The following is a 57,671-nucleotide window of genomic DNA, read 5'->3' on the forward strand; positions in this document are numbered from 1 at the left end:
TAATTGACTGAAGCGATCCTGAAGTTGGCATTATAATTTATATGGATACCAAACCCGCAAAACAAAGCCTTGTCTGATGCGATGGCTTTCAGTAGTTTAGCCAGCGTGAGGCCCTTGTTGTTTACCACTTGTTTGCCCAAGCTATGTTCTTCAAACCCGTTGCCGGCTATAAATTTGGACCGTTTATTCCAGCAATCTTTGGCGGTAGGGGAGTTGCCCACCAGTTCCAGCATACGTTGGGGATAGGCATTGTCCAGATCGTAATTCAGTATGCCGTAGGTTTGGTTAGGGCGTACTACAATGCGTCGTTCAATTTGTGGCAGATAGGTTTTCATTTATTGGGGATTTCACAGATTTTGGTGCGATTACACCGATTCGTTTTCTTTTAATTCTATTGCTTTCCGGTAACGTGCTGAACAAAGCCTTAATATGCGGATACCGATCTAAGTACCACTTCGCTTCTGCATCGGTCAAACTTTCATTATCATGCCGGGCATGTTCGCCAGGAGCAAATTGGTGTTTGCCGGGTTTTAAGATGTATTTCTTTGAGTTCATGGTTGATAGTTAATGGTTCATGATTAGCATTTTAAGATGGTTCATAAGTGCTATGAACTATGAACCATCAACTAAACCATTTAATCCACCAATGCTTCTAAAGCTGCCAAAGTACTGGCATAGGTTGCCGAGCCTGACTCCGGCGCGATAGAAACGGCGCGTGGCGGATAAGGTTCCCTCAGTTTGTCAGGATTGGTTAGCTTCAGTTTGTAGCCGCCTTCAACACCCTCATCCGCGGCATTGCGTTCGGCATCGGTCAGGATCAGGCCGTTTACAGCGCCGAATAATTCGATGGCCGAGTCGCCTGCTTTGTAATTGTTAATGGTGATAGCTTTCACACGGCCATAACCCATGGCCATCAGTTGTGTCTTTACCGAACTTGACAAGCCGGCGATGTTGAAATCGATCTCTTCGGTATAGCGTGGACCTACCTGGGTTTTAGCCAGTTTAGATACGGTGTTGAAGCTATTGTTAGTACCGGTAAATTTGTAAACAGTGGCGCTGCCTACGGCGGTCAGGCCGGTTACGATAAGCGGGTTCATGGTATCGTAGGTTAGGGTGATGTCATCTTCGTTAAAAATGTAGATCACATCTTCAATTCCGGCTGTTACCGGCGCGGCTGCCCCAAGGGCAAAACCGGCATTTATTTTATTGTAAATGGGCATGTTATTTTTTGTTGATTATGTTAGATTGGGTTGATTAGGTTGATTGGGTTTGGAAGATGTAATGATTGCAATTTCACTTAATCAACCCAATCAACCATTCACTACGCACTTAAATAGAACAGCTCGTTAGCAAATTTGAAATTTACGGCGGCCTTCATGCGGGCCTTCATACGTACCACGTTGTCGTTGGTGTAGGGCTTCATATAAACGGTTGAAAGTTCGGATGCATCGCCCAACAGATCGACACCCAGGAACAGGTTAGATGAACGGGCGCCCAGTATGGTATTCGCCTGCCAGTGGTTCATCAGTTGCAGTGGGATGCCCAGGTAATCCATCTTCTTTTTATCGGTAAAGGCATTCAATACATTGGTAGCCTGTGCGGCCTGAGCCTGCGCGTATGCATAGCCTATGTGTAATGGTATTTGCAGGTTAAAATCATCCTGGATACGGTCGGCCGGATCTAATTGAGAGAATACGCCGCTTAATACACCCAGTACATTACTGGCATTGATATAGCTAACTGTTGCGGCCGATGAGGTGCCGGTGAAAGAAGCAGCCTTACGGGTATTCACTTCCTGGTAATTGCGGATCAGTTTAAAAGTAGTAGCGCTTAACACTTGTATAAAATATGATTGACCCTGCACGTCCACACCCGAGCCGCCATTGGTGGTATCCTTGCTGGTACCGGTTACGGCGGTAATGGTTACTACGTCGCCATCGGCTAATGTAGCTGTGCTGCTTACGGTTACTACGCCGCTTGCGCTGATTGCCGTAGCTGCCATACTGGTAGCCGATTTGCCTAAACCAACTTTGTAAACGCCAGATGCGGTGGCGATGGCGGGCAGTAAACCCTGAAAGTCGGCGGTGAAGGTGGCTTCTTTAGTGGCGGCTTTGCCCAGCCAGTACAAACGCTCGTTAGCTATTTGTATTTTAGTAAGGTAGCGCTGCACCATAAAGTCCGACAGGTCTACCACGCCTTCATAGTCGCCAAAGGCACCGGGTGCCAGGCTTTGGGCTTCCCAGCTTTGGGCCAGTTTATCCCATTGTTCCTGTTTCATAAATTCGTACACCACCGGGTCAAGGTAGCTTTCGGTTTGTTGGGCGGTGGTACCCTGATCGTTAAAAATGCCCGATGGGTCTTGTAGTTTCACATCATCATCCACATCAAGAATGATCTTGCGCGATTTAACGTCGTTAATTACGGTAAGCAGCCCGCGTTTCACCGAGTCGGCCTCCAGCAGCGTGCTTGCCATAAAACCTGCCAGCGCTTCGCCGGCGTAGGTGTTGTTTGTAAATGTAAATTGAGCCATAAAGTTTAGCCCCCCGACCCCCTAAAGGGGGAGCTTTTTAATTTTAGTTTTTGCTATAGGGATAGTTATGCTGTTGATTATTGTCCGGATCTTCCTGTTCCCCCTTCAGGGGGTTAGGGGGCTACTTTGCCAACTGCCTTTTTTACCGCGTTTTTGGCCAGCGGTGTTTGTGGTGCAAAGAAGGGTTGGGTTTCGGTTTTAGCTTTGTTGCTGCGGCGTGAGCCTTCGGGGGTAAAGTCTGATTTAATTTCGTTGCGCACCTCATCGCGGGTTTGTTGCAGGCGGGCATTGGCGTCTTCCAGTGCGATACGGGCTTCGGCAAGCAGCGCGTTTTGGGCGTGTATTTTGGCCCTGATGCTTTTAATGCGGTTTTGAACATCGCCTTTTTTTAGTCTATCAGCCGGGATATCGTCATCTTCGTCTTCCGCTTCTTCAGCCTCCGGCGATACCGCTGCAACCTTGCCATCCTTTACCGATACCTTTTTACCTGATGGGGTGGTGTAGGTGTCGGCAATGGCCGGCGTGCTCATGTCTTCGTCCTGGTAAACTTCGGCGCCCTCGGCCAGTTCGCCGGCATGGTGAAGTGTGCCTTTGTCGGTAATGGTGTGTTTGTTTACTACCCGTTTAAAGAAATTCATCATCTTATCCAGCACCGAAGCGGTCTTTTCGATAAGGTCTTTGTTTTCCATGTTCATGTTTTCTGGTTTGTTATTTATGTTTAAGATCTTGTTTATGCATCGCTGGTAAACAGCAGGAGCGGTGCCGGTATATTTTTTAAGCAGGGCGCTGTTGGTAATGTTGGTGCTGTAATCCTCCACCCGGTCGATAAAGCCCAGGTCAAGCGCCTGGTCGGCCGTCATCCAGGTGACGGAGTTGATGAAGCTGTTAATAGTTACTTCGTCCAACCCGGAACGGTCCATATAAATTTGCGCCAGGCGCGACTGGACAATATTGAGCATGTGTACATCCTTCAGTAGTTCGTCGGCATTGCCACCGCTGCCAACCATAGGTTTATGGATCATCAGCAGGGCATACTTGCTCATTACCACAGTTTTGCCGGCCATGGCTACCACACTCGCCGCCGAGGCCGCCAGCGCATCCACATACGTGGTTACATTGCCAGGATATTTTTTCAGCATATCGTAAATGGCAATCGCGTCGAACGCGCTGCCGCCTACCGAGCTGATGTGCACTTCAATATCCGCGCCGCCGGCGACCTCTAACTGTTGTTGGATATATGCAGATGACAGGCTGCCTGTGCCAATGCAGTCCTGCTCGGTGTCGTATAGGTATATTTTCATATTATTTGATTTCACAGATTTTTGGTGATGATTTCACCGATTTTTTAGTGCAGTCCGGAGGCCAGAAAGCCGGGAGGTTTTGTTGATGGTTTATTTTGATTGGCCGCTGATGGTTCCGGCTGGAACGGCGGGCTATCTTTGATGTTGTATTACAAAAGTCGGGAGAGATTATCTGCCAGTTGGTGACACATGTTTGTCAGTGGCTATTTTTCTTTTGGTGATATTTCCCTTGTTTGATATGATCAAAAGTCGGGAGAAAAATTTAATTCGATGGTGACACAACTATGTCAGTGCCTGTAAAACTGTTCAAGGCCCGCCAAATGGTGCGTTCATCTCTTCCAAATTTTACTTCTGCCTCAAGCACAGCCTGATTTTTGGTAATGTTACGGGTTTGTATTTGCGCCTGCACCCAAAGATAAATTTCGCGGTAGGTAAATACTTTGGCGTTGATGAAGCCGGCTTTATAGAGTTCGGTAAATACGCCCTGGTCAAACAGGGTGTTTATGGTATTGATGTTCATTTTTTAAGATATGTTTAAAATGATAATTGGCATAATCAGCCTAATTTTATTAATTCAATTTTGGTAGGCTGTCCTTTGCGCCAGCTATCTATTTTATTGATATAGTAATAAGCGCTGTCCTGTTCCAGGTATATAGGCATCAGCAGGTCAAGTTCTAAAATATCGCGCGGGGTAAGCAAGAAATAACGGACCACCTTTTTTGTCTGGGTCAGTATTTTCTGTAGTTCGGGATAGTACAAGGTTTTTAATCCCGGCACTGGTTTGCCGGTACCCGGCATATTGCCAAAACATAAGTTGTGTTCACCATCCGGTTTGTAAAAATAGGGTACGGATACCCAGTCGTTCACCACTATATCATGTGCCGGGTTGCCATCGGTAAACCTGATACTCGCATTACCATATGTGCGCAGATCGATCTTTTGGTTGATCAGAACTCGCGGCGAAACACCAATGTTGAACTCGTGGTTTTCGTCATCGATCTCCGTCATTTTTATTTGCGCTATGGTGCCACCTATGTACGGGCGGTTAAGTGTAGGTGCAAACTGGCTTTCAAACAGGTCGGCAGTGGCAGGTAAAGTTTTATCGGCTACGTTTATCTGCGAATCGGCAAAGCCTGCGGGCAAAACAGCATCATCCTGCTTGTACTTCATATAGTTTGTTTGCGCGTAGCCGCCTAATTGAAAACTGATGCTTTTGCCCTGATCGAGGCATTTGCCCGTCCAGTTTTTGGCAACAGGTATGTTGTTTACAATATCCCTGAACGCGGCGAAGTTTACCGTTCGTGAAGTATTATCGGTTTGACAAATAATGCCAAATTTTTGTAATACATCCTTAAGCAAGTCTTTCTGACTGATATCTGGAAATATGCGTTCGCATTGTACCGTCTGACCGAATTGTACTGTTTTTATATTGGTTTTAACTTCCCAGGTGGCACCCGAATAAAGCCTGAACCAGGCCGGTGTTTTACCATGAAACGAATAACCTACGGCCAATTGCTGGCCGGCTGAAAGATCGGCACTGGCGGAGATAACCGTATCTTTTATTATCGTATCACTTTTTTTGTTACTTCCGCTATCGTGCACATGGCCCGGTTCCTCGCTGTAACCGCCACTAAAATCAAAAATGTTCGACACCAGTTTATCTAATGTACCAGCAGAGGGAGTGCTGACGTAAATTGATATCTCAACAGATGATTCATCATCGGTAACGCGGCCATATAAATTGAATTTGGGGATGGTTACCGTTGCGGTTACAGATATATCCTGCGGCGCATTGTAAACATACCCGGCCAAAAAATGGCCGGAAGGGTTGTTGTTAACAGACCAATGGATCATTCCATCCGGGTCGTGCACATTGGGGTGATCAACAAAAAGGTCGTTACTTAGGGCTACATTAATTCCGTTAACATCCGGCTGATTTTGGTAATCGGTACCATGATCGAAGGAACTATTGCTAAACTGCGCGATAAGATCAGGGTATACCGGATTGTTTAGCAAAGAACCTGTGCCCGTATAACCGGCAGTGGCCAGCATCATATCAATAGCGGTTTTAATAAAAAAACCAGGGCGCAGGTACCGTACGTTCACTTCGCATTGCCCGGCCGGGTTATAAACCAGGTTGCCGTAGTCGACAACCGGCCAGATCCAACCCTGTGTATGGCTTTGCGACGCTACTACATTGGCTACGCTCCAGGTATGTTCATATGATTTAAAAAGTGATGCTGCCTTTGGGGCGGTTTTGCTGTCGCCCATATCGTATATCTTACCATCAATGGCATCAAAGAAATCGACATTGCCTGATAAAACGGTTATAGCTGCTGTATCCTGATCAATGCCATTTAACTCGGCTACGCCATAGGGTATTATTTCCAGCCCATCCTGCATAATTTTAGCCGGGTACTGGCCGTAAGGTTTATCGTCGGTAAAGGCTACCTCATCCGGGAACCCTAAAATACGGCGGTTGCGCTGGGTAAGCGGTAGTTTAAACTGGTTACTGGTGTTGCCCTGCTGGTTTCTTACCTCTGCTAAGTTGTTGATCTGGAAGGTAAGGGCCATTGGTGCATCATCAGAAAGATCGACAAGGTTATCGTTTATGTATAATTGAAGTGTATTCATACGTTGCGGGGGCTATTGCGTTTGGATATTAATACCCGGTAAGTTAAAGGTTACGCTAAACGGCGCTTGTCCGTTGCGGGTTTCATACTCGGCAAAGGTGGCGGTATTAATTACCACCGTTTGCCATTTTACCGGGTTACGATTAACCAGCATTTGTACCTTGGGCGAGTATTTAATGGATTGCAATCCTTTTATATCGGCGACGGAAAGATCCTCGGCCAGCACCTTCATTTTTTGTCCTGCAGTTTTGCTGATCACTTCCTCTATGCCGGATTGATTGGCCCAGTCTGACACATAGTTTTTAATGATAGTGGCGTTTTGCACATCAAGGCTAACTTCCTGGTTGTATACAAAACGGTAATAATTCCAGCTGCCGGTCAAACCTATCCAGCGCAGATAAACCGATCGGTCATCCACCATATCGTCAACCCGCACTGTTTGTGTTTGGGTGATGGTGTGCGTAACCTCATCCACATCATATTTTAGGGTAAGGGTAAAGTAATATGCTTCAGGCGGAAAGGTTTGGTCGATAAGTAACCGGTTTAGACCAACATGTTGGGCTATCGGGAAATCGTTTGTCGATGAATCGGCTATAATATAGCGGCTTCCGTCCTGGTTAATTAGGAAGGAACCATCTTCGTTTAAAAGGCCTATTGCCTGCGTACTGCCGGTAATGGGTTGCCGGTTAATATCCAGCATGGTTAATTCACAATAAATATCCAGGCCGGCCAGCGCCTCGCTGTAAATAAAGCCGATATCAAAAGGATAACCATTTGAGTATACTGGTTCACTAAAATCGGTTATCCAGCTTGCCCGTTTGGTTTGGCTGTCTACGGATGGAAACGGTACGTAGTTAGCAAGGTTGCCGCCATAAGCATCGCCTAATTGCTTTGCCGCATAAACTACATAATAGGGGTTCTCTATAGAAATATAAATCGGGTTGTTGTTATCCCATACCTCAGCGTAACGAATAGTATAACTGGCGGAAAGGTTGATATCCCGGAAGTTTATTTCGCTATAATTACTTCCATCCTGTACATATAACAAGCTTTGTAAAAAACTGGATATATCGGCTTTAACCAACCCGGTTTGGTCGGGCCGGTTAACAGATCTGATGATCTGCGTATTGCTTGTGCCCTTATCAAGATAGCTTATTTCTGTTATTACCTGGTAATACGGCCGCAGGCTATTAATATTGATATATCCGCCGTTATGATCAGTACTGGTGTAGGGAATGTCGATACTGATCTGCCCGGCCGAAACACTTTTAACTTCGTAAACTCCTTTGTAGGCGCCGGCGGATAGGTAAACCATGTCTTTAGGGTTAAGGCCGGCAAGGCTCCCGCTAATATTAATAATCGCTTTGCCATTGCCATCGGCGGTGATATTGGTTACTTCAAAATCCTTACGCTGATAAGTGAAAACCACCGGATTGAACGCGGCGTTCCAGCGGGAAATATTACTGCCGCCTATGTTAACCGAGGGGCCGGCTATCAGGAGGTTTTTAATCGTTTCGATACTGAAATTGTAGGTAGTTGTGCATCCCCGGGCATCGCTAACGTAAGCCATATAGGTGCCGCCGTGCAACCCGTTAAAAACTGGTGATGGCTGATAAGTAACCCCATCTAAACTATAGTTTAGCGGCAACTGGCTGCTTTGCGCCAATATGGTTATCTGCGCATCATCGGCACCGGGCGCACTTTCTTTACTATCGATATTAACGGCCGTAATAACAACATCGCAATTGGTGGTATCCACCGGTGGTTCATCGGGGACAGTATTGTCATACGCTATGATCCTGATCTCTAACTGATATACCGGCTGGCCATCGTAATTGCTTACTTCAAGATAATCGGCATCGTCTATTTTTAACAGCGAACCTATCACATTTTGCGTACGGGTAATACCGGGCGTTCCATTATAAAAATATTGGTAAGTTACGCCTATGCCGTTGCCGGGTACCTGCTCGCCCGTTGCCGCATCAACAATGCTGATGTAGATCGCGGCCCGGTAGGTGGTATTTATACCGTTATCATTTGAACTGAGCGGCTGAGTTATAATTTGAGGTATGATATTCATTGTTTAATTGTTTATTAGATTAAAACAAAGCGGCTTTACACAATATCCGGCGAATACATAGCCGATAAGGTTAATGTCAATCCTATCCCGGTTGTGTTTACATCAAACTTGTTATATACAGGCACACATTTCGCTTTTTCACCAGTCTTTACACGGAAATAGCGACCGTTATCCTCCCGGTAGTTTGATGCCTTTATCATGAATTGATTGGCTAATTGCAATGCCTGGTTTACATAGGTTTCGTTATCGGCAGTGTATTGGCCAAACTCGGTTTTAAACAGAAATTCAAGGTAGATAGAGAAGCTATTATCTACCGAGCCATTTACGGCCGGTTTTATCTCGATGTTTTGTAATGGATACAGGAAAACGCCGGGAAACGCTGCGTCATCGGCCAGCGCGTTCAGTTCGCCGGCGGTGCCGTAAATAAAGCTGGGGTTGCCGGCTAATGTTTGCACAATAGTCGCTATTTGATTTCGTATGGGCATAATATCTGATTAAATGGGTTTTAAATAATGATCGTTAACTGCCTTGTTGCAGTTCTGCGTATCGCTTTTGATAAGCGGCTTCGGTTTTGTTGAGCAACAGTTTGGTGAGCACTCTATCGTAGGGCAGGTTTAGGATAGCATCCCACTTGGTAATATCGCCGCCGCTGAGGGCATTAATGGTATTGATATATCTAAATGGTTCGAAGTTTTTTATACCGGCCCGTTGCTCCATAGCCGACACAGGCGATGCCAGAAGCCGGTTTTCGGTTTCGATAAGGTTGGATAGTTCAAAAAAAAATACTTAGCAATCGGCAGGGCATCAGTTACGGGTAATTGCCTTACCTGCTCTTCAAATTCGGCTGCGGCATATTCGTTATAGGGTTTACCCGTGGCACGACAATAAAAGTATTGCGCCAGGATCTGCGCACAGGATGATAGGGATGGGCTAAAGCTACCCTGCCAGTTTTCTTCGCCGTGTTGTTGGATGTGTTTAGCTATTTCGTCGGCAATTATCTCTCTTGCGGCCAAAAAAGCGCCGGCTGGTTCAACCGAAAGGTTTTTCATCACTTTTACCGTAACGGGTTTACCGTCTATAATGAAAGTGGTTTTTTGAGGGATAGCATCGCTGTTGTACAAATACTTAATTTGATGCGCAATTGACGCTACCTGCGGATTAAACGCTTCCAAATCGGGGGCGTGTGTAATGTTTTGTAATTGCTGTAATGGCGTTCCCGAAAGTATGCTTACAGCCTGCACGTCGCTCAGGTTTTTCGCGGCCTGCATTTCTATTAGCTGGCCGAGGGTAACCTCGTTAAGTTTTTCGGGCATGCAGATGCTTATTTTGCCTGTAATAGTTTTTAAAGTAATTGTTACCATGTTGTGATTTAAATGCCAATAGGCATAATTGAATTAAAGATTTACCCTGTTTACTGTTTGTGCTAATATATTTTGCTGGTTATTTACATCTTTCACGTCCACGTAAATAGGGGGGAAGTTATTGATCATTTGATAGGCCACTGTATTGGCCAGATCCTTTACATCATTAACGGGCTGGTTGTAATAACGGTTGGCGTTCCCGCCATCGGTATAAATACCGCCAATGGCATAACCACGGCCCGGGTTAGCTACCGAAAAATCGCGCCCGCCGTGTGCAACATTAATAGCGCTTACTAAGTTACGTGCCCATGGGTTACGCATGGCTTCCGATACGACAACGGCTTCGCCCGAGCGCAGGTAAGCATTGGTATCGTCGGTGTGGCTGTATCCGGATAAGAGTGCGCCACGGCCGTCGGATGTGTAATGCCCACCTTTGGCAAAGCCAGGTTTTTGCTTTACTATACCGGCTAATGATGAAGCTCCGGCTGCAACGGCAATGGCGGTTTCGGCAATGGCTTTAGGGACACCGACAAAGGGTATCGACGCGTTGGCCGACCAGATTCCCATAATGGATTTTTCGGTATCTATAATCACCTGCCCCGCCGCGGCGGCCTGGTGCGCTTTAAATGCTGCGCGGGCAGCTATGGTGTTTTTTCCAAATATGCCGGTTAAGGCCCCCGAAAGCTTATCAACCGATTTTAAATAGTTTTGCTGGTTGGCAAATTGTGCTTCGAGCTTAGCCTTATCCAGTTGCTTTTGCTTTTCCTTATATTCCTCATCTACTTTAAGTACTGACTGATTTTTTTCCCGGGCAGATTTTTCGGCTTGTGCCTTCTCATTATCTAATTGTTGTTGCTTCAACGCAAACTCAGTTTTCCAGTCGTCTGCGTTATGCGATTTGATAATATTATCTTCAACGGATTCTTTGGGTTGGATATCTTCTGCTTGTAAAGTGGTCGTTTTTTTTTGCGAATCGTTAGTTGAAGCAACTAATTCAATAGGTATATCGGAACCTGAACTTCCGTAAAGTCCTGTAGAATGTGCCTCTTCCAGCTTTGGGAGAATTTCTCTTTTAGGCGTTTTCGGTTTGCCTTTACCGTGGGTGCCTTCGGTTATTTTACCATTATTATCAGTGATTTTTTTTGTCGCTTTATCACTGCTTTCGGCTGCCTTGTTGTATGTTTCAACTATCACCTTGCCTGCTTTCGTGATGTTTGTTTTAAGCTGATCAAATGACTGTTTTATTTTATCGGTGCCATGGGTTACCCCGGTGCTTATTTGTATCAACCCATCGTTCATACCTTTCAAATCGCCGGATAGAATGGCTTTAAAAAGAATCGAAAATCCTTTTAAGCGACTATGCAGATTCTCAAGTATGGCGTTCCATACCTTTTTTATGGTTTCACCGGGTTTGCTAAACGCGTTAACAATGTTTTCGCCAATGGTGCTTAATATGCCGCTCACATATTTTTTTATATGATCTATCACCAGGCTAATGGCAGCTATGCCACCCTTTAGTTTTTTAGCTCCTTCGGTAGTAGTGGTAAAATATTCCACCACCGATTGCAGTACCAATACCAGTAACCCAAAACCGGTTGCCTTAATGGCCGCTCCGACACCAGTAAACCCCGTTTTTACTACAGCAAGGCCATTTTTCATAATGTTGAAGCCCTTGGTAACATCTTCCATCACAGGCCCAAAATCCTTGTTTGATTTTTTTAGTTTTTCGGTTGCCGAAGTGATTTGTTCCATAACGGCTTTATGGTAGTCAAATGTTTTCTTGCTTTCTTCAAGTGCTTTTTCCTGATCTTTAACATTGGCAGTTAACGTTTTAATATTATCATCCAGTGCGTCTGCAACAACACTGTTTGCCTGCTGCGATTTGGAAAGTGTGTCATAAAGCTTTGGCAAATCGGCCAACGCTTTTTTATTCTCTTCAAGGGCCGATGTCGACTTGCCTATAGTTTTTGAATTATCACTTAATTGAGCGTTTAGTTTTTTTATTGATGAGGTGGCATCGTCGGCGGCATCGTCTAGTGTTTTAAGATACTTCACACTGTCTTTTAAGGTTTTTCCCAATACCCCCTGGCTTTGGGCTAAAATTAGCAGGGTGTTGTTTAGATCTGTCATCGATCTTTTGAGTTTATCGACCTGATCCTGAATGTTGGCTGTTGATTGGTTTTGTTGAGGCATACATATATGTTTTAAATGCCAATTGGCATATTTTTAATTTAAAAATTAGCCCTAAGGGCTAATTTTTTTTAACCTAAAATTCTGATTTATTTTTTTCCTTTTGCTGGTCCTTAAATGCCTGGATCAGTTTACCATCGCTGTATATTAAGCGCACAACCAATGGTATATCTTTGTAAGATACGATTGATATCCACGCTTTATTTTCGCCATCTATCCAGGATGTTTCATATGTTGCATTGCCGGTTTTAATAGCGGTAATTTCATAGCCATCGCCATCGCTGTAGGGTTGCTTAAAATCTTTATAAGGCTTACCCTCACCGTAAACACCATTAATGTCTTTTGCAAGCGCATTATAATAATCAATGGTTTTTGCTTCCAGATCTGCTCTGAAATTAAATACAGCTTCAAATGCCTTGTCGTTTACAAAGTTAACATAAAAGAGCGCTACCTTTCTGCCACCTAACGAAAGATTACTAAACGCGACAGTAGTAGCTGTTTGCCCTGCATTTACTACCCCACCTTTAGCTTTTACGGCTTCGATAACCTGCGCGGACGAACTGCCAAATTTTATACCCAAAAAGCCATCAATTGGTTTGGCTGACTGTGCATTTGCTCCAAAGGTGATGCATAATAATGCGATAAGTATTAAGTTTTTCATATTTGCTAATTATATTGGTAAATATATATAATGTAAATCAAAATTGCAATAGGCAATATTAAGTGGCGTTAAATACCCAATCATAATCCCTTGCCCCAAAATTCCGGTCCATCCAGGGCATACGCGAACGGCTTTGCTTTACTGTTTGTACCCGCAGTTTGTTTAAAGCTACATAGCGCAGCGGATCTATCAGATGGTTAAAGGCGTCTACCGGCTCATTAAGTGTCCTGCCATTGCGGTCGGTGCGCCATTTATACCGGCTAAGTTCATTTACCAGGTTTACGCTGTTGCGGGTAATGTTTAACCGGTAACGCTTCAGTATATCTATAGATAAATTCACGCTATCCGGCCCTTTTATTGCCCCGCTGATATTCCAGCCCATACGCCGCAATTCCTCTATCGATTTTGGTTCGGCGCTATCTGCAATAATGGGTGTTTTTTTACTCACACTGCTGTTGCTTAACCTGTTTGATATATCGGGGTTGGTTAGCCCGGTTTCGTAAAACAGCTCGTTCAACCATAATTCGCCCTCAAGCATAAAAACTTCCAGGCAACCGGTTTGGTCGTTTGTGAAGCCGAAATCAAGCCCCAGGGCCAGGCGCCTGGCATGGCGGGGGATCTCATTGCACAGGTACCAGTTGCTTAATACAAGCCCGGCTACCTTGCCGGTTAAACCACGCGCGTATACTTTCCACAATTCCTCATTTTGTTCGCGCAGGCCTTCAATGCGCCGGTGCATATCATCATCTAAAAAAGGGTTGTGCCGGTGGTCGCTGATGATAAGCTGCACATCATCGCCGCCCAATAACTTGTCGTGCACCCAAAAGGCGGTATTGGGGTTATAATCAATATAAACCCGTTTGCGCGTGCGCAGGGCCAGCTCTATATAAACATCCCAGCTAATGCCGTTGGCTTCGTTAATAAACAGGTAATCGCGCTTGCCGCTTTTTGCATCCTGGGCGTCGCTATAGCTATTAAACTCCATCAGGCTGCCATTAGTAAACTCAAAAACACGGTCGGTACGGTTATAATTTTTAACCATTTTTTGTAGCGCAGGCGATGTACGGTAGATCTCCATCGCATCTCTGAGCGCCCCGACCTTAAGATTAGGGATATCTTGCCCGACGATGGTGATCACCACCTTTTCCGAACAAGCCAGCACAAACAAAACCTGTTCGATAGCGTAGGTTTTACCTGAACTTGTGCCGCCCTGGTTAACTACCACATTGGCTGTAGTGTTGTAATTTTGACTAAATAAAATAGTGCTTTGCATAAAAGATGTGGTTTAGGGGGGAGATTGCAGAAAGCAATCAGGCAGGTATTGCCTATCAAAGTATCACTTCGCGCTCTTCGGCAGCGGTGGCTATGCTGGTGTATATTATTTCTACTTTTAGGGTACATGGCATAGTGGTGCTGCTCTTAATGTCCCGTTCGGCCCATCCCAAAATTTTCAGGGCGAAAATGGCGCCTGTTGGCGATTGTTGATGGAGACGCTTTTCGTATTCCACCTCAATTCGCAACCTGCCGCGTTTCAAGGCTTCGGCTAAGTCGCCGCCGCTGTTCTTATACTCTTCAAAGTCATCAAGACTGCTGAACCCTAAATGTAAAGCTAAACCTGTAATGGTTGGTGGTTCTGGTTCCCGGTCCCATATTTTTTGGCGTATGGTCTCATCGGTTTTGGAAGTTTTTGCAGGAATATATTCGATATGGAACTCGCCTTTGATGTGCCTGAAATAGGCATCAACAAGGCGTTCGGCCTGCCGGCTATCAGTAAGTAACATGAAAATGGATGTTTATGTGAAGAATGCCGATTGGCATAATTATAATGTAAAGGTACGAAGAAATGAATCGCAATGCAAATTATTTAGCAAAAAATATTCTGGCGGACACCATGTAGCTCAAATCCATTCTTTATTTTAGCCTAACCTTATGACCGATCTGCAAGCAAAACTCAAATTGATATACAGGCCATTTTTACTGATGGCCATAGCTTTTATAGTTATATATACCTTTTTAAACTGGTATATTGTATTGCATAATAACTAGCTGCAATGGGATGAAATACTGACGGATGTACTTATCCCCATTGTTCTTTCGTTTGTGCCGGTGATAGCATGGCTGCGGCCCCGGCTGAAATTATTGGTATTTGTACGGAAAAGTGCTAAAAACCCTGTCGCCGGTTATATAATGATAGCCGCATTTTCCATTGCCGCGCCCGCTGTCGTAGCTCAGTTTTACATGACGTCTGCCACCGGTAAGTTAACCCGGTTGGCTAATATTGATCAAATAAACCATAAGCCTTTAACAAAGTATTACCGCTTGAGTCATTACTTTATTAGTAAACGGCTGGCTAAAACCTATAGCAGCCACTCGGTAAGTAGTAAAGGACAAAGGCTAACCTGGTATCATTATATAGCTTGCCCTATATTTGCCGATACCATAGCCTACAATGTGAAATTGCCCGGGCCGGGTACCGGACAATTATTGGATACCGGATTTATATTTACACATTATCCCGCAGACCGCAAGGCGCTGATTATTGTAGATGGCAAGCCTGTTGATAAAGCTGCACTAACGCAAGTAGAAGTAGCAACCGTTAACAAGTTTTATTTTACATCGGCCCCACAGGCGATGGCTTTATATGGGCCTGGCGCCCGTCAGGGTGCTTTGGTTATTACCCTTGCAAAGCCTGTTACTATAATTCCAAAAGCGTGGCTTTGTTATAGCGATAGCAAGGAGGTAAGCAATAAGCTATCGCAGGTAGAAAAAGATACCTTGCGCAAGCAGTTTTATAACGATAGCTATTTACGGTTTGAAAAACGTTACCTTAACGACTTTGATTACCTGGACAGGATGGGTTACAGCGCGTATCGCGATAATTTTGTAAATGCGATAAATGATCCGGCATCGATAAGCGATGACCCGGTAATATTTGAAGCTTGCTATGGCAGCTTTGCTAACCGAAGCGGGTACAAATTATATTGGATGCTGGGGCTATTTGCCTTAGGAGCACTGATATTTTTTTTGATGCTGTTAAGTCCGCCAATAAACAGGGCGGAAGCAAGCGGCTGGTTGCCACGGCAGTTTTAACAATACGCTAAAAACATTTTTGGTGTCCTGTTGCTTATAGTTCTGTAACCCAAATAAACAGCATTATGGCATTTGACCAATACCACGAACCCGCAAACGAACTGCCCGAAAAAACCCGCACCTTTGCCCGGATGATCGTTTCGTTAGGTGAAGAAGCAGAAGCAATTAACTGGTACGAGCAGCGCATTGCGGTAGAGAAAAACAAGCAGGCTAAGGCTATTATGCAAAACGCCCAGCACGAGGAATTTAAGCATTTTGGCATGGACCTGGAGTTTTTGCTTCGCCAAAAACCGGTATGGCGTAAAACCCTGCAGGCAATACTGTTTAAAGAAGGCGATATTGTAGAGCTTGGTGAAGAAGGCGAAGAGGCCAGCGAGTAATACCCCACCCTAACCCCTAAGGGAGAATGAGTGATGTTGGTTAAGCGCCCGCTTTGTATTCCCCCTTTAGGGGGTTAGGAGGCTGCATTTCCTGTAATTGTATCTCGTACGCGCGCATGCGGGCATGTAGTATATCAACCTCAGTACGCAGCATTTGTATCTCGGTGATCAGCTTGGCCGATTCCTGCTTTAATATTTGCTTGTTACCGGTGCCCAGTATCAGCCACTCCGGCGAGTATTTAAGCTGGAAGCACAGTTTGCGGATAAGATAATAGCTTACGTCCTGCTTTTTATTGATCACCTTGCTGATAAAACCCTGGTCGACGCCGATAAGATTAGCTAAAGCCAGCTGGCCGCCGTGCTCTTTCACAATTACTTTAAGCCGTTTAACTACACCGTCATCTGCAGCTGTTGTCATGGTATTGCCGTTTTATACTGCAATGATATAAAAATAGGCGTAAGCGAAGCAAAAATTTAATTAATGTTTTAAGTATTGGGCCGACATTTCTTCCAGCGCATCGTAATAAACCTCCAGATCTATCAGCTTATCTTTAAAATCCTGGTGTAATTGTTCAAGGGTTTGCAGTGCCGTGGGAGTGTTTTTTAGGGCGTTATGCAGGTTATGGTATTTTATCGAGGCAGATCTTTCCTTAAACAAAGGCACTACGCCCTGGTTTTGCTTCATCATTTTGCTTACACTATCGCTATGCCTCGGACTAAAGATCAGCACGAAAGCTAATAGTAAAAAACCAAATATAATAAGCACAATGATCCCCATAGCCCTAAAACTTATATAACAAAGTTAAAAGCTATAAGTTGTAAAAACTTAATTAATATCAATATCCAGGCGATAGATCATGGCATCCAATTTCTCGTTATACTGCTGTATAGTTATCTGGTTATTTTTATAGGCAGCAACCAGTTTTTGCAATTTTTCGTTTTCAGCAGTATCATCTTTGGTGGCTTCCTGCAGGCGGGTAACTTTCATCTGGGTTGATTTTTGCTGCATTAACGGAACCACCCCCACGTTATTCTCCAGCATTTGGTTCGCGGTTTTACGGTTGCGAAATGCAAAAAAAACTACCACAACCAGCAAAACACCAATGCCGGCTAAAACTGTATTCATATCCATGCCTATAAAAACTTAAATTAGGTTTATGTATCAAATTTAAAATAATTTGAAGAAAAATATTATCAGTCAAATTAATATCCACAACCTATGGCTATAATAGAATGTGCCTATCAAGCATAAATTAAAATTTAAGTTTCGATAAGCGCAGAAATACAGCAAATTGTAAGCAAATAATATGTTAGGCGCGCCAGCTTAAAGCAATGCGATGTCCTTGTTTTGTCCACCGCATCTGCAAGTAACAGGATCAGTGAAATCAATAATCAGTCGGTGAAATCCCGTTTAATGATTATGCTTTTTATGGATATCCTTTACCAGGCAAAGCTTTTTAATATCTTCAAGCCTGATGACAAAGGGCGCATACTTCAGGCGGTTGCCGATCATCTCGGTTGTGTTATCTGAATGGGCTATCACTTCGTCTGGATTATCGCCGGCCAGCAGGCGTTTGTACATGCGGTAATCGCCCCACTCAATATAATATACCTCGCCGGGAAGTATCTTGGTGTCGTGGATGATCTTTAAGGCTACCCAACAGCCATTTTCAAGGTAGGGATACATAGAGTGGCCCCAAACCGGCAGCGCAAAGTCGCAATCCTCAATACCCGGAAAGTTCATGTGGCCTACGGGCTGTGCATCGTTAATATCGTTATATACCTCAACGCCCGATGCTGTAGCTACAACCTCGTACATTGGGATGCCCTCAAATACTGCTTTACCGGGTTTGGTTTCTGTAATTTCTTGTTTTTTAGCCGGAGTGATATGGTCTCTGTATTTTTCTTTAAATATCTTTAATTTCTCAGGGTCGATATTCTGCCTGCTTTTAATGATCTCGGTAATGGAACTTGCCGAATTAAAGCCTAAGGCTTCTGCCAATTGTATGTTGCCGCTAAAGGCTTTTCCCCTTAATTGGTTATATAAGATGATAAATTCCAGCGTCTCCGGACGGATGGTTTTTATTTTGGATGGCTTTTCTTGTATGGGCATAATGTGGAAAACTAAATAAAGATAAATCTTTACAATAATACAGATAATTCTTTATATTTGTTCATTCGATATTCAAAATTAATATAAATAATCAATAAATCAAATACAGAAGTACAGAACTTAACCAATTTACAAAAACTAAACCTTAAACATATGTATATCGCCTACTCCGCACTGCGCACCGAAGAAAAAGACCTGAACAATAACGACGCCTGGGCGCGTTACCAGGGTTACAGGGCCGCCTGCCAAAAACATAACGAAACTATCGCGGCCATACAAAAATATCTACCCGGCTGGCAACCATCCTTTCATCAAGAATTAAACAATAAATAACCCAAATAAAACCTTCCGGACTTTCGGACTTCCCGTCTTCCGGGATTAAAAATTAATCCCTGTTAACCTAATAAAAATGCTCCCCCTTCAGGGGGCCGGGGGGCTCCTTTGTTATGATAAAAATACCGCACAAACTAAAACAACAACTCTGGTGGCTGATTATTTCGGTTGATTTTGACTACAGCCGCATTGCTATTGCCGACCATGAAATTAATGGCGATGTGCTTACCTTATGGTTAGAAGATAAGCACGATTTTAAAAACTCGCTTGATGAATGCCTGCAGGCCGACATCCACCTGAAGCAATTCGCCCGGCTGATCAAAACCGAGGGCCTGAATAGTTACGAGGGCACAAAGGTGCACTCTGGCAAAAACTTTGCCTACAAAAGCCGCGTAACCATTAACGAACCGATCCGCTGGTACCAGGAGGATGCATCGCCAACCGAACAATTATGGGCGCGCGAAGCTATGCTGAAAACAATACTGACACAACTGGTGGAGACGGAGATCTATGCTGAAGCGGAGTGAGGCTTAGAACTCCAGTTTTAACCCATCGTAAGCTAACTTGATATTGGCAGGCAGGCGCTTGCTGATATCCTGGTGCCGGCCAAGCCGGTGACTGATGTGGGTAAAGTAGGTAGTCTCGGCAGCCATTTCTTCGGCAAAGGCCATGGCTTCATCAAAAGTAAAGTGCGAGATATGGCTGTCGAACTGCAATGCGTTGATCACAAGTATCTTAGAGCCCTTTATCTTCTCCTTTTCCTGCTCGCTCACCGTTTTTGCATCGGTAATATAGGTGAAATCTTTTATCCGAAAACCCAGAACGGGGAGTTTATAATGCATCACTTCGATAGGGGTGAAGTGTATTTTGCCAATGTCAAAAGGTTCAAGCCCTATAGTGTGCAGTTTTAATTCGGGTATGCCGGGGTATTTAAACTCGTGGAAGATGTACGAAAATTCCTGCTTCAGCGCTTTTTGTACACGCTCATCGGCATAAACATCTATCGCGTTTTTTTGGCGATAGTTAAACGCGCGTATATCATCCAGACCGGCAATATGGTCTTTGTGCTCATGGGTAAATAAAATGGCATCTAAATGCTTCACGCCGGCGCGCAGCATCTGGTAACGAAAATCGGGCCCCGAGTCAATTACGATCACTTTACCTTCACCCTCCAGCATCACCGAGGTGCGCAGGCGCTTATCCCGTGTATCGGTTGATGTGCACACCTCGCATTCGCAGGCAATAACAGGTACCCCCTGCGATGTTCCGGTTCCTAAAAAAGTGACTATCACAGCGCTAATTTGGTTTGTTTAAGCTGATACAGAAAAGCGGCTTGCTTATCATCCAGCAGGTTTTGATCTATTTCCAACTCGCGGGCTAATTCGGCAATAGCCTGTATGCGGCTCTCTAAATTGCTGAATTTATTTACCACTACCATGCGGCTATGCTGTAGCAGGCAGGCGCCGGTTTTAAAGTTGCCACGCTCGTAACGCACCCGGTAACCCGCTGTTTTAAGCAGGGTTTCAAGTTTCTCCAGCGTATGGGTGGTCATGGTGAGCATCAGGTATCAAAATTAGTAAAATTTTGTAACGGAGGTATTACGGGGATAGCATCTTAGTTTAAAAATCTGCCATGTTGCAAATGGCCCTGGCTGCATCCATGCCGCTGGTCAGGGCTGCTTCAACGGTTCCCATGGCCGGGCCGTTGTACAAATACTCGCCTGCAAAAAATATTTTTCCCTCAATGGGGGCGCACAACACCTCTCGTGCCGTATTGCTGCCAACCATATCGTATGCGTACGATCCGCGGGTGAACGGATCGGCTGTCCAGTTGGCAACCCGCCAGGTAATTAGCCTGCTTTTCAGCAGGTCGATATCCATTTTAAATACATTGGCAAGGGCCTGCATGCTCAGCTGCCATATTTCCTCGTCGGTTTTATCGCTCAGTTCCAGCGCGGCATTCCCGCCCAGCCAACCGGTAAGTAAGGTATTGCCGCTGGTTTGTGTCCACCAGGTAGGTATCTTTTCTTCGGTGAACAAAAACGCGTGGTCCATTATCTCTCCATATCGCTCATCCTCCCAAAATGCCTTATCAAATTGCAGCAGTATTTTTATGATAGATCCAAATCCTATCTGGTGCAATGCATCCCGGTGCTTACCGATCGGAGGATAAAAGCATATAGCGCCCGGTTCGTTTTCTGGCAATTGTAATATGCCAAGGGGCAGGGCGATTATTATTTGTTCTGTAAGGTGTTCGCCACGGTCTGCGGTAATCACCCTTATCGTTTCATCCTGCCAATAAATATCCTTTACAACCGCGTTCAATTCGATAACGCCCGCATGGTTTTTAACTTCCTCTGCAAGATAATTGATGAGTGTGCAATAGCCATTAGGGATATGGTGCTGCGCGCCCTCATCTTCGTTTTGCCACTCTTTTCTTAAGGCAAAGGCGCTGGCTTTGGCCGGGTCGGCGGTATCATAACCGGCTACAAACCGTAATACCGATCTGGTTACTTCGGCATAGCGCTCTTCGCCAAAATTTTCCTCCATAAACCGTGCAATCGGCATATCTTCCTCAAGGCCGCTTAATTGCTCTATCACTTCGTTCCAATCATCCACCTGTTCGTCTTCCTGGCTGAATATACCATCGCGGTAGCGCCACATTTGCATGTTGATAGTTTCCGACCCAATGCTGGCTTCGTGCAATAGCCCGAGTGTAACCGGCAGGTCGCCGTGTATAAACTCGGCGCCAAGTTCGGCCTTGTTGAAAAACGAGGTGTTGTAAAGCGTTTGTATACGCCCGCCTATGCGGGTGCGCGCTTCTAAAACGGTTACTTTTTTGCCGGCTTTAGCCAATATGCGCGCCGCCATTAAGCCGGACGCCCCCGCCCCGATAATGATCACATTATTTTTCATACGATAGATAATGCAAGTTAGGGATTTTTAATCAACCATGTGTCGGTTTAATTAAAGGTTAATTTGGTTTTGTATGCATAGTGTTGATCACCTCTTATGTAAATTATCTGCTATATGCAGCAAGTTGCGCATTGGTTTGAATTATCGGTATATATAGATTAATTTTTGTCGATGGGTTAAGCTAATTTTGATGACCTGCATTATTAACCAATGTTATTTATGAATAAAACTTCGCAACTATCGCGTGTGTGTTGTGTGGCTGCTTTGGTGGCCGGTACTTTACTTTCTGCCAGTGCCCAGCAAAAAAATATCTACCATAAAGGCTGGGTCGATTTTAACAAGAACGGCAAGATGGATGTTTTTGAAAACCCGGCCGAACCGATCGAAAAACGCATCAACGATTTGTTAAGCCAAATGACCATTGAGGAGAAAACCTGCCAAATGGCTACGTTATATGGCTACAAGCGCGTATTGAAAGAAGAAATGCCCGCCCCAAGCTGGAAGAACGAGGTTTGGAAAGATGGTATCGCCAATATTGATGAGGAACTGAATAGCCTATCCGAATCAGCAAAATCAGAATATTCTTACCCCTACAGCAAACATGCCGGCGCTATTAACACCATACAAAAATGGTTTGTTGAAGAAACCCGCATGGGCATCCCTGTCGATTTTACCAACGAAGGTATCCACGGTTTAAATCACGACCGTGCCACATCGTTGCCCGCCCCTATCAGCATTGGTAGTACCTGGGATAAAAACCTGGTGCGCACAGCCGGGCAAGTAGTAGGGCGCGAAGCCAAAGCTTTAGGTTACACAAACATTTACGCCCCAATCCTCGACCCTGCCCGCGACCAACGCTGGGGCCGTGTGGTAGAATGTTATGGCGAAAACCCGTTCCTGATTGCTGAATTGGGCAAGCAAATGGTATTGGGTATACAGGAAGAGGGTGTTGCGGCTACCCTAAAACACTATGCCGTTTACAGCGTACCCAAAGGCGGCCGCGATGGTAATGCCCGTACCGATCCGCACGTGGCACCGCGCGAAATGCACCAGGTTTACCTGTACCCGTTTCGCCGGGTGATACAGGAAGCGCACCCGATGGGCGTAATGAGCAGCTATAACGATTACGACGGCGTACCCATTACCGGCAGCTATTATTTCCTTACCGAATTGCTGCGCCAGAAATTTGGCTTCAACGGTTATGTGGTAAGTGATAGCGAAGCAGTAGAATACATTTTCAGCAAACACCACGTGGCCGATACTTATAAAGAAGGCGTGAGGCAGGCCGTTGAAGCAGGATTAAACGTGCGTACCAACTTCACCATGCCGCAAACTTATATTACGCCCTTGCGCGAGTTGGTGAAGGAAGGTAAAGTATCTATGAAAACCATCGATAGCCGTGTGGGCGATGTACTGCGCGTGAAGTTTAAACTGGGTTTGTTTGATGATCCTTATGTGAAGGACCCTAAGGCTGCCGATAAAATAGTGCAAAGCAAGGATGCTTTAGAGATGGGCCTGAAGATGAACCGCGAAAGCATGGTACTGTTAAAGAACGAAGGCAACTTGCTGCCGCTTGATCTGAAAAAAACGCCGAAGATATTGGTAACCGGTCCCCTGGCCGATGCTACCGGCTATGCCATTAGCCGTTACGGGCCATCGCACAATCCGGTAACCACTGTTTTAAAGGGCATACAGGATTACGTAGGCGATAAGGGTTTGGTAGTTGGCGCCAAAGGTTGCGATGTGGTGGATGCCACCTGGCCTGAAAGCGAAATTATTGAAACCCCGCTTACCCAAACCGAGCAGAAAGAAATTGATAACGCTGTAAACCGTGCAAAGGAAGTAGATGTGGTAGTAGTGGTTGTTGGCGAAGACGAAAAACGTGTTGGCGAAAGCCTGTCGCGCACAGGCTTGGGCCTGCCCGGTCGCCAGTTGAAACTGGTGCAGGCATTGCAGGCAACAGGCAAGCCGGTGGTAATGGTAATGATAAACGGACAGCCACTTACCATTAATTGGGAGAACCGCTATGTGCCCGCTATTTTAGAGGCTTGGTTCCCTGGCCCTGAAAGCGGTAAGGTAATTGCCGAAACCCTGTTTGGCGATAATAACCCGGGCGGCAAACTATCCATCACCTTCCCTAAAACCACCGGGCAAATTGAGTTTAACTTCCCATACAAACCTGCATCGCAGGCTAACCAGCCCACCAGTGGCCCTAACGGTTACGGCAAAACCAGTGTTAACGGTGCCTTATATCCGTTCGGTTATGGTTTAAGCTATACCACTTTCGAGTATAGTAATTTGGTAGTCCCTGCCAAAGTAGCCAACCAGGCCGATGTGACTATCATGGTTGATGTGGCCAACACCGGCAAAGTAAAAGGCGATGAGGTAGTTGAATTATACCTGAAAGACAAAGTGAGCAGCGTAACTACCTACGATAGCGACCTGCGCGGTTTTGAACGCATTACCCTTAACCCCGGCGAAAAGAAGACCGTAACCTTCACCCTGCACCCGGATGACCTGGCTTTGCTGGACAAGAACATGAACTGGACGGTTGAGCCAGGGGCATTTGAAGTACGCATAGGTCAATCGAGCGAGGATATTAAGTTGAAGAAGGAGTTTGTGGTAGAGTAAGGGTCCGAAAGACGGGAAGCTGGTAAGTTAGAAAGAGAGGCGTTGTTGCGATGGCAGTAACGCCTCTTTTTGTTCTTGTAAATCACACTATAGTGTGATTTGTTTGTATATAGAGTGTTCTATTTTAATATATACAATTAAAATCATATTATATTATGATTTTAATTGTATTGTATAATAATTATATCTAATTTTAAATAAAAATCACATTATAATGTTGGTGGATATAGGTAAAAGCATCAGGCAAAGGCGTAAGCAGCTTAAAATTACCCAGCCTTATTTGGCCGAACTTGCCGAAATAAGTGTAAATACTATTTATAAAATTGAAAGGAACGAAGCGAACCCAACCCTAACTGTAATTAATAAAATAGCCGAAGTTTTGGGCTTGGAATTGAAGCTTGAAGTTAAGAAAACAGATTAATAGAATGAGAGCGGCGCAGGTTTTTTATAATCATATACTGGCAGGGGTACTTACCGAGGCCGATAGGGATAATTACAGCTTTGTTTATGATGGTGCTTACTTTAACAACCCATCGTTGCCGGCCGTTAGCCTTACTTTGCCCAAAAGCCAAAAAGAATATCACTCCGCGTTTTTATTTCCCTTTTTTTATAACATGCTGGCCGAAGGTGTTAACCGCACCCTGCAAAGCCGGCAATTAAAAATAGATGAAAATGATAGCTTCGGTTTTTTATTGGCTACTGCCCGTTACGACACCATTGGTGCTATAACTGTTAAACCTATTGAAAATGCCGGTGCCTGAAATAAATACATGCCCGGCAACATTAGCCCCGGGGTATCATACCTACAGCCCGGTTGGGTTGAAAAGGTTATTTAATGGCCGTAAAGTGAGCCATGTTTTAATATACAGTTCGCCAAAGGTTAATGAAGATGATGCAGAGAAATTTGTAGAGAACCGGAAGCGCTTATCCATATCGGGCGTGCAGGAAAAACTTTCTTTTTTGCTGCAAAAAAAAACGCTGCGCCTGACAGAAAGCGGGGAGCAGGGCACTTATATTTTAAAACCTATTCCGCGCGATGTGAAAAAAGTAGACCAGCTACCGGCTAACGAGCATTTAACCATGCAAATTGCCAGGCAGGTTTATGGCATAAACACCGCCGAAAATGGCTTGGTTTTTTTTAACAGCGGCGAACCGGTTTACATTACCAAACGCTTTGATGTTAAGCCCGATGGCAGCAAATGGCGTAAAGAAGATTTTGCCAGTTTAGGCGGTAAAAGCAAAGAAACCGCCGGCTTAGATTTTAAATACGAATCGAGCTACGAAGAGATCGCTGTTTTAATAAAAAGGTTTGTGCCGGCCTGGCGGATAGAAATAGAGAAATATTTCTCGCTGGTACTTTTTAACTTTCTGTTCTCAAACGGCGACGCGCATCTCAAAAACTTTGCTTTATTAGAGACCGAACAGGGCGATTTTATACTTAGCCCGGCGTACGATCTGCTGAATACTAAAATTCACGTAGATGATAGCGACTTTGCTTTTCAAAAAGGGTTGTTTGCAAATGGATCAAAATCAGTGATTTGGGAAAGAACAGGCCACCCCATAAAAGATGATTTTTACCGGTTTGGCGAAGTTATTGGCCTGGCACCTAAAAGAATTGAAGCATTGTTATTGCCGTTTATAACCAGGCAGGAAAAGGTGGTAGAGTTAACCGCAAACTCTTATTTACAGGAGCCTATTAAAAAAGCTTATATAGATCATTACTATAAAAAGATGAACCTGTTGATGCGGTAATTTAAAAACTCATCGCCAATTGCTCCACCTTATTTACCGTTGCACCAGCCCCATCGCCAATAATATAAACCGCGCTTTCTACATGGCGCGATGCTACGGTAACATGCACCCCACCGGCATGCCCATCAAATAATTGCTGCACCAGTTGCGGGTTATTATTATCCTGCGATAGGTGCGCCAATAACAGGTGGCTTAAATGTTGAGGGCGATGATCAAGGAATAATTGCAAGGCCTGCCGGTTGGATAAGTGTCCACGCCCACCGCGGATACGGTTCTTCAGGTGCCATGGGTAGCGGCCCTGGTCAAGCATTTGCTCATCGTAATTGGCTTCTAAAAACGCGGCATGGCATTGTTTAAAGTGTGTTATCAAATTGCTGCAAACATCGCCCAGATCGGTAAATATGCCAATTTTAATATCGCCACGAGATACGATAAAACTATGCGGCTCCAACGCGTCGTGAATTTTTGGGAACGATGTAACTACCAGTTGACCGATACTTATTTCGGTAAAGGCCTGTAGTAACATTACATGATGCTTAGGCAATTCTAACTGTAAAAAGCCCGAATTACTGAGGGTACCGGGCGTGATATATACCGGCAGATCGTACTTTTTAGCAATAACCGGGATGCCACGGATATGGTCGGAGTGTTCGTGCGATACAAAGATGGCGCGCACCTTGCTCATGCTTAAGCCGGCACGCAGCATGCGTTTTTCGGTTTCGCGGCAGGATATGCCGGCATCTATCAACACGGCATCGCGCTGGTCGCCAACATAGTAACAGTTACCGTTACTGCCCGAATTAAGTGAACAAATAAATACTGACATTGCTATTGCAAAATAACCGATTTTAGGTCGAAGTGCAACGCGGTGTACAAAGTTTTTGCAAATTTTTTTAGCACAGTGCTTTGCCGTGTACTAAAACTGTTACGCAGCGGGCAGGACGGTATAGTACAAGCTAACCATAAACATTAGTTTTATTTGTTCCCGGTTAATAACAAGCCAATAATTAAAACCGTTATATTGAAGATGAAAAAGCTGCAAATTTTACTGTTTTCGCTTGGGGTGTTAGGTCTTGCAGCCTCGCAAGGTTACGCGCAGCAAAAACGCATTTTAAGTTTGGATAAGCTGAAAAGCAATATCAATTACTTCAACGCCATCGATACCGAAACGGTTAAAAACTATATCACCAACGATAAAGCTTACGATTTCCTGGCTAAGAACGCGCCCATTTTCGATTGCCCCGATTCGGCTATTCAGCGTATCTACTATTATCGTTGGTGGACATTCCGCAAGCATCTGAAGCAAACCCCGGATGGTTTTATTTTCGATGAGTTTATCACCCCGGTAAGTTTCTCGGGCATTTATAACAGTGGCAGCAGCGCTTTGGGGCATCAAATCTATGAAGGCCGCTGGCTTCACGATACACAGTATATTAAGGATTATATTAACTTTTGGCTATATACCGATCCGAAGCAGCCTAAGCCAAAGTTCCACAATTTTAGTAGCTGGGTTGATAACGCGGTTTACAACTTCTATTTGGTAAATAAGGATAAAGGATTTATCGAAAAGATACTGCCAGAGTTAAACAAAGACTACAAACTTTGGGAAACCGAGAAACAACTACCATCGGGCCTGTTCTACCAGTTTGATGTAAGGGACGCGATGGAAGAATCCATCAGCGGCAGTCGAAAGGATAAAAACCGGCGGCCAACCATCAATAGCTATATGTACGGCAACGCAGTGGCACTAGCAAAAATGGCCGATTTGGCAGGAATAGATTCGCTTAAGACCAAATACACCCAGAAGGCCGTCATGATGAAAAAGCTGACGCAGGATAGCCTTTGGGATGCCGAAGCCAGTTTCTTTGAAGCCAAACACCCCAATGGAAAATTTGCCGGTGCCCGCGAAGAACTGGGCTTCATTCCATGGTATTTTAGCCTGCCCGATGATAAACCCGCCTACGCCAAACAATGGGACCAGTTATTAGACGAAAAAGGCTTTAAAGCCCCCTGGGGACTAACCACTGCCGAACGTCGTCATCCGCTGTTCCGCACCCATGGCAATGGGCATAGCTGCGAATGGGATGGCGCGGTATGGCCATTTGCTACTACGCAAACCTTAAAGGGCTTATCTAACCTGCTTACCAATTATACCAACAAAGGAAGTATGACCCCGGCGGTTTTTTACGATGAACTGCATAAATACGCCCTGTCGCACATTAAACGTGGTGTGCCTTACCTTGGCGAATACCAGGACGAAAAGACCGGCTACTGGCTGAAAGGCGATAACCCGCGCAGCAGCTATTACAACCACTCGGGGTTTGTAGACCTGGTGATCAACGATCTTGTTGGCTTTAAACCACGCGCCGATAATATGCTGGAAGTATCGCCGCTGGTACCGCAGGGCAAATGGAAATGGTTCGGGTTGGATAATGTGCTTTACCATGGCCGAATCATCAGCATACTTTGGGACGAAACCGGCACTCACTATAAAAAAGGCAAAGGCCTGAGCGTTTATGCGGATGGCAAAATGATATACCGTGGCAATGCACTGAAGCATATACTGGTGAAGATGACATAATACAAAACATAGCGAGGGGTTTCAAACCCCTCGCTATGTTTTTGTCGGATTTTACCTCGTTTACCCGGTCAATACCCCAATCCATGCTAAATTCGTACAGCAGATGGAAAATATATTAGATTAAAATACCACACACTACTGATAATTTTGGTTATCGTACAACCAATAAAAACGATAACCTATATACCCCGTTAAATATTTTGTGGTTGATAGCCGTACAGGCATCATCGCCGTAATTTTTTATAAGTAATGAGTAGAAGAATAAGCCTTTGGTATGGCATTTTAATGTTATGTGCTGCCAGCATTAGTTTAACAGCGCAGGCAACCGAGCCGGTAAAAAAATCAGTTAATATTGTTACTTATAAAGGCCATCACGCCCGTATTGATTATGGCGTAAAAAAACTAACCGAGGCTTTGCAAAAAGCAGGTTATAAAGTAAGCGCAAGCAGCGATAAACCGGTTGCCGGTATGCCCAACATCGCAATCAATATTAATACTGCTGTATTAAAAAATGCCGCAACAAATACGGTTAAATCCATACTTAAAGAGGGATTCAGTATTAGCAGTTCCCTGAATAAGATTAACATTATAGGTAACGATAATTCAGGCGCTTTATATGGATGTATCGAACTGGCCGATCGCATAACGGCCAGTCACAGCCTGCCTACAAATGTTACCATGCAAGATAAGCCCGAAATGGTATTGCGCGGTACCTGTATCGGTATGCAGAAACCGGCCTTGCTGCCCGGTCGTGGTACTTACGAATATCCTTACACGCCCGAGAATTTCCCGTGGTTTTACGATAAAGGTCTATGGTCGCGCTACCTCGATTCGCTGGCCGAAAACCGCATGAACTCGTTGTACCTGTGGAACGGCCACCCGTTCGCTTCGCTGGTTAAGGTGAAAGATTATCCATATGCCGTTGAGGTTGATGACGCCACTTTTAAAAAGAACGAGGAGATGTACCGCTGGCTGGCCGATGAATGCGATAAGCGCGGCATCTGGCTAATTCAGATGTTCTATAACATTATCGTATCTAAACCCTTTGCCGAGCATAACAATCTGAAAACGCAGGACCGTAACCGCCATATCGTCCCTATTATTGCCGATTATACCCGTAAATCTATCGCGGCCTTTGTTGAGAAATATCCCAATGTAGGTCTGTTGGTGGCGCTGGGCGAAGCGATGGAAGGCGTTGGCCAGGATGACATCGACTGGTTCACTAAAACCATTATTCCAGGTGTAAAAGATGGCTTGAAAGCTTTGGGTAAGACCGAGGAACCACCCATTGTACTTCGCGCGCATGATACCGACGCGCCCGAGGTGATGAAGTACGCCAAACCCATCTACAGTAACCTGTATACCGAAGCTAAATTTAACGGCGAGGCGTTGACCACTTACACCCCGCACGGTCCATGGGCCGATCTGCACCGTACGCTGAGCCATATCGGTACCGTACAGATAGAGAATATCCACATCATGGCAAACCTGGAGCCGTTCCGCTATGGTTCGGCCGATTTTATACAGAAATGTGTGCAGGCTATGCACAGCGTTTACGAGGCTAACGGCCTGCACTTGTATCCGCAGGCATCGTACTGGGACTGGCCATATACCGCCGATAATGCAGATGGCAAACGCATCCTGCAAATAGATCGCGACTGGATCTGGTACAAAGAATGGGCCCGATACGCCTGGAACGCTCACCGCGACAGGGCCGGAGAGGTAAAATATTGGTCGGCGCAATTGGCCACCAAATACGGTACCGATATGGCGCACGGCAAAGATATCCTGAACGCCTACGAACAAGCCGGCGAAATATCGCCCCAAATACTGCGCCGCTTTGGTATTACCGACGGCAACCGCCAAACCATGACTTTGGGTATGCTGATGCAGCAATTGGTGAACCCCGAAAAATTTGGCTTGTTCACCCTGCTGTATAACTCCGAAGGCCCCGAGGGCGAGATGTTGAGCGAATACGCCGAAAAAGAATGGAAGCACCAGCCGCACACAGGCGAAACCCCGGTTGATGTGATTAATAACATTATAGCCTACGGTAAAAAATGTGTAGAGGCCGCCGAAAAGGCATCGGCAGGCGTAGGCAAGGATAAAGCCGAATTTGTCCGACTGAAGAACGATATGTATTGTTACAACGCTATGGCCAACAGCTATGCCCACAAGGCCAAAGCCGCGCTATGGGTATTGCGCTACAAATACAGCGATGACGTAGCCGACCTTGAAAAAGCTGTACCCGAAATGGAGACCAGCCTGAAATATTTTGATGAACTTGTAAAGCTAACCAAAGACAGCTACCTGTATGCCAATAGCATGCAAACCAGTCAGCGTAAAATACCCATCACCGGCAAGGATGGCAAAATGAAGACCTGGATAGAACTGCTACCCGTTTACCAGCAGGAACTGGCTAACTTTAAAAAGAATATCAATATCTTAAAATCGCCGCAGGCAGCTGCCAGGCGTGCCGAGCGCGTGGTGTTAACTAATGCCCGATATGATATGGTTAAAGGTTTAAGCAGTTACACTTTAGCTCCCGGCGCGCAGGTTTTTGCCGATACCGCGGCGACCATTAAAAATATCGCCCCTGAATTAAAAGGTCTGCAGAGTATACAATTTAATAAAGCCAAACAGGTTAAAGATGGTACCACATTCACCTTTACATCGGCCAAACCGGTGAAGGTGTTGGTGGGCTACTTCATCCGTAAAGCACCTGGTTACCTGCCCGAACCGCAACTGGAGACCGACGCCAGCGCCAACGAATTTGGCCAGGCTGATGTGAAGATCACCAGCGGCGTACAGATAAATAATATGCCTCCGGTAAACGTGCACACCTTCAGCTTTAAGGCAGGTACCAATACGCTTACCCTGGGCAAAGGCGCCTGTTTGATCTTAGGGGTTGTTGACTATACCGCCAACGTTCCTGTTTATGATGCAGGCTTGAGCAATGAGGGTAATATTAAGGACTTACGTTGGTTGTTTAATTAGGATATAATGAGACGCTCTTTAGGTCAGCGGCAACATAGTTCCCTCCCTTGGGAGGGGTGCGGAGGGAATGCCCGATGGCAGGGAGGGGCTTCCCGACCGGCAGCCAATCTAAGTGTTCCCGCAGGGTCTCTCGCAGAGGTCCCTGCGCAAGCCATGCAGATCCGAAATAATAATGGCGTTACCTTCGGCCCGGGCTGTCCGCTCATACTGCACAAGGCCTTAGCCACGGGCCGGTATCCGTTTCCATCCCTAACGCGGGAAGCTGATGCAAAAAAGACGGGCGTTTCCATGCCCCGGAGGGGCTACCTGTTTGTAGCATCGCATCCCCAAAAACACCTATGCCCCGGAGGGGCTACCCATACCCCCAATACAAAAGCGGGGGAAGGTGCTATTCCCTCCCATAGGGAGGGTGTAGGGAGGGGTTCCAATACGTTACATCCATTTACAAACGACACAAGCCCCTCCCTGCCACAACACGACCAGCCGCACCCTTCCCCCTGGGCGGGAACTTTTAGAACCCTTTTCAAAGGAGAGGGCAGGATGAGGGCCCTGTTTTTAGCTTTATGCCTTGTGCTTTCCGCTTTCAGCCTTAAAGCCCAATCCACCCGGCAGGATATCTCCCTCAACGCCAACTGGAAAACCATTGCCGACGATAACAGCAACAAAACTTATAACGGCTTTGAACAAACCAGCTTCAGTGATAAAAGCTGGAAAACCGTCAACGTTCCCCATAACTGGGACGATTACGGGGGCTACCGCCGTCTGAAACACGGCAATCGTCATGGCTATGCCTGGTACCGCAAAATGTTTACTGTAGCAGCGCAACCGCAGGGTAAGCGTTATTTCCTGTTTTTTGAGGGGGTAAGTTCGTACGCCACGGTTTGGTTGAATGGCAAGCAGGTGGGCTATCATGCCGGTGGCCGTACCACGTTCATGCTGGATGTTACCGATGCTATTCTGCCCGGCAAAACCAACCTGCTTAGTGTTCGTGCCGATCATCCGTCGTTTATAAAAGACTTGCCATGGGTTTGCGGGGCTTGTTCCGATGATCCCGGTTTTTCTGAAGGTTCGCAGCCAATGGGTATCTATCGCCCGGTGCATCTCATCATTACCGACCCGGTACGGATCCAGCCTTTCGGCATCCATATCTGGAACGATACTACGGTTAGCGAACGCTCGGCTACGCTGAACCTGGAGACAGAAGTAAAGAACTACAGCAAAGCATTATCAAACGTCAGCATCATCCAAAAACTGCTGGATGCTACGGGTAAACTGGTGGCATCAACCCAAACCAATAAAAAAATAGAAGCAGGCAGCGATGCCACCATCGCCCAAACATTACCAAAGCTCAGCAATGTACACCTCTGGGACCTACAACATCCGTACTTGTACCAACTGGTTACCGAAATATCAGCCAACGGGAAAATAACCGACAGGCAAACCACACCTTATGGCATCCGCTGGATCAGTTGGCCTATTGGGCGTAAGAACAGTGATGGGCGTTTTTACCTGAATGGCAAACCGATATTCATCAATGGTATTGCCGAATATGAACACCTGATGGGCAAAAGTCACGCCTTTACTTCTCAGCAGGTAAAGGCACGTGTGATGCAGGTAAAGGCTGCCGGGTTCAACGCTTTTCGCGATGCGCACCAGCCGCATAATTTGGAATACCAGAATTACTGGGATAAGCTGGGCATCCTGTGGTGGCCGCAGTATTCGGCGCATATCTGGTACGATACTAAAGAGTTTCGCGACGAGTTTAAAACCCTGCTGGTTGATTGGGTGAAGGAGCGTCGCAACAACCCCTCGAACATCCTTTGGGGTTTGCAGAACGAAAGCCGACTGCCCGAGGATTTCGCTAAAGAATGTTCGGATATCATCCGCAAACTCGACCCGACCGCATCATCGCAACGCAAAATTACTACCTGCAATGGCGGCCGCGGTACCGATTGGGACATACCCCAAAACTGGACGGGCACCTACGGTGGCAACCCGCTTACTTATAGCGACGACATAAAAAAGCAAAACCTGGTAGGCGAATACGGCGCCTGGCGCAGCGAAGGCCTGCATACCGAGGGGCCGTTTAACCCAAATGGTCCGTACAGCGAAGAACGCTTCGCTCAATTAATGGAAACCAAAGTTCGTTTGGCCGAGGCGGTAAAAGATAAGGTATCGGGGCAGTTTCAGTGGTTGCTTTATTCGCATGATAATCCCGGTCGCACCCAGGGCGGCGAGGGTATGCGCGAAATGGACCGCGTTGGCCCGGTAAATTACAAAGGCCTGTTCACCATTTGGGGGCAACCTACCGATGCGTTCTATATGTACCGCGCTAATTATGTACCAGCCAGCAAAGAGCCAATGGTCTACATCGTATCGCACACCTGGCCTAACCGCTGGTTGAAGCCTGGGAAAAAGGACAGCCTTGTAGTGTATTCTAATTGCGATGAGGTGGAGTTGTTTAACGATATCGGCCATACATCGCTGGGTAAAAAGAAAAGGGGGGGCATCGGTACGCACTTTCAATGGGATGGCGTGGATATCAAATACAACGTACTATACGCAGTGGGCTATGTGAACGGAAAGCCGGTAGCAAAGGATGAGGTGGTGTTGAACCATTTGCCACCGGCGCCTAATTTGGCCGCAACTGAAAAAGAGAAGGACGATATTTTAAAACCAGTGCCCAACAGCAAATACGTTTGGCGCATCAATTGCGGCGGCGATGCTTACACAGATAGCTTCGGTAACCATTGGGAACCCGATAACATTTGGTTCAATTCATCATCATGGGCGAGCGAATATCGTGAGATGCCCGAAGCTTTTGCCAGTCAGCAACGAACGTTCGACCGTATTAAAGGGACGAACAATAGTGCCTTGTTCCAAACATTCAGGTACGGGCAGGATAAGCTGAAGTTTTATACCCAATTGCCCGATGGCGATTACCGGGTGGAGTTATTTTTTACCGAGCCATGGTACGGCGCGGGCGGTACCGATTGTACCGGCTGGCGTGTGTTTGATGTAGCCATAAACGGCGAGACCAAAATAAAAGACCTGGATATTTGGAAAGAAGCAGGTTATGATCGCGCCCTTAAAAAAACAGTGTATGCCCACATCAACGGCGGAGAATTGGAAGTCTCGTTCCCTAATGCAGCCGCGGGCCAGGCCATTATATCGGCTATCGCGGTTGCTCAGTTAAAGGTTACCAGGGCCCTGGCTGATACGGATTTTCATGTATATCCGCAGCTTTTAACCGGCCCCACTTTGCTAAAAAGGTGGTTGGATATCGGGCAGAAACAATACAGCAATGCTGATATTACCTTTAGCAATTTACCCCCGGTATTGTTCGGTGCCGAATGGATCCAGACAGAAAACAAAGCGGGTAGCGAGGTGCGTTCCGTTCGCTCACACGAAGCACCGGTGAATGTATACGTAGCGATGGACTGCGCGCCCGAAGATCGCCCCGAGTGGTTGCGCGATTACGAAGTTACTGGCCTGTACATAGAGAACGACTATAAAGGCGGGCATAAAATGCCGCTTTACCGCAAGCGTTTTAACCCGGCCCGTAATATTAATTTGGGTGAAAATAAGGGCGAGCTGATGTTCACCATTTTCGCGGTACCTGTTACCCAAATGGAACCCGCTACCGATCTGCGTAAAACCATCAGCTACAATACCGATGCGGCGCAGATACAGGGCAGCGGCATGGTACAGGATACGCTGAGTGGAAAAAAAGTGATACGTTTAAATAAGGATAACACGGGCAGCGTGGCCTTTGCCATTGCGCCGGGTGTGGCCGATCTGTATGCCATCCGCATAAAATATTACAACCAAACCGATAAAACCTTCGCCGGGAAAATGCAACTGATAGCGGCCGACGGCACAGTGATGAAGCAGGAAGAAATCAGCTTTAAACCTGTGGCTAAAAATAAATCGGGTACGGTGAATACATCTTCGGGCACCAGTATTAACGCGGGTAATTATAAAGTAGTAATTACTGCGCCGGGTGCCGATGGTTTGGCAATAAGCGGGGTGGAGGTACAGTAATTAAGGGGATACCCCTGATAAATTAAAAATTCATTGCCGTTGACTTTAGTCAACGGATTGTGATGAAATATTTAATGGCTTTAGCCAAATGAAAACGCGGTATTTGGCTAAAGCCATTTGAAAGTGCCCGCTAACCTGCCCCATAAATGGGACGGCAATGAATTGGAATATTTGCGCTTAATTAGAAAATAAATGAAAGCTTGCTTTAAATACGTTTTGCTGTTATTACTGATCTCTGCACAGGTTTTTGCGCAGAGCTTAAAAGTTACAGCATTGCAATGCGAGTATAAACCCAACCCACAGGGTATTGAAAGCTTAGCCCCCAAACTAAGCTGGCAATTGCAAAGTACCCAACAGCAAACCCTGCAAACCGCTTACCGCATACAGGTAACCGACGGCAAAGCCGTGATGTGGGATAGCAAAAAAGTAAATTCGGCCGCATCTATACAGGTAGCTTATCATGGCAAACCATTACTACCGGCTAAAACTTATTATTGGAAGGTGATGGTTTGGGATAACTATGGGCAAACATCGGGCTGGAGCAATACGGCCAACTGGCAAATGGGCCTGCTAAATGCTGCCGGCTGGAAAGGTGCCCAATGGATAGCTTATGATAAGATACCCGATACATCGGTGATTACCCCGCTGATACACCTGCGCGGGCCTAAAAAACTGGGTTTGGCTAATGATGTGTTGCCGCTGGTACGCAAAACTTTCACGGTGAAAGCGCCATTGAAAAAAGCTACACTTTACATTTGCGGCCTTGGCCATTTTGATTTAAGCCTGAACGGTAAAAAAATAGGCGACCATTTCCTCGATCCTGGATGGACCATGTATACCAAACAGGCTTTATACGTGCCGTTTGATGTGACCCAACAACTGCTATCGGGTAAAAATACCATCGGGGTGATGCTGGGCAACGGCTTTTATTATATCCCGCGCGATAAACGCTACCGTAAAATGACGGGTGCTTATGGTCATCCTAAACTGATATGCCGTTTGGTGATGGAGCATACCGATGGTACTGTAGAGAATTTAGTTAGCGATAAAAGCTGGAAAACATCGCCCGGCCCCATAACCTTCAGCAGCATTTACGGCGGTGAAGATTATAACGCCAATCTTGAACAAAAAGACTGGGATACCAATACGTTTAACGATGCCAAATGGCAAGATGCCATAACAGTTGATGGTTCACCGCAATTGAACGCGCAGCAGGCCGACCCGCTGAAAGTGATGCAAACCTTTACGCCGGTTGCCCAAAAAACGCTGATCAGCGGAGCCGTGGTTTATGACCTGGGGCAGAATTTTTCGGGCATCCCGCAGGTAACGGTGCAAGGCAAAAAAGGCGATACCGTTCGGCTCATCCCCGCCGAACTGGTGAACGAAGATGGCAGCGCCAACCAAAAGGGTTCGGGGAGCCCTTATTATTGCAATTACATTTTAAAAGGTAATGAAGTGGAAAGTTGGCAGCCGCGGTTCACCTATTACGGTTTCAGGTATGTGCAGGTGCAAACTAATGCCAAAGTGGTAGCGATTAAAGGCTTGCATACCCGCAATTCGGCGGCCGAAGCGGGGAGTTTTGCCAGCTCTAACGCCTTGTTCAATAAAACGTTCAACCTGATTAATTGGGCCATGCGCAGCAATATGGCCAGCGTAATGACCGATTGCCCCACCCGCGAAAAGTTGGGCTGGTTGGAGCAGGCGCATTTGGTAGGCGCGTCGCTGCACTATAATTACGATTTGCATGGCCTGGCGCTGAAATGTATAGACGATATGCGCAAAGCCCAAACACCCGAAGGTTTGGTGCCCGAAATAGCACCCGAGTTTACGCAGTTCACCGAGCCGTTCCGCGATTCGCCGGAGTGGGGCAGCAACGCGGTGATCTTCCCCTGGTATGTGTATCAATGGTATGGCGATCAGCAAGTGCTGGCCGAGAGTTATGATATGATGAAACGTTATATCGCTTACCTGGGTACAAAGGCTGTTGACAATATCCTTACACAAGGCCTGGGTGATTGGTACGATCAGGGGCCAAAGCCGCCCGGTCTTTCACAGCAGACACCAAAAGGTATCACCGCTACGGCCATGTACTATTACGATCTGGATATTGCCACCAAGGTAGCTTTTCTGTTAGGGAAAGATGCCGATGCCAAAGCCTATCAAAAACTGGCCACCGAAGTAAAGGCCGCTTATAACAAAGCGTTCTTTAATGCAGATATCAAACAATACGGCACCGGCAGCCAGACGGCCAATGCCATGTCGGTTTATATGGGTTTGGTTGATGATAAGGATAAACCTGCCGTTATTGAAAACATTGTTAAAGAACTAAAAGAACATAACTATGCCCTCACTGCCGGCGATATCGGTTTCCATTATCTTATCTCTGTACTGGATGAGGCCGGGCGCTCGGATGTTATCTACCTTATGAATAACCGCTCGGATGTGCCGGGCTACGGTTACCAGTTGGCCCATGGCGCAACAGCACTGACCGAAAGCTGGGGCGCGCTCCCATCGGTATCCAACAACCACTTTATGCTGGGGCATTTGATGGAATGGTTCTATACCGGGCTGTCGGGCATCAGGCAGGGCGAAGGCAGTGTGGCCTTTAAAAAGATAGAGATAAAGCCGCAGGTGGTAGGCGATGTTACATCGGCATCGGCAAACTATCAATCACCGTATGGCGTTATATCCAGCAGTTGGAAAAAGCAGGGCGATAAATTTGTGCTGTCGGTAAGTATTCCTGCTAACACTACCGCCACCGTTTACATGCCATGTAAAGATGCAGCCAACATTACCCTGGGCGATAAAAACAATAAAAACCGCAAAGGATTTGAATTTATAGGATACAATAAAGGGATAGCGATATTAGGCGTAGGCTCGGGTAATTATACGTTCACCGCCCAATAATGCACCCCAAAATAAGAATATGATGAAACGTACGATCAAGCTGTTTACATTACTGTTAGCCATGGGTGCCTTCCTGTCTGCATCTGCACAGGGCAAAAAAACAAAAGCCACAGCCGCAAAAAAGGCCGCCGCTTTGCCCGCCACCGTGAGCGATAAAACCATGCAGGGCATCTATAACGAAATAAAAACGCCCTACAAATACGGCCTGGTTATCGCCACGGATGATAACTCCAAAAAAACCGATTGCCCAAGCGTGTTCCGCAAAGGTAACGAATGGTTTATGACCTACCTCATCTTCACCGGCCGCGGTTACGAAACCTGGCTGGCCCAAAGTAAGGACTTGTTACATTGGGAAACCAAAGGCCGCATCATGTCGTTCAGCGATAGTACGGCCGCTAATTGGGATGCTAACCAAAAAGCAGGCTACATTGCTTTGCAGGATCCGGCCTGGGGCGGCAGTTACGCCCTGCAGCAATATCAGGGTAAATACTGGATGAGCTATTTCGGAGGGCATGATAAGGGGTATGAGAAAGGCTTGTTGTCTATCGGTATCGCGTCTACCAGCAAAGACCCGTCAACCGTGCACGAATGGGACAGGACCGACCACCCCGTACTGATGGCTACCGACGAGAACGTAAGCTGGTGGGATAACCACACCCTTTATAAAGAGACCATAATTTGGGATAAGGCCAAGCATACCGGCCACCAATTTGTGATGTATTATAATGCCAACGGCGATAGCCTGAACAAAAAACGCGGCGCCGAACGCATTGGCATGGCCACCAGCGACGATATGCTGCACTGGACCCGCTTCGGCAAAAACCCGGTGCTGAACCACCATACCGGCATCACCGGCGACCCATACCTACAAAAGATAGGTAACCTGTGGGTGATGTTCTATTTCGGTGCGTTTTGGAAAGATACCAAGGGCGCGTTCAACCGCTTTGCCTGCTCATACGATTTAGTGAACTGGACCGAATGGAAGGGCGACAACCTGATCGAGTCGAGCGAACCTTACGATGACCAGTTCGCGCATAAATCGTTCGTGGTGAAGTATAAAGGTGTGGTATACCACTTCTACTGCGCGGTAAACAAAGCCGACCAGCGGGGTATAGCGGTGGCTACATCAAAAGATATGGGCAAAAGCGAGGTGAATTTTATAGCGCCGCCGGTTAAGAAAAAATAGCGAGGTGGCAATTTAACCACAAAGGACACAGAGATTTTCACAAAGGCCGCAAAGAATGGCTTAGTGGTCAGTAAGAAAGATCTTTGTGCACTTTGTGGTTTCCCCCTTTGTGTCCTTTGTGGTTAATTCTGCTGATAGATATTCTATGCGATACATTTATATTCTCTGCTTCCTGTTAATTAGTGGTTTTGCCAACGCCCAAAATGCGCGCAAAACCGAGAGCTTCAACGCTGGCTGGAAGTTTTATTTGGGCGATGAACCTAATGCTAAGGAAGCCGCTTTTAACGATAGCAAATGGCGCAGCCTCAACCTGCCGCACGATTGGAGCATTGAAGGTCCTTTCGATGAGAAGCACTCCACCGGTCAGAACGAGGGTGGGCTACCTGCGGGGATTGGCTGGTACCGCAAAACGTTTACGGTGCCGGCATCGGCCAAGGGAAAACATTTGTTTATTGATTTTGACGGCGTTTACCGCAACAGCGAAGTTTGGATAAACGGACATTTGCTGGGCACCAGGCCTAATGGCTATATCTCGTTTGAATATGAGTTGACGGAGCATTTAAAGTTTGGCGCACAGAATGTGATAGCCATTAAGGTTGATAATTCGCAGCAGCCTAATTCGCGCTGGTATTCGGGTTCGGGGATATACCGGAATGTGTGGCTGGTGACAAAGAATAGCCTTCACATAGACCATTGGGGAATACAATTGACCACACCGATTATTAAAGATAAACAAGCGACGGTTGAACTGGCTATATCAGTAAAGAATGCCGAAGCCCGGATAAACGGAGATAAGAATGCTATCGTGGTTTTTCCCTTGCAAGTCAAAACCACTGTTTACGATGCAACTAATAAACAGGTTGCAAGTAATATAACTTTTGCAAATATGACAGACGACATCGAGCGTCAACGCATTTTCCAGGCAATACACATTCCTAATCCTAAACTTTGGTCAACCAACCTTCCTTATATTTATCGGGTAAGGGTTCAGCTACAAAATGGAACTCAGTTGGTGGATGAACAGACCATTAATACCGGCATCCGAACCTTTAATTTCGACGCAGTCAAAGGCTTCAGCCTGAACGGGATTCCTACAAAAATCAACGGCGTTTGTATGCACCATGATCTGGGCGTTTTGGGTGCCGCCGTCAACACCCGCGCCATCGAACGCCAGTTACAGATATTAAAAGATATGGGCTGCAACGCCATCCGCACATCGCACAACCCGCCAGCTCCCGAATTGCTTGACCTGTGCGACCGAATGGGCTTCCTGGTGATGGACGAGGCCTTTGATATGTGGAAGAAAAAGAAAAACAAGTTTGATTATGCAGTAGATTGGGATAAATGGCATGTGCAGGATCTGCAGGATCAAATATTGCGCGACCGTAACCATCCATCGGTTTTTGTGTGGAGCATCGGTAACGAGATCCGCGAACAGCGCGACAGTACGGGTATTACCATTGGGCGTGAGCTGGTGGATATTGTAAAGCAACTGGATAAAACCCGCCCGGTTACTTCAGCCCTGAGCGATGCCGATCCGACGAAGAATTTTATTTATCAATCGGGCGCGCTCGATCTGGTGGGATTGAATTATCACCAGGAAGTTTATGCCGATTTCCCGAAGAATTATCCGGGCCAAAAGTTTATCGGTACCGAGCAAATGTCGGCATTAGAGAGCCGTGGTTTTTATGATGAACCTACCGATACCACCCGTTTCTGGCCACAAAGCTCAAAAGAAAAATATACCAGGGGCAATCCAGAAATGGCCGTTACCGCCTACGATAACGTGGCCGCCTACTGGGGATCGACCCACGAAACAACCTGGAAGATCATTAAAAAATATCCTTTCCTTTCGGGGATGTTTGTGTGGACCGGATTTGATTATTTGGGCGAACCTACACCTTACCCATGGCCGGCCCGCAGTTCATATTTCGGAATTGTTGACCTGGCCGGTTTCCCTAAGGATGTTTACTACATGTACCAAAGCGAGTGGACTAACAAACCGGTACTGCACCTGCTGCCGCACTGGAACTGGCAGCCGGGTAAAACAGTTGATATTTGGGCGTATTATAATAACGCCGACGAAGTGGAACTATACCTGAACGGTAAAAGCCTCGGCATCCGTAAAAAACAAGGCGATGATCTGCACGTGGTATGGAAGGTGAAATATGAAGCCGGTACGCTAAAGGCCATATCCCGAAAAGATGGGAAAATCGTTAAAACGGAACAGGTAGTAACTGCGGGAGAGCCCTATCAAATAAAACTAAATGCCGATAGAAGCACTATTAAAGCCGATGGAAAGGATCTTTCTTTTGTTACCGTAACTGTGCTGGATAAGCAGGGAAACCCTGTTCCTAATGCCGATAATCTGATCAGATTTAATATTGAGGGCGCAGGTGTATTGAAGGCGGTAGATAACGGATCGCAAACCAACCTGCAATCATTCCAATCAAAACAGTGCAAATTGTTTAGCGGAAAATGCCTGGTTATTATACAATCGGGTCAGAAGAAAGGTAATATAGCTGTTACAGCTACGGGTAATGGATTGAAATCCGCATCACTAGGGCTGATTGGTGGCTGAAGGGTTAAAAAATCCCATGGTAAAATCGTACAATAGTTGGAGAAACCAATATAAAAATCTAACCCCTGCGTAGCTTAGCTTTATCCTGATAAAACCATAATAAACTACCTATTTATTAGCGTTAGGGATGAAGCAGCAAAATATCTTCGATTTTATTAATGTTGATGGGCTTTCATTAACACCCAAGTATATCCAGTTGGCTAATTCCATACAGGACGCGGTGAGTTCGGGCAAGATCAAGAGCAACTGGATCCTGCCATCGTTGCATGAGTTGACCTATCACCTGGAAATTTCGAAGGAAACGGCAGACCGTGGCTACAAATACCTGCGCGATCTGGGGGTGCTTTCATCGGTACCGGGAAAAGGCCATTATGTAACCGCTAAAAAGGTAGTGCAGCCCCGTAAAATATTTTTGCTGCTGGATAAGCTGAACGCCGGTCGTAAAACATTTTACGATGTGTTTAGCCAGGTGCTGGGCGATGATGTAACCATCGATTTTTATATTTATAACGACGATTACGAGCTGTTTAAAAAACTGCTGAACCGCCGCCGCGAGGGTTACTCGCACTACGTAATATTGCCGCACTTTGCCGAAGGTGGCGAACGCGCGCACGAATTGCTGAACACCATCCCCAAGGATAAACTGATACTGCTCGACCAGTCGGTGGTTGGCGTGGATGGCGATTTTGGTTCGGTATCCGAAAATTTCAAGCGCAATATTTATAAAGCCATGGAAACCGTGTTGGAAGACCTGAGCAAGTACGATACCATCCGCATTATATCATCGTCAAACATTAATCTTTCTGCTGATCTGAGCGCTGGCTTTAACCTGTTTTGCCAGCAATACGCGTTCGAACGCAGCATCGAACAAAATGTGCAAGACTTGCAGGTGAAGAAGGGCGAGGTATTTATTTGCCTGCATGATGATGACCTGGTGACCCTGATAGAAATGATCCGGACCGCCGGGCTGGAAGTAGGAGAGGACGTGGGCATTATCTCTTATAACGAAACCCCACTTAAGAGATACATCCTGAAGGGTATTACCACTATCTCAACGGATTTTGAGCAAATGGGCATTAAGGCCGCCAAAATGGTACTGAAAAACCAAATGGAGCACGTGGAGCTGGATTGCAGGTTGAAATTGAGGCACTCGTTGTAGGTACATTTTAAAAACACCCTGCTGGCAATTAGTTTATTTTAGCGCCGTCTTCATCGCTGCTAAAAATATTTTTTCTTAAATCTTCTTGTAGCGAAGATAAATTCATGGTTGGGATGGTGATGACTTTAAGACCAGATAAGGCAGATACTGCTGAGATGTAAGCCCTAATATAAGGGAATATGATTGCAGGAGCATTAATGCAAAAGTAATCTGAAAGACTATCGGTTGATTCCATGTTTTTGAATTCAAAATAACCGTAACCAGTCATATCAATTGAATATGTCTCTTTATCATCTTTAAGACTAATTTCTAAGCTTAGTATAAAAGTCTTATCAGAGTTGTTTAGAATACCTGAAGGACTAATTTGAATATCCGTTATTCCTGTTTCGCCAGGTTCTCTGGTGAAGTTAAAGTCCTTTACAATGAATTGTTCAAGTCTAAATGGCGAAGTGTGGATTGTGGACATAATTACGCTGCAATGGATAATTTATCATTACTACCTTGATAAGTAAAAATATCTTTTTCAATGAAAATTTCTATTTCATCATCAGACGGAAATTCTAAGCACTCATGATTATCTAATGCCATTTTGGCTAATTTATAACCCTTTCCTTGTTTCAAATAGATAATATCATCCAATTCAATAAGATCCCCATCTGTAACAAATGTTAGACTTTCAGATGGGAATTTTTTAATAAAATCTATGATAAACGAATTACGCATTAATGTAAGGTCATCACATTCTTGCAAATATTTTGCAGGAAGAACTTCTACAAAATGAGAATTATCGAAATTATCGTATTGATATCTGCATTGTATAAAAGGAAAATTGTCGACAATTTTATCAATCATCCCTGTTACAAATTCAAAGGTATTCATATTTTAAAATGCTTTATTAGTAGTTTTTGCGCATCTAATGCAGTATCGTATGCTTTCTTCGCAAAATTCTCTTTTATCTCAAAATTCTTATAATCCGATTTAACTCGGGCTCTTTTCAAATTTCCAATTGTATCATTGAACTTAGTTGCTTCGTATGGATTACTGGCCGACATTTGTTCAGTCATTTGATTAATTAGCCAAACATGTAATCCGCCATCTATGTTCGCGCCTTGTTTACTTTCTTCATCAATTTCATCTACTGTTTTCATGAAGTGTACATGTAATATATGATACATTAGTTGTACGCAACTATAATAGGAGCAGTGAACACTTGAACAATAAAAACCATTAATATTTAATTTGTTTGAGGCATCAATGTTGACTTTAGATTTGTCGTGCCAATATGACATGTACTAAAAATTAAGGTTTAAAGTTGTTCAAATATATACTATTATAATATTGTAGCTGACAAAATAATGACAATGTTACGGAATTTATAATTATTCTAAATAATGTTATTGTAAAATAATTTTTAAAATTGGAAAGGAGCAATAGGATGGTAGTACAAATTTATGGCAAAAATATTTATATGATGGTGACATACCTCCGCCACCACATCCCTCATGCTAAAATCCTATAATAGCCGGAAAACATGTTATATAAAATGAGGGGCACACGGGGTTACATTTGCTAAACCGTTTTGAACCTATAATAGTTAAATTTACTTATAACAGCTTCGCTACAGCGCATGAAAGTGTTACCCGTGCCCGACCTTGCCATTATACTACTTTACCTTGTGGGTATGGTGCTGGTGGGTTTTTGGTTTTCGCGCAAGAACAAAAATAGCGAGGCTTTCACCAAGGCATCGGGCCTGATACCGGGATGGGCTATCGGCTTTTCCATTTACGCTACATTTTTAAGCAGCAATACTTTTTTAGGTGTACCGGGCAAGGCTTTCGGGGGCAACTGGAACGCTTTTGTATTCAGCATCAGCATGCCGCTGGCGGCTTGGATAGCTGTAAAATATTTTGTGCCTTTTTATCGCAATACGGGCGAGGTATCGGCGTATACCCATTTAGAAAAACGCTTCGGCCCATGGGCGCGTACTTACGCCGTGGTTTGCTTTTTACTGACGCAGTTAGCCCGCATGGGGTCGATATTTTTTGGGATAGCGTTGAGTTTGCAGGCACTGACAGGTGTATCCATGCGCATGATCATGGTGGTGATGGGCACGGCTATTATCCTGTATACAGTTACCGGCGGCATCAAGGCGGTGATCTGGACAGAGGTGGTGCAGGGCATTATTAAAACCCTGGGCGCCATGCTGATCATTTACCTTGTGGTGAACAATGTGCCGGGCGGAGTTTCAAAAATTATGGAGATAGGCAAGGCCGATAATAAATTTAGCCTGGGTAGCTTCGCTATCAACTTTAAGGAACCTACTTTTTGGGTGATATTGCTGTATGGCTTCTTCATCAACCTGAATAACTTCGGGATGGATCAGAATTATATCCAGCGTTACCATACGGCTAAGTCAACTAAACAGGCAGCAAAATCGGTATGGCTTTGTGTTTATCTGTATGTGCCGGCATCGTTCCTGTTTTTCGTGATCGGGTCCTGCCTGTATGCTTACTACAATCTGCACCCCGAATTGCTGGAAACCATTAAGCACCAGGTAGCGGTAGAGCGTTTACCCGGCGCATCGGCCGCGGAGATCAGCAACGCGATGGCCGCACTTAAACCTGCAGATTATGGCGATAAGATAATGCCACACTTTATGGTAACGCGCATCCCTGCCGGGTTGGTTGGACTGATCGTTGCGGCTATCCTTTCGGCAGCGATGAGCACCATCAGTTCGGGCATGAACTCGTCGGCCACGGTGTTTACGGTAGATATTTACAAGCGCTATTTTAAGCCCGGCATCAACGAAAAGCAAACCATGAACCTGCTGCATATTATGACGGTTGTTTTCGGTGTAGCCGGGATGATAGCCGGGATAGGCATGATAGGGGTGAAGAGTATTTTGGATGTGTGGTGGCAGTTGTCGGGCATCTTCGCGGCTGGGATGCTGGGCCTGTTTTTATTGGGCCTGATCAGTCGGCAAACCCGTAACCACGAGGCTATGGCCGCTACTATTATCGGTGTACTGGTGATCCTGTGGTTAACATTCCCAACACTCATCCCCGATAGCTACGCCGCCCTGCGCAGCACGCTGAACACCAATATGATCATCGTAGTAGGCACGCTCACCATATTTTTGACCGGCCTGCTATTAACTAAGATAAAGCGAGAAGGATATACTGTTGGGCAACCAATGACTAATGAAAATGACCAATGACGAATAAAGAAAAAGGATTTATCCCTGTGATGCTGACGCCGTTTAAGAACAATGGCGATATTGATTACGATATACTGACCCAACTGACCGAGATCTACCTGAAGGCGGGCGCATCAGGACTGTTTGCCAACTGCCTGAGCAGCGAGATGTTTGAACTGGAAGATGACGAAAAGCTGCAGGCCATTAAGCATATTATAAAAGTGGTTGATGGTGCTGTGCCCGTAGTAGCAACCGGCACCTTTGGCGGGGTAATAAGTAAGCAGGCCGACTTTGTAAAACGTGTACATGATACCGGCACCCAGGCCGTTATTATATTAAACAGTCTACTGGCTACGGAAGACGAAAGCGACGCGGTATTTAACGACCGGGTTTTTGATCTGTTCAATCAAACAGACAATATTCCGCTGGGATTTTATGAATGCCCTGTTCCATACAAAAGATTACTATCGCCACAACAACTGATCGATTTTGTTGCTACCGGCCGGGTGATCTATCATAAGGATACCTGCCTGAACATCGACCAAGTAAAGCAAAAATTGGAAGCCGGAAAGGCTAACCCCAATTTCGGCTTGTACGATGCTTATATGGTGCACGCGGTCGATTCGTTAAAGGCAGGGTCGGCAGGTTTATCGTGTATCCAGGGTAATTTTTTCCCTGAGTTGATTGTTTGGTTATGCAAAAATTACGCTGATGACAGCAAGCAGCACGAGGTGGATATGGTGCAGCAGTTTTTGATAGATAATATGGATGTGATGCATAATGTATATCCTATCATTGCCAAGTACTGGTTAACCAAGCGCGGTTTAAATATCTCAACTATTACCCGCCGCAACGTAGGCGTGTTCACGCCAACCACCCGCAAGCAAATTGAGCATTTGTATGGCGATTATAGTTCGCTGAAGAGCCAGTTGGGGATAGCGAGCTTTGCGTAAATGAAATATTTTTGTCATGTTGAGTAATATAATCCCGGCGGCCTCTAATGGTTTTTATGACATACCGATGAAAGCCCCCTCTAAATCTCCCCCAAAGGGGGGAGACTTTGGAACCCTCTCCTCTGGAGAGGGCAGGGTGAGGCTTCAGCGGAAAAACAAACATGTCATGGGTAGCTTGTTTCAGCATCCCATTACACAGGTCTGACGAGCAAAGTTTAAGCTAAGCAAGTGGGATGCCGAAACAAATTCGGCATGACACTTGGTATTTTGCAGATGGTAAGTAAATTCTTAAACAATTGCCGGAGTAGGTACCGGGTTGCCCTGCAGGTAACGGCGCTTATATTCCAGCGGGGTCATATCGGTTACTTTTTTAAAATGGCGGTAAAAGTTCGATACGTTATTAAAGCCGCATTCAAAGCACAAAACCTCGGTCGGCATCTTGTCTTCAATTAAAAAACGGCAGGCATGGCTGATGCGGATCTCGGTCAGGAAATCGGAGTAGGTCTTTTTGGTCATCAGTTTAAAGTACCGGCAAAAACTGGTTACACTAAGGTTGCCTATAGCGGCTATCTCCTGCAGGCCTATTTCTTTCTTATAATTAGCCAGCGTGTACGAGCAAATTTTGTTCAAACGAATGGTGTCCGATTCGTTAGACTGGTGGAATTCGTTATGGGCTAAAGTGATGCTTTCAAAGTCCTCATTTTCGGCCAAAACCTTTAATATAGATAGCAATACGATAACGCGGTCGAGGTTGGTGGCGTCCACCGCTTTGCGCATTAGTTCGGTTAATTTGGTGCGGGCTTCACCTCCTATAACCATGCCGCTTTTGGCTTTATCGAACAGTTTTGGCAGCAGGTAAGCTTCGGGCAGGTTAAGCAGGTATTTGCCCAGGCAATCGGGCAAAAAATGGATCACGATAACCTCCACATTCAGGCCCGAATCCTGCTGAAAGTACTCCTCTTTACAGCGCCAGCAGTGCGGCAGGTTCTCGCCCAGCAGCAACACCTCACCCGCCGAAAAATTGCTGATATTATCACCAATGAAACGCACGCCTTCGCCCTTAATTACATAATGTAATTCCAGCTCGGGGTGATAATGCCAGATGCCCCTAAAGGTTGGCAAAATATCATGCCTTATACTAAAGGAGTTTTGCGGTTTAACCGCAACTTTAAGAAAATGAGGTTTCATTCTAAAAAATTACTTAGTCAATTATCCAAAAAACAGGTCTGTTTCAGATGCTGATTAGGTTATGATTTTTAAAAGTAAGAAAAATTTATACAATATAAATGCAATTATTTAGCAAAAAATTAATAGGGGGTTAAAAATGACCCCCTGAATTTTCGATGATAACATCGTACAATAAATTGATAAATACGGGAAGTAATGACAATAGCTAATGATAGATATTTGTTAAAGCAGCGCATTTTATACTTATGCGACTGCCACTGAAATATAAACCGTAATAATAAATTATACTTTTTACTTAAATAGGGTCTTGATTGAACCTTTGCGCTGTGGAGATAATTGTTAGAAATACAATTATTGTATTGTGAAAGATAAAATAATACAATCCGCGGCTTAAAATAAACTAATCAACGACCAGATTTATTTGCCAATAACGCAATAACTATAATCTGGATAATGGCCGAGAATTTAAAAGAAGTTTTATTAGTTGCAAGTGGCGATCTTCGCCTGGCTGCCAACCAAATTTGCTGGCCCGAACAGCAAAAAGTAGAGGACTTACTGGTTGCCGCCATCGAAAAGTTAGGATGGACAGCTACCCGTGCTCATCAGTATGATGAGGTTAAGCAACATGGCCTTATCGACTCCCAAAAAATGGGGATGGAGGTGTTTCGCACCATCAACCCTGATAAGCCATTAATCGTAGTAGAAAGTCTGTGGCAATACACCCATCATGTGCTTGCGGGATTAACCACTCATAAAGGCCCGATACTGACCTTAGCTAACTGGAGCGGCACTGCGCCGGGCCTTGTTGGGATGCTGAATATCAATGGCTCGCTGGCTAAGGCAGGGGTGAAGTTCAGTACACTATGGAGTGAAAATTTTGATGATGAATACTTCCTGAACGGCTTGAAACAGTGGCTGGAAACCGGCAATTTAAGCCATGATGAAAGCCATATCCACGGCTTTGAAATCGCTAATATTCCGGCTGAAGAAGCTGCTATAGGTGCCGGCTTTGCCGCTAAATTTAAAACTGACAAAGCCATAATGGGCGTGTTTGATGAGGGTTGCATGGGCATGTATAATGCCATTGTACCTGATGAGTTACTGCACCCGACAGGCTTGTTTAAAGAGCGCTTAAGCCAGTCATCGTTATATGCTGCCATGCAATTGGTTACCAATGCCGAAGCCCGCAAGGTTTTAGATTGGCTGCTGCAAAAAGGTATGCAGTTTAAATGGGGTACCGATGGCGTTGCTGAACTAACCGAAGCCCAAAGCCTTGAGCAATGCAAAATGTATATAGCTGCCGTGCGTATGGCCGACGAATTTGGCTGCGCAACCATCGGCATCCAGTATCAGCAGGGGTTGAAGGACCTGACCGTTGCCAGCGATTTGGTGGAGGGTTTATTAAATAACCAGGACCGCCCGCCGGTATACAGTACCGATGGCCGCGAGTTATACGCCGGTGAAGCGCTGCCACACTTTAACGAGGTGGACGAATGCGCGGGTATTGATGCCCTGGTAACCTATAATTTATGGAAACAAATGGGCCTGCCCGGCGAAAATACCCTGCACGATCTGCGCTGGGGCGAACATTTTAAGGGTGATGGCATAGATGATTTTGTGTGGGTGTTCCTGATATCGGGAGCAGTTCCGCCAGCCCATTTTGTGGGTGGTTACGCCGGAGCCAGTAGTGAGCGCCAGCCTGCTATGTACTTCCGTTTGGGTGGCGGTAGTTTAAAAGGGGTAAGCAAACCGGGCCATATTGTATGGAGCCGCATTTATGTAATGGATGGTGCCCTGCATTGTGATATAGGCGTAGGCGAAAGCGTACTGCTGCCCGAAGAAGAGACCAATCGCCGCTGGGAAGCAACCACCCCGGTTTGGCCTATTATGAATGCCGTATTAAAAGGTGTAAGCCGCGATCAGATGATGGGCCGCCATAAGGCTAACCACATCCACGTAGTTTATACGCCTGACGAAGCTACCGCGCATAAAGCTTGTCGGGTAAAAGCCGCCGCGCTTAATGGTTTAGGTATCACCGTTCACTTTTGCGGCGATGTTAATTTGAATTAATTATGAAGATGAAATACTATATCATAATGTTGGTGTGCCTGCTTAGCGGCACAATGGTGATGGCCCAAGCACAGGCCGAAAAGGATTATACAAAGGTAATAAGCGACCGTACCGGTAAGTACCTGGTGAACATCGGCATTACCGATACCCTGTCGCCTAAATTTAAAAAAGCGCAGGCCGTGTTGATGGATCAGTACCGCGCTATAAACAGTATTCACGATGCCCGCAATGCTAAGGTGAAGGAAATAAAAGCTACAGCAGGTGATGATAAGGCTGCTGCCAATGCTAAAGTTGCCGCTACCGATAGCATAATGAATGCGCAACTGACCGCCCTGCATCCTGTTTTCCTGGCCAAACTGGGTAAGGAACTAACCCCGCAACAGGTGGAGGCCATGAAGGACGAAATGACCTACAAAAAGGTAGCAGTTACCTATAATGGCTATACCGATGAATTGCCACAACTAACCGACGCCCAAAAAACGCAAATAAAAAACTGGCTGATAGAAGCACGCGAGAAAGCCATAGATGCCGGCTCATCGGATGAGAAGACCGCCATTTTTGGCAAGTATAAAGGCCGCATCAACAATTATCTTTCTAAAGAAGGCTACGATATGAAAAAGGCCGGTGAAGAATGGCAAAAGCGCCTAAAGGAGAAAGCGGCGGCTAAATCACCATCAAACAATTAATACGTATAACCGCCAAAGCCTTATCCATAAAATAAGAAACCAATACAAATTAACCCAATATGAAACTAAAATCTATTAACTTATGAGAAGAATTCTCCTCTTTTTTTCGGTACTGTTTTTAATAAGCAGTGCAGTTATGGCCCAAACCCGGACAGTTTCGGGGGTAGTAACGGGCGAAAAGGGTGAAACACTCCCAGGTGTAACCATCCAGGTAAAAGGTAGTAACACTGCTACTACTACAGATATTGATGGTAAATACTCCATCAAGGTTACCGATATGCAGAGTGTAGTGCTTACCGTAAAATATATCGGTTATGCCTACCAGGAGCGCGCGGTACCTGCTAACGAACGTAATGCCGATTTTAAACTACAGCCTGTGGCCAGCAACCTTAACGAAGTTGTTGTGGTTGGTTACGGCGAGCAAAAAAAGATCAGCTTAACCGGGGCGGTAGCAAATATCGATGTTAAAAAGATCGAAGACCTGCCAAGCCTTAACTTAGCGGCATCGCTGGTTGGGCAGTCGCCAAACGTTTCGGTATCAACCCCATCGCAACGCCCTGGCCAGGGTACCAACATCGTTATCCGTAACCCTACATCAATTGTTACTAATGGTAAAACAGGCGTTTCCCCATTGTATGTAATTGACGACCAGATCAGGACCGCTGCCGATTTCAACTTGCTTGATGCGAATGAAATTGACAACATCTCTATCCTGAAGGATGCGGAAGCGGCCATCTACGGTATCCAGGGTGCAAACGGTGTTGTACTGGTACGCACCAAAAGAGGTAAGCAGGGTGCGCCGAAGATCAGTTTCAGCAGTTCGGTAGGTACAGCAAGCGCCCGCCAGTTGCCTAAAATGATGAGCGGTATACAATTGGCTACCTGGCTTAACGATTATAACCAAACCCGTGTTGGCCAGTCGTTGGCCGCCGCCGGCCAGCCTAATGCCGGCCAGGTGCAGTATATTGATGCTAATGGTTACCGCAATGGTGTGGTTACCCAAAAAGAAACTGCATGGTATACGCCTGATGAATTGGATTACATCGCCAACAACAGTACCAACTATTTAGAGCAGGCCTTCAAAACCGCGTGGACTGAGCGTGAAGCTGTTGCCATAAGCGGCGGTACAGATAAAGTAACTTATTATGCAGGTACCGATTATGTGATCCAGAATTCTAACTTTAAGGGTGTAAACTCAAACAAATGGGGTTTAAGGGCATCTATCGAAGCTAAAGCAGCTAAAGGCCTTACCGCCAGTTTAAACCTAAGCTCGTCAAGCTATAACAGCCGCAGCTATTGGTATAAATACGATTCAACCTCGGAAAGCTTAGATAACGACGTAACATCGTTAAACGTTGTGCAGCCATGGTCAAAATACTTTATCGATGGTAACCCGGTAGCTGTTAACAGTTCGTTATCAAGTGGTGGCGGTATCGATAACATTAACGTATTCCTGTTCCAAAACTCAGATAACTATACATCGCAGCGCAGCAACGTAATGAACGTGCTGGGAAAATTAAGCTATGATGTTCCGTTTGTTAAAGGTTTGAACTTAACAGGTACTTTAAATGAGAATTATAACAACGGCTGGGGCCAGCAATATGGTACTTCGTTTAATATTTATACTTATAGCGGCACAGGTGGTAACAACCACATCCCGGGCGGTACCATTACTAACGTAACTTTAAGGAAAAACGGCGACAGGGTGTTTATCAACTCTACTTACGCGCGCGCTTACCAGTTAGATGGTATCATCAACTATAACCGCAGCTTTGGTAAACACAATATATCGTTCCTTGGTGTATACGAACAAAGGGAAGATTATAACACCGCGCTGAGAGGCCAGGCAGATAACGTGATCATCGGCGGTAAGGATAACATCAATTTTACAACCGGTACTACATCGGCTAACCAGGCATCTTCAATTGCCAACAACGGTTACCTTTCTTACATTGGCCGTTTAAATTATAGCTATGCCGATAAATACTTCGTGCAGTTATCAACCCGTATTGACGGTAGTACCGACTTTTTGCCGGGCCGTAATTATGGCTATTTCCCTGCTGCTTCGGTAGGTTGGGTAGTATCTAACGAAACCTTCATGAAAAAAGTGACCTGGCTCGATCTGTTAAAGGTGAGGGCATCGGTTGGTTTGCTGGGTAGCAACAACTCGTTGAAATATCAGTATGATGAAAGCTACAAGTTTGGTACCGGCAGCAGCGGCGGCGCAGTGTTTAACGAAGCCGCACGTAACTACGGCATCCTTTATAACCTGGCGCTGGCCAACCCATATATCACCTGGGACCATACCACAAAAACCAACTATGGTTTAGACCTGGCTTTCCTGAGGAACCGCCTTACTACCAGTGTTGATTATTACTGGAACCATGGATACAACTTGTTGCAAACCATCTCTTCGGCAGTGCCTGCTACGGTTGCGGCAAACTTACCGGTACAAAACTCGGGTATTGTAAACTCTTTTGGCTGGGAGATCAGCGCAGGCTGGAGAGATAAGATAGGTAAGGACTTTACCTACAGCTTTTCACCATTCTTTGCCTGGAGCGATAACAAGCAAATTGCCAGGGACCAATCGGTTGGTAATATCGGTACCCCGCTGGATCTGATCGGCAAGTCATCAGATGTCGGTACTTACGGTTACCAGTCGGCAGGCATCATCCGCACTAAAGAGCAGGCCGATGCGATCATCGCTCAAAGAACAGCCGCGGCAGGTGGCGACAGCAAGGTATTGGTTAACGGCTTAGCTATTAAAGATGCCAGCGGTATCTATCACCTGGGTATGATCAACTTTGTTGACCAAAATGGCGACGGTATCATTGATGCGAACGACCAGGTATACCTGAACAAGAAGAATGATAACCACTATAGCCTTGGTTTAAACTGGGCTGTAAATTATAAATCGTTAAGTTTAGCGGTTGTAATGGGCATGAGCTGGGGTGGTATAAACAGTATTGGCAGCTACGACAGGATTCAGCAAAGTTCGGCCAACCCTATTACCGAAAATAAGCCGGTTTATTGGGCCGATCACTGGACGCCGTCTAACCCCGATGCGAAGTATCCTAACCCATATTATTTGGATAATATTAAAACAACCAGCGATTTTTGGTTTGTTAGTGGGTTCCAATGGAATATTAATACCATTAACCTGGGTTATAGCCTGCCGCAAAAATGGGCAAGCAAAATTGGTATGAGCAGCGCAAGGCTTTACGCGGTTGGTTACAACATGTTCAGCCTTACAAATCCATATCCTAATGGCTTCCGCGATGTGCAAAGTGGTATCCAGCAATACCCCGCTATCAGAACTGTATCTGTTGGTTTAAATGCAACCTTTTAATTGAAAACGACAATGAAAAAATTATATATACTAATGGCAATGGCACTGGCAGTGCCAGCGCTGTTGAGCAGTTGCAAAAAGGTATTGCAAAAGGATGATCCGCAAAACCTTTCGCGCGATGCCGTATTTAACGACTCTACTTTAACAAAGTTCAACCTTGATTATATCTACGCGCAAAACCAGCCGCAATGGTTTGGTACAGGTTCGGTTAGTTATATCAAGGACCTGGGGCCATTAAACCTTACCGAAGAGTGCTACTCTGATAACGCAATGGTTAAAGGTACCCTCACTATCGAATCGGTTGGTGATATCGGTACTTCAAACTCAAATGCTACCAACTATGGTAAACTGCGTTATATCAATAACTTTATTGAAAGCGTAAATGGTGGCACCCAGCCTGCGGGCACTAAAACACGTTTTGTTGGCCAGGCTTTATTCTGGCGCGCGTTCCGTTATTTTGAATTGGTTAAAATGTATGGCGGTGTGCCACTGGTGACCAGTGCTTTAGACGCGGTTGGTGATGATGCCCTTTCAAAAACTTACCTGCCACGGGCTACTACTTCTGATGTATTTAAGCAGATTGTTGCCGATTTAAATACGGCTGCTGCCTCTCTGCCGGTAAAATGGCCAAACTCGCTGGATCAGGGCCGTATCACTAAAGGCATTGCCCAGGCCATGCTGTCGAGGGTACTGTTAACTTACGCAAGTCCGCAATTTAACTCGCCATTGGCTTCTATGCCGGCTACAGCCACATCAGTAGTTGCAACTACCGATCAAACCCGCTGGCAAGCCGCGTACGATGCTACAAATGCCGCCATCGCTACGTTAAGTGCTAACGGGTTCGGTTTGTTCCCTAAATGGGATTACACCATGTGGACTACAGAGAACAACTCTGAAGCCGTATTTGTAACCGAGTACAATACAGATCAAACCGATAATGGCCGTAACTCTAACGGTTATGTAGGTGGTGCTGTGCCAAAAGCCGTTGCTACAAGTGGTGGCGCCTATCAGCCAACCTGGGATATGGTTAACGCCTTCCCAATGGCCGATGGTAAAGCGCCGGGTACGTCAACCAAGTATCCTTATAATACCACTACGCCGCCAATTAACTTCTATGCTAACCGCGATCCGCGTTTTTACCAAACCATTGCTTATAATGGTTGCTCGTGGCCATTAGTTGGTAACACGGCCAACAGGTTGTGGACTTATTTTTACTTCAGCAATACTGCGGGTACTGCGTCAAAAACAACAGAAGCGGTTGCAGCCAGCACAACAGGTTTTTACCTTCGTAAAGCTATTGATCCTACCATCAGCGCTGCTAACTTACCTTATGCAGGTACCGATTGGCAGGAAATTCGTTACGCCGAATTGGTGTTAAATCACGCTGAAGCTGCCGCTGAATTGGGTAAGTTGACAGAATCTTATGCCGACCTGGTAGCCATCAGGAAAAGGGCGGGTATTGAAGCCGGTTCGGATAACCTGTATGGTTTAACCGCAGGTATGGACCACGATGCGATGATCAACGCGATCATGTACGAGCGTCAGATAGAATTCGCCTACGAAGGTAAACGTTACTGGGATCTGCGCCGCAGGAAATTGCTTGAGGTTACCCTGAATGGTAAAAGACGTTCGGCCGTTACCATCATGCTGAAAAATACCGGCACCAGCACCGATTATATCCTGGCAACCCGCGATGCTACGCCTACTTCAGGTACCGCTTTTGATACTTTTTATACAACCAACTTCACTATAACAACTAAACAGTTGGATACTTATAACATTGCTTATCAAACAGCTGATTATTTCTTTGGCATCCCAACAAATGCCATTAAAAATAACCCAAGCCTGGTACAAACCAGCACATGGGGCGGTACATTTAACCCGCTGCAATAGGTTATTGTATCACAATAAAAACAAAAAAGGGAAGCCATAAGCTTCCCTTTTTTGTTTTTATATGCTGTGTGATGTTTATGTATGATATTGGCACAAAATTTCACCTTGATCGGATGCCTGAATTTAGCTATTTGGCAACGGATTTTGCTTAATTTATACTTGATTTGTAATATAAGTGCGACAATTTAAGCGTTTATAGGTAAAATCAGTCAATAGGATAAAATCCTATAAAACCTTGTCAACATACTATATTAAACGGGTGGGCTTACCCCGCATATTTGAATAAGCATAAATTATAACCAAATTTATACCTAAAGCACCCTGATATTGATCGCGATGCAATTTGCGGTACTAAAGTGTGTACGTAAGCTTAAATAATATCTAAATAATTGCCCGTTTGTAGCGGGTGATGGATCAACAAGATTAAAAATGACTAAAAGAATTTTACTGGTATCGGCATGTGTGGCAATGTTTGCCGGTTCGGCATTTGCACAATATCCGCAGGTGCCTAAAAAAGTGCAGGAAGAAAGCGAAGCATTGATGAAACGGGCCCAGGCTCATTCAGATTCGGCATGGGCGGTGGCTTTGCCAACTGTAGAGTACGATCAGAAGCATGGTAAACCATTTGTACCCTGGGCCTCGCGCCCAACGGATCTGCCGCAATCTAAATTGCTGGCCTTCCCCGGTGCAGAGGGCGGTGGCGCGTATTCATTCGGCGGCCACGGCGGTAAAGTGCTGGTGGTAACTAATCTTAACGATGACGGTCCGGGTAGTTTACGCTGGGCTTGCGAACAAGGTGGTGCCCGTATGGTGGTATTTAACGTTGCCGGCATCATCCGCATCAAATCGCCAATTATTGTACGTGCTCCATACATCTCTATCGAAGGGCAGACTGCTCCCGGCGATGGCGT

At 45.6% G+C, this 57,671-nt stretch carries 49 protein-coding genes (2 of these 49 cut by a window edge); 22 read left to right on the forward strand and 27 right to left on the reverse strand.

The window, feature by feature from the left end; translation table 11 throughout:
- The 15 genes from HQ865_RS01415 to HQ865_RS01485 all read right to left on the reverse strand — a co-directional run.
- Window positions 1-335: the beginning of a hypothetical protein gene (locus HQ865_RS01415; RefSeq protein WP_173413173.1), read on the reverse strand. It extends 952 nt beyond the left edge of the window; the window shows 335 of its 1,287 coding nt (coding positions 1-335); the start codon lies at window positions 333-335; its stop codon lies beyond the left edge, outside the window.
- The gene (locus HQ865_RS01420; RefSeq protein ID WP_173413174.1) at window positions 310-555 is read right to left on the reverse strand and encodes a hypothetical protein; all 246 of its coding nucleotides are present in this window, start codon (window positions 553-555) and stop codon (window positions 310-312) included. The genes HQ865_RS01415 and HQ865_RS01420 overlap by 26 nt, the downstream gene beginning before the upstream one ends.
- Window positions 556-635: 80 nt before the next feature.
- Window positions 636-1,220, reverse strand: coding sequence for a hypothetical protein (locus tag HQ865_RS01425; RefSeq protein WP_173413175.1), 585 nt, complete (start codon window positions 1,218-1,220; stop codon window positions 636-638).
- A gap of 101 nt (window positions 1,221-1,321) precedes the next feature.
- Window positions 1,322-2,530: a hypothetical protein gene (locus HQ865_RS01430; RefSeq protein ID WP_173413176.1), complete on the reverse strand. Its 1,209-nt coding sequence runs from the start codon at window positions 2,528-2,530 to the stop codon at window positions 1,322-1,324.
- A 113-nt stretch (window positions 2,531-2,643) separates the two neighbouring features.
- Window positions 2,644-3,831: a head maturation protease, ClpP-related gene (locus tag HQ865_RS01435; RefSeq protein WP_173413177.1), complete on the reverse strand. Its 1,188-nt coding sequence runs from the start codon at window positions 3,829-3,831 to the stop codon at window positions 2,644-2,646.
- 262 nt (window positions 3,832-4,093) lie between these two features.
- Window positions 4,094-4,351: a hypothetical protein gene (locus HQ865_RS01440; RefSeq protein ID WP_173413178.1), complete on the reverse strand. Its 258-nt coding sequence runs from the start codon at window positions 4,349-4,351 to the stop codon at window positions 4,094-4,096.
- A 35-nt stretch (window positions 4,352-4,386) separates the two neighbouring features.
- A complete protein-coding gene (locus HQ865_RS01445) occupies window positions 4,387-6,465 on the reverse strand; it encodes a hypothetical protein (protein ID WP_173413179.1) in 2,079 nt (692 codons plus the stop codon).
- A gap of 12 nt (window positions 6,466-6,477) precedes the next feature.
- Window positions 6,478-8,544, reverse strand: a complete 2,067-nt coding sequence (locus HQ865_RS01450) for a hypothetical protein (RefSeq protein ID WP_173413180.1) — start codon at window positions 8,542-8,544, stop codon at window positions 6,478-6,480.
- A gap of 35 nt (window positions 8,545-8,579) precedes the next feature.
- Window positions 8,580-9,029: a hypothetical protein gene (locus tag HQ865_RS01455; protein WP_173413181.1), complete on the reverse strand. Its 450-nt coding sequence runs from the start codon at window positions 9,027-9,029 to the stop codon at window positions 8,580-8,582.
- A 34-nt stretch (window positions 9,030-9,063) separates the two neighbouring features.
- Window positions 9,064-9,261 (reverse strand): hypothetical protein, encoded by a 198-nt coding sequence (locus HQ865_RS01460; protein WP_173413182.1) that lies wholly within the window; start codon window positions 9,259-9,261, stop codon window positions 9,064-9,066.
- Window positions 9,240-9,905, reverse strand: a complete 666-nt coding sequence (locus HQ865_RS01465; protein WP_173413183.1) for a hypothetical protein — start codon at window positions 9,903-9,905, stop codon at window positions 9,240-9,242. Before HQ865_RS01465 ends, HQ865_RS01460 begins: the two co-directional genes overlap by 22 nt.
- Before the next feature lie 33 nt (window positions 9,906-9,938).
- On the reverse strand, window positions 9,939-12,098 hold the full coding sequence (locus tag HQ865_RS01470; protein ID WP_173413184.1) for a P-loop NTPase family protein: 2,160 nt from the start codon (window positions 12,096-12,098) through the stop codon (window positions 9,939-9,941).
- Window positions 12,099-12,171: 73 nt separating this feature from the next.
- Window positions 12,172-12,756 carry a hypothetical protein gene (locus tag HQ865_RS01475; RefSeq protein ID WP_173413185.1) on the reverse strand — a complete coding sequence of 195 codons (585 nt, stop codon included), beginning with the start codon at window positions 12,754-12,756 and terminating at the stop codon, window positions 12,172-12,174.
- A gap of 58 nt (window positions 12,757-12,814) precedes the next feature.
- Window positions 12,815-14,029 (reverse strand): PBSX family phage terminase large subunit, encoded by a 1,215-nt coding sequence (locus HQ865_RS01480; RefSeq protein WP_173413186.1) that lies wholly within the window; start codon window positions 14,027-14,029, stop codon window positions 12,815-12,817.
- Between the two features lie 55 nt (window positions 14,030-14,084).
- Window positions 14,085-14,537, reverse strand: coding sequence for a terminase small subunit (locus tag HQ865_RS01485; RefSeq protein WP_173413187.1), 453 nt, complete (start codon window positions 14,535-14,537; stop codon window positions 14,085-14,087).
- A gap of 406 nt (window positions 14,538-14,943) precedes the next feature.
- Here HQ865_RS01485 and HQ865_RS01490 point away from each other — a divergent pair, with 406 nt between their 5' ends.
- Window positions 14,944-15,846, forward strand: a complete 903-nt coding sequence (locus HQ865_RS01490; RefSeq protein ID WP_173413188.1) for a hypothetical protein — start codon at window positions 14,944-14,946, stop codon at window positions 15,844-15,846.
- Window positions 15,847-15,911: 65 nt separating this feature from the next.
- The gene (locus HQ865_RS01495; RefSeq protein WP_173413189.1) at window positions 15,912-16,226 is read left to right on the forward strand and encodes a ferritin family protein; all 315 of its coding nucleotides are present in this window, start codon (window positions 15,912-15,914) and stop codon (window positions 16,224-16,226) included.
- A gap of 40 nt (window positions 16,227-16,266) precedes the next feature.
- Here the strand turns inward: HQ865_RS01495 and HQ865_RS01500 are convergent, their stop codons facing one another.
- From HQ865_RS01500 to HQ865_RS01515, 4 genes are all read right to left on the reverse strand, one after another.
- Complete coding sequence (locus HQ865_RS01500) at window positions 16,267-16,644, reverse strand: helix-turn-helix domain-containing protein (protein ID WP_173413190.1); 378 nt, start codon at window positions 16,642-16,644, stop codon at window positions 16,267-16,269.
- 60 nt (window positions 16,645-16,704) lie between these two features.
- Window positions 16,705-16,914, reverse strand: coding sequence for a hypothetical protein (locus tag HQ865_RS01505; RefSeq protein WP_173413191.1), 210 nt, complete (start codon window positions 16,912-16,914; stop codon window positions 16,705-16,707).
- A gap of 138 nt (window positions 16,915-17,052) precedes the next feature.
- The gene (locus HQ865_RS01510; RefSeq protein WP_173413192.1) at window positions 17,053-17,352 is read right to left on the reverse strand and encodes a hypothetical protein; all 300 of its coding nucleotides are present in this window, start codon (window positions 17,350-17,352) and stop codon (window positions 17,053-17,055) included.
- A gap of 285 nt (window positions 17,353-17,637) precedes the next feature.
- Window positions 17,638-18,339: a S24 family peptidase gene (locus tag HQ865_RS01515; RefSeq protein WP_173413193.1), complete on the reverse strand. Its 702-nt coding sequence runs from the start codon at window positions 18,337-18,339 to the stop codon at window positions 17,638-17,640.
- A 153-nt stretch (window positions 18,340-18,492) separates the two neighbouring features.
- Between HQ865_RS01515 and HQ865_RS01520 the strand changes: the two genes are divergently transcribed.
- Together HQ865_RS01520 and HQ865_RS01525 are read left to right on the forward strand one after the other, a co-directional pair.
- Window positions 18,493-18,672 (forward strand): hypothetical protein, encoded by a 180-nt coding sequence (locus tag HQ865_RS01520; RefSeq protein ID WP_173413194.1) that lies wholly within the window; start codon window positions 18,493-18,495, stop codon window positions 18,670-18,672.
- A 113-nt stretch (window positions 18,673-18,785) separates the two neighbouring features.
- Complete coding sequence (locus tag HQ865_RS01525; protein ID WP_173413195.1) at window positions 18,786-19,199, forward strand: hypothetical protein; 414 nt, start codon at window positions 18,786-18,788, stop codon at window positions 19,197-19,199.
- Window positions 19,200-19,202: 3 nt separating this feature from the next.
- Here HQ865_RS01525 and HQ865_RS01530 read toward each other — a convergent pair whose 3' ends face one another.
- The 3 genes from HQ865_RS01530 to HQ865_RS01540 are packed head-to-tail and all read right to left on the reverse strand — an operon-like array spanning window position 19,203 to window position 21,587.
- Window positions 19,203-19,964, reverse strand: coding sequence for an MBL fold metallo-hydrolase (locus tag HQ865_RS01530; protein WP_173413196.1), 762 nt, complete (start codon window positions 19,962-19,964; stop codon window positions 19,203-19,205).
- Entirely contained in the window at window positions 19,961-20,233 is a 273-nt protein-coding gene (locus tag HQ865_RS01535) for a hypothetical protein (protein ID WP_173413197.1), read from the reverse strand. The genes HQ865_RS01530 and HQ865_RS01535 overlap by 4 nt, the downstream gene beginning before the upstream one ends.
- A gap of 58 nt (window positions 20,234-20,291) precedes the next feature.
- On the reverse strand, window positions 20,292-21,587 hold the full coding sequence (locus HQ865_RS01540) for a flavin monoamine oxidase family protein (RefSeq protein ID WP_173413198.1): 1,296 nt from the start codon (window positions 21,585-21,587) through the stop codon (window positions 20,292-20,294).
- 219 nt (window positions 21,588-21,806) lie between these two features.
- Here HQ865_RS01540 and HQ865_RS01545 point away from each other — a divergent pair, with 219 nt between their 5' ends.
- The 4 genes from HQ865_RS01545 to HQ865_RS01560 all read left to right on the forward strand — a co-directional run bounded on the left by HQ865_RS01545 (window position 21,807) and on the right by HQ865_RS01560 (window position 25,970).
- Complete coding sequence (locus HQ865_RS01545; protein WP_173413199.1) at window positions 21,807-24,218, forward strand: glycoside hydrolase family 3 N-terminal domain-containing protein; 2,412 nt, start codon at window positions 21,807-21,809, stop codon at window positions 24,216-24,218.
- A 214-nt stretch (window positions 24,219-24,432) separates the two neighbouring features.
- A complete protein-coding gene (locus tag HQ865_RS01550; protein WP_237073692.1) occupies window positions 24,433-24,639 on the forward strand; it encodes a helix-turn-helix domain-containing protein in 207 nt (68 codons plus the stop codon).
- Window positions 24,640-24,643: 4 nt separating this feature from the next.
- Entirely contained in the window at window positions 24,644-24,979 is a 336-nt protein-coding gene (locus tag HQ865_RS01555; RefSeq protein ID WP_173413200.1) for a HipA N-terminal domain-containing protein, read from the forward strand.
- On the forward strand, window positions 24,966-25,970 hold the full coding sequence (locus HQ865_RS01560) for a type II toxin-antitoxin system HipA family toxin (RefSeq protein ID WP_173413201.1): 1,005 nt from the start codon (window positions 24,966-24,968) through the stop codon (window positions 25,968-25,970). The genes HQ865_RS01555 and HQ865_RS01560 overlap by 14 nt, the downstream gene beginning before the upstream one ends.
- A 1-nt stretch (window position 25,971) precedes the next feature.
- Here HQ865_RS01560 and HQ865_RS01565 read toward each other — a convergent pair whose 3' ends face one another.
- Window positions 25,972-26,796 carry an MBL fold metallo-hydrolase gene (locus HQ865_RS01565; protein ID WP_173413202.1) on the reverse strand — a complete coding sequence of 275 codons (825 nt, stop codon included), beginning with the start codon at window positions 26,794-26,796 and terminating at the stop codon, window positions 25,972-25,974.
- Between the two features lie 201 nt (window positions 26,797-26,997).
- Between HQ865_RS01565 and HQ865_RS01570 the strand changes: the two genes are divergently transcribed.
- From HQ865_RS01570 to HQ865_RS01600, 7 genes are all read left to right on the forward strand, one after another.
- Window positions 26,998-28,551: an MGH1-like glycoside hydrolase domain-containing protein gene (locus HQ865_RS01570; RefSeq protein ID WP_173413203.1), complete on the forward strand. Its 1,554-nt coding sequence runs from the start codon at window positions 26,998-27,000 to the stop codon at window positions 28,549-28,551.
- 249 nt (window positions 28,552-28,800) lie between these two features.
- The gene (locus HQ865_RS01575; RefSeq protein WP_173413204.1) at window positions 28,801-31,548 is read left to right on the forward strand and encodes an alpha-d-galacturonidase; all 2,748 of its coding nucleotides are present in this window, start codon (window positions 28,801-28,803) and stop codon (window positions 31,546-31,548) included.
- A 540-nt stretch (window positions 31,549-32,088) separates the two neighbouring features.
- Entirely contained in the window at window positions 32,089-35,592 is a 3,504-nt protein-coding gene (locus tag HQ865_RS01580; protein ID WP_173413205.1) for a malectin domain-containing carbohydrate-binding protein, read from the forward strand.
- A 192-nt stretch (window positions 35,593-35,784) separates the two neighbouring features.
- Window positions 35,785-38,499: a glycoside hydrolase family 78 protein gene (locus HQ865_RS01585; RefSeq protein ID WP_173413206.1), complete on the forward strand. Its 2,715-nt coding sequence runs from the start codon at window positions 35,785-35,787 to the stop codon at window positions 38,497-38,499.
- Between the two features lie 19 nt (window positions 38,500-38,518).
- Entirely contained in the window at window positions 38,519-39,685 is a 1,167-nt protein-coding gene (locus tag HQ865_RS01590) for a glycoside hydrolase family protein (RefSeq protein ID WP_237073694.1), read from the forward strand.
- Between the two features lie 145 nt (window positions 39,686-39,830).
- Window positions 39,831-42,266, forward strand: a complete 2,436-nt coding sequence (gene galB, locus HQ865_RS01595; protein ID WP_173413207.1) for a beta-galactosidase GalB — start codon at window positions 39,831-39,833, stop codon at window positions 42,264-42,266.
- Between the two features lie 127 nt (window positions 42,267-42,393).
- Window positions 42,394-43,425, forward strand: coding sequence for a substrate-binding domain-containing protein (locus HQ865_RS01600; RefSeq protein WP_173413208.1), 1,032 nt, complete (start codon window positions 42,394-42,396; stop codon window positions 43,423-43,425).
- Between the two features lie 28 nt (window positions 43,426-43,453).
- Here the strand turns inward: HQ865_RS01600 and HQ865_RS01605 are convergent, their stop codons facing one another.
- The 3 genes from HQ865_RS01605 to HQ865_RS01615 are packed head-to-tail and all read right to left on the reverse strand — an operon-like array spanning window position 43,454 to window position 44,573.
- Window positions 43,454-43,891, reverse strand: coding sequence for a protein-export chaperone SecB (locus HQ865_RS01605; RefSeq protein ID WP_173413209.1), 438 nt, complete (start codon window positions 43,889-43,891; stop codon window positions 43,454-43,456).
- A gap of 2 nt (window positions 43,892-43,893) precedes the next feature.
- Window positions 43,894-44,304 carry a hypothetical protein gene (locus HQ865_RS01610; RefSeq protein ID WP_173413210.1) on the reverse strand — a complete coding sequence of 137 codons (411 nt, stop codon included), beginning with the start codon at window positions 44,302-44,304 and terminating at the stop codon, window positions 43,894-43,896.
- Entirely contained in the window at window positions 44,301-44,573 is a 273-nt protein-coding gene (locus tag HQ865_RS01615) for a ubiquitin family protein (protein ID WP_173413211.1), read from the reverse strand. Before HQ865_RS01615 ends, HQ865_RS01610 begins: the two co-directional genes overlap by 4 nt.
- A gap of 479 nt (window positions 44,574-45,052) precedes the next feature.
- On the opposite strand from HQ865_RS01615, the gene HQ865_RS01620 reads away from it, so the two are divergent.
- Window positions 45,053-46,642: a sodium:solute symporter gene (locus HQ865_RS01620; RefSeq protein WP_173413212.1), complete on the forward strand. Its 1,590-nt coding sequence runs from the start codon at window positions 45,053-45,055 to the stop codon at window positions 46,640-46,642.
- Window positions 46,639-47,574, forward strand: coding sequence for a dihydrodipicolinate synthase family protein (locus HQ865_RS01625; RefSeq protein WP_173413213.1), 936 nt, complete (start codon window positions 46,639-46,641; stop codon window positions 47,572-47,574). The genes HQ865_RS01620 and HQ865_RS01625 overlap by 4 nt, the downstream gene beginning before the upstream one ends.
- A 288-nt stretch (window positions 47,575-47,862) precedes the next feature.
- On the opposite strand, the gene HQ865_RS01630 is transcribed toward HQ865_RS01625, so the two are convergent.
- Entirely contained in the window at window positions 47,863-48,762 is a 900-nt protein-coding gene (locus HQ865_RS01630) for an AraC family transcriptional regulator (RefSeq protein WP_173413214.1), read from the reverse strand.
- 453 nt (window positions 48,763-49,215) lie between these two features.
- On the opposite strand from HQ865_RS01630, the gene HQ865_RS01635 reads away from it, so the two are divergent.
- From HQ865_RS01635 to HQ865_RS01655, 5 genes are all read left to right on the forward strand, one after another.
- Window positions 49,216-50,832, forward strand: a complete 1,617-nt coding sequence (locus HQ865_RS01635; protein WP_173413215.1) for a fucose isomerase — start codon at window positions 49,216-49,218, stop codon at window positions 50,830-50,832.
- Window positions 50,833-50,840: 8 nt separating this feature from the next.
- Window positions 50,841-51,518: a DUF3826 domain-containing protein gene (locus HQ865_RS01640; protein WP_173413216.1), complete on the forward strand. Its 678-nt coding sequence runs from the start codon at window positions 50,841-50,843 to the stop codon at window positions 51,516-51,518.
- Between the two features lie 82 nt (window positions 51,519-51,600).
- Window positions 51,601-54,867 (forward strand): SusC/RagA family TonB-linked outer membrane protein, encoded by a 3,267-nt coding sequence (locus HQ865_RS01645; RefSeq protein ID WP_173413217.1) that lies wholly within the window; start codon window positions 51,601-51,603, stop codon window positions 54,865-54,867.
- A 12-nt stretch (window positions 54,868-54,879) separates the two neighbouring features.
- Complete coding sequence (locus HQ865_RS01650) at window positions 54,880-56,760, forward strand: RagB/SusD family nutrient uptake outer membrane protein (protein ID WP_173413218.1); 1,881 nt, start codon at window positions 54,880-54,882, stop codon at window positions 56,758-56,760.
- A gap of 429 nt (window positions 56,761-57,189) precedes the next feature.
- On the forward strand, window positions 57,190-57,671 hold the beginning of the coding sequence (locus HQ865_RS01655; protein WP_173413219.1) for a polysaccharide lyase. 1,177 nt of this gene lie beyond the right edge of the window; only the first 482 of its 1,659 coding nucleotides appear in the window; its start codon is at window positions 57,190-57,192; its stop codon lies off the right edge, out of view.

The organism is Mucilaginibacter mali (genome assembly GCF_013283875.1).
Taxonomy (GTDB): Bacteria; Bacteroidota; Bacteroidia; order Sphingobacteriales; family Sphingobacteriaceae; genus Mucilaginibacter; species Mucilaginibacter mali.

Bases quoted from the DNA above. Each gene is read 5' to 3' on its own strand.
- HQ865_RS01420 (WP_173413174.1), bottom strand. From the start codon at position 555: ATGAACTCAAAGAAATACATCTTAAAACCCGGCAAACACCAATTTGCT.
- HQ865_RS01425 (WP_173413175.1), bottom strand. From the start codon at position 1,220: ATGCCCATTTACAATAAAATAAATGCCGGTTTTGCCCTTGGGGCAGCC.
- HQ865_RS01430 (WP_173413176.1), bottom strand. From the start codon at position 2,530: ATGGCTCAATTTACATTTACAAACAACACCTACGCCGGCGAAGCGCTG.
- HQ865_RS01435 (WP_173413177.1), bottom strand. From the start codon at position 3,831: ATGAAAATATACCTATACGACACCGAGCAGGACTGCATTGGCACAGGC.
- HQ865_RS01440 (WP_173413178.1), bottom strand. From the start codon at position 4,351: ATGAACATCAATACCATAAACACCCTGTTTGACCAGGGCGTATTTACC.
- HQ865_RS01445 (WP_173413179.1), bottom strand. From the start codon at position 6,465: ATGAATACACTTCAATTATACATAAACGATAACCTTGTCGATCTTTCT.
- HQ865_RS01450 (WP_173413180.1), bottom strand. From the start codon at position 8,544: ATGAATATCATACCTCAAATTATAACTCAGCCGCTCAGTTCAAATGAT.
- HQ865_RS01455 (WP_173413181.1), bottom strand. From the start codon at position 9,029: ATGCCCATACGAAATCAAATAGCGACTATTGTGCAAACATTAGCCGGC.
- HQ865_RS01460 (WP_173413182.1), bottom strand. From the start codon at position 9,261: ATGGAGCAACGGGCCGGTATAAAAAACTTCGAACCATTTAGATATATC.
- HQ865_RS01465 (WP_173413183.1), bottom strand. From the start codon at position 9,905: ATGGTAACAATTACTTTAAAAACTATTACAGGCAAAATAAGCATCTGC.
- HQ865_RS01470 (WP_173413184.1), bottom strand. From the start codon at position 12,098: ATGCCTCAACAAAACCAATCAACAGCCAACATTCAGGATCAGGTCGAT.
- HQ865_RS01475 (WP_173413185.1), bottom strand. From the start codon at position 12,756: ATGAAAAACTTAATACTTATCGCATTATTATGCATCACCTTTGGAGCA.
- HQ865_RS01480 (WP_173413186.1), bottom strand. From the start codon at position 14,029: ATGCAAAGCACTATTTTATTTAGTCAAAATTACAACACTACAGCCAAT.
- HQ865_RS01485 (WP_173413187.1), bottom strand. From the start codon at position 14,537: ATGTTACTTACTGATAGCCGGCAGGCCGAACGCCTTGTTGATGCCTAT.
- HQ865_RS01490 (WP_173413188.1), top strand. From the start codon at position 14,944: ATGATAGCCGCATTTTCCATTGCCGCGCCCGCTGTCGTAGCTCAGTTT.
- HQ865_RS01495 (WP_173413189.1), top strand. From the start codon at position 15,912: ATGGCATTTGACCAATACCACGAACCCGCAAACGAACTGCCCGAAAAA.
- HQ865_RS01500 (WP_173413190.1), bottom strand. From the start codon at position 16,644: ATGACAACAGCTGCAGATGACGGTGTAGTTAAACGGCTTAAAGTAATT.
- HQ865_RS01505 (WP_173413191.1), bottom strand. From the start codon at position 16,914: ATGATGAAGCAAAACCAGGGCGTAGTGCCTTTGTTTAAGGAAAGATCT.
- HQ865_RS01510 (WP_173413192.1), bottom strand. From the start codon at position 17,352: ATGAATACAGTTTTAGCCGGCATTGGTGTTTTGCTGGTTGTGGTAGTT.
- HQ865_RS01515 (WP_173413193.1), bottom strand. From the start codon at position 18,339: ATGCCCATACAAGAAAAGCCATCCAAAATAAAAACCATCCGTCCGGAG.
- HQ865_RS01520 (WP_173413194.1), top strand. From the start codon at position 18,493: ATGTATATCGCCTACTCCGCACTGCGCACCGAAGAAAAAGACCTGAAC.
- HQ865_RS01525 (WP_173413195.1), top strand. From the start codon at position 18,786: ATGATAAAAATACCGCACAAACTAAAACAACAACTCTGGTGGCTGATT.
- HQ865_RS01535 (WP_173413197.1), bottom strand. From the start codon at position 20,233: ATGCTCACCATGACCACCCATACGCTGGAGAAACTTGAAACCCTGCTT.
- HQ865_RS01540 (WP_173413198.1), bottom strand. From the start codon at position 21,587: ATGAAAAATAATGTGATCATTATCGGGGCGGGGGCGTCCGGCTTAATG.
- HQ865_RS01545 (WP_173413199.1), top strand. From the start codon at position 21,807: ATGAATAAAACTTCGCAACTATCGCGTGTGTGTTGTGTGGCTGCTTTG.
- HQ865_RS01550 (WP_237073692.1), top strand. From the start codon at position 24,433: ATGTTGGTGGATATAGGTAAAAGCATCAGGCAAAGGCGTAAGCAGCTT.
- HQ865_RS01555 (WP_173413200.1), top strand. From the start codon at position 24,644: ATGAGAGCGGCGCAGGTTTTTTATAATCATATACTGGCAGGGGTACTT.
- HQ865_RS01560 (WP_173413201.1), top strand. From the start codon at position 24,966: ATGCCGGTGCCTGAAATAAATACATGCCCGGCAACATTAGCCCCGGGG.
- HQ865_RS01565 (WP_173413202.1), bottom strand. From the start codon at position 26,796: ATGTCAGTATTTATTTGTTCACTTAATTCGGGCAGTAACGGTAACTGT.
- HQ865_RS01570 (WP_173413203.1), top strand. From the start codon at position 26,998: ATGAAAAAGCTGCAAATTTTACTGTTTTCGCTTGGGGTGTTAGGTCTT.
- HQ865_RS01575 (WP_173413204.1), top strand. From the start codon at position 28,801: ATGAGTAGAAGAATAAGCCTTTGGTATGGCATTTTAATGTTATGTGCT.
- HQ865_RS01580 (WP_173413205.1), top strand. From the start codon at position 32,089: ATGAGGGCCCTGTTTTTAGCTTTATGCCTTGTGCTTTCCGCTTTCAGC.
- HQ865_RS01585 (WP_173413206.1), top strand. From the start codon at position 35,785: ATGAAAGCTTGCTTTAAATACGTTTTGCTGTTATTACTGATCTCTGCA.
- HQ865_RS01590 (WP_237073694.1), top strand. From the start codon at position 38,519: ATGATGAAACGTACGATCAAGCTGTTTACATTACTGTTAGCCATGGGT.
- galB (WP_173413207.1), top strand. From the start codon at position 39,831: ATGCGATACATTTATATTCTCTGCTTCCTGTTAATTAGTGGTTTTGCC.
- HQ865_RS01600 (WP_173413208.1), top strand. From the start codon at position 42,394: ATGAAGCAGCAAAATATCTTCGATTTTATTAATGTTGATGGGCTTTCA.
- HQ865_RS01605 (WP_173413209.1), bottom strand. From the start codon at position 43,891: ATGTCCACAATCCACACTTCGCCATTTAGACTTGAACAATTCATTGTA.
- HQ865_RS01610 (WP_173413210.1), bottom strand. From the start codon at position 44,304: ATGAATACCTTTGAATTTGTAACAGGGATGATTGATAAAATTGTCGAC.
- HQ865_RS01615 (WP_173413211.1), bottom strand. From the start codon at position 44,573: ATGAAAACAGTAGATGAAATTGATGAAGAAAGTAAACAAGGCGCGAAC.
- HQ865_RS01620 (WP_173413212.1), top strand. From the start codon at position 45,053: ATGAAAGTGTTACCCGTGCCCGACCTTGCCATTATACTACTTTACCTT.
- HQ865_RS01625 (WP_173413213.1), top strand. From the start codon at position 46,639: ATGACGAATAAAGAAAAAGGATTTATCCCTGTGATGCTGACGCCGTTT.
- HQ865_RS01630 (WP_173413214.1), bottom strand. From the start codon at position 48,762: ATGAAACCTCATTTTCTTAAAGTTGCGGTTAAACCGCAAAACTCCTTT.
- HQ865_RS01635 (WP_173413215.1), top strand. From the start codon at position 49,216: ATGGCCGAGAATTTAAAAGAAGTTTTATTAGTTGCAAGTGGCGATCTT.
- HQ865_RS01640 (WP_173413216.1), top strand. From the start codon at position 50,841: ATGAAATACTATATCATAATGTTGGTGTGCCTGCTTAGCGGCACAATG.
- HQ865_RS01645 (WP_173413217.1), top strand. From the start codon at position 51,601: ATGAGAAGAATTCTCCTCTTTTTTTCGGTACTGTTTTTAATAAGCAGT.
- HQ865_RS01650 (WP_173413218.1), top strand. From the start codon at position 54,880: ATGAAAAAATTATATATACTAATGGCAATGGCACTGGCAGTGCCAGCG.